The organism is Mycolicibacterium celeriflavum, from assembly GCF_010731795.1.
In the GTDB taxonomy this organism is placed as follows: domain Bacteria; phylum Actinomycetota; class Actinomycetes; order Mycobacteriales; family Mycobacteriaceae; genus Mycobacterium; species Mycobacterium celeriflavum.
On the sequence record NZ_AP022591.1, the window covers coordinates 2,159,464 to 2,216,514 of the forward strand.

General features: G+C 66.9%; 51 protein-coding genes and 2 riboswitches (2 of these 53 cut by a window edge). Of the genes, 23 read left to right on the top strand and 28 right to left on the bottom strand.

Annotated features, from left to right (window positions below):
• The 3 genes from G6N18_RS10590 to G6N18_RS10600 form a co-directional block, all read right to left on the bottom strand.
• On the bottom strand, positions 1-207 hold the start of the coding sequence (locus G6N18_RS10590; RefSeq protein WP_109749598.1) for a PPOX class F420-dependent oxidoreductase. 282 nt of this gene lie to the left of the window's left edge; the window shows 207 of its 489 coding nt (coding positions 1-207); the start codon lies at positions 205-207; the stop codon falls past the left edge of the window.
• A complete protein-coding gene (locus G6N18_RS10595; RefSeq protein ID WP_083007294.1) occupies positions 197-1,111 on the bottom strand; it encodes a sigma-70 family RNA polymerase sigma factor in 915 nt (304 codons plus the stop codon). The genes G6N18_RS10590 and G6N18_RS10595 overlap by 11 nt, the downstream gene beginning before the upstream one ends.
• Positions 1,112-1,247: 136 nt before the next feature.
• Entirely contained in the window at positions 1,248-2,738 is a 1,491-nt protein-coding gene (locus G6N18_RS10600; protein ID WP_083007296.1) for a gamma-aminobutyraldehyde dehydrogenase, read from the bottom strand.
• 123 nt (positions 2,739-2,861) lie between these two features.
• Between G6N18_RS10600 and G6N18_RS10605 the strand changes: the two genes are divergently transcribed.
• The 4 genes from G6N18_RS10605 to G6N18_RS10620 all read left to right on the top strand — a co-directional run bounded on the left by G6N18_RS10605 (position 2,862) and on the right by G6N18_RS10620 (position 7,173).
• Positions 2,862-3,383 carry an Lrp/AsnC family transcriptional regulator gene (locus G6N18_RS10605; protein WP_067225195.1) on the top strand — a complete coding sequence of 174 codons (522 nt, stop codon included), beginning with the start codon at positions 2,862-2,864 and terminating at the stop codon, positions 3,381-3,383.
• A complete protein-coding gene (locus tag G6N18_RS10610) occupies positions 3,380-4,765 on the top strand; it encodes an aspartate aminotransferase family protein (protein ID WP_083007298.1) in 1,386 nt (461 codons plus the stop codon). Before G6N18_RS10605 ends, G6N18_RS10610 begins: the two co-directional genes overlap by 4 nt.
• A 23-nt stretch (positions 4,766-4,788) precedes the next feature.
• Positions 4,789-5,799 (top strand): SMP-30/gluconolactonase/LRE family protein, encoded by a 1,011-nt coding sequence (locus tag G6N18_RS10615; RefSeq protein ID WP_407663565.1) that lies wholly within the window; start codon positions 4,789-4,791, stop codon positions 5,797-5,799.
• Positions 5,800-5,952: 153 nt separating this feature from the next.
• Entirely contained in the window at positions 5,953-7,173 is a 1,221-nt protein-coding gene (locus G6N18_RS10620) for a D-alanyl-D-alanine carboxypeptidase family protein (protein WP_083007303.1), read from the top strand.
• A 54-nt stretch (positions 7,174-7,227) separates the two neighbouring features.
• Here G6N18_RS10620 and G6N18_RS10625 read toward each other — a convergent pair whose 3' ends face one another.
• Positions 7,228-8,223 carry an NAD(P)H-dependent flavin oxidoreductase gene (locus tag G6N18_RS10625; RefSeq protein ID WP_109749600.1) on the bottom strand — a complete coding sequence of 332 codons (996 nt, stop codon included), beginning with the start codon at positions 8,221-8,223 and terminating at the stop codon, positions 7,228-7,230.
• Positions 8,215-8,282, top strand: a riboswitch (guanidine-III (ykkC-III) riboswitch). (Overlaps the previous gene by 9 nt.)
• A 12-nt stretch (positions 8,283-8,294) precedes the next feature.
• On the opposite strand from G6N18_RS10625, the gene G6N18_RS10630 reads away from it, so the two are divergent.
• Complete coding sequence (locus tag G6N18_RS10630; protein WP_067225190.1) at positions 8,295-8,609, top strand: DMT family transporter; 315 nt, start codon at positions 8,295-8,297, stop codon at positions 8,607-8,609.
• Here G6N18_RS10630 and yhjD read toward each other — a convergent pair.
• From yhjD to G6N18_RS10655, 5 genes are all read right to left on the bottom strand, one after another.
• Positions 8,606-9,640, bottom strand: a complete 1,035-nt coding sequence (gene yhjD, locus G6N18_RS10635; protein WP_234806280.1) for an inner membrane protein YhjD — start codon at positions 9,638-9,640, stop codon at positions 8,606-8,608. The two genes, G6N18_RS10630 and yhjD, sit on opposite strands and share 4 nt — an antisense overlap.
• An 18-nt stretch (positions 9,641-9,658) precedes the next feature.
• Positions 9,659-10,672, bottom strand: a complete 1,014-nt coding sequence (gene trpS, locus G6N18_RS10640) for a tryptophan--tRNA ligase (protein ID WP_083007308.1) — start codon at positions 10,670-10,672, stop codon at positions 9,659-9,661.
• A 133-nt stretch (positions 10,673-10,805) separates the two neighbouring features.
• Positions 10,806-12,389: a transposase gene (locus G6N18_RS10645; RefSeq protein WP_244960082.1), complete on the bottom strand. Its 1,584-nt coding sequence runs from the start codon at positions 12,387-12,389 to the stop codon at positions 10,806-10,808.
• A gap of 90 nt (positions 12,390-12,479) precedes the next feature.
• Entirely contained in the window at positions 12,480-13,838 is a 1,359-nt protein-coding gene (locus G6N18_RS10650; protein ID WP_083000845.1) for an NAD(P)/FAD-dependent oxidoreductase, read from the bottom strand.
• Between the two features lie 37 nt (positions 13,839-13,875).
• The gene (locus G6N18_RS10655) at positions 13,876-14,673 is read right to left on the bottom strand and encodes an exodeoxyribonuclease III (protein ID WP_083001108.1); all 798 of its coding nucleotides are present in this window, start codon (positions 14,671-14,673) and stop codon (positions 13,876-13,878) included.
• Positions 14,674-14,741: 68 nt separating this feature from the next.
• On the opposite strand from G6N18_RS10655, the gene G6N18_RS10660 reads away from it, so the two are divergent.
• A complete protein-coding gene (locus tag G6N18_RS10660) occupies positions 14,742-15,587 on the top strand; it encodes an epoxide hydrolase EphH (protein ID WP_067225186.1) in 846 nt (281 codons plus the stop codon).
• On the opposite strand, the gene G6N18_RS10665 is transcribed toward G6N18_RS10660, so the two are convergent.
• Positions 15,584-17,839 carry an NADP-dependent isocitrate dehydrogenase gene (locus G6N18_RS10665; protein WP_083000847.1) on the bottom strand — a complete coding sequence of 752 codons (2,256 nt, stop codon included), beginning with the start codon at positions 17,837-17,839 and terminating at the stop codon, positions 15,584-15,586. The two genes, G6N18_RS10660 and G6N18_RS10665, sit on opposite strands and share 4 nt — an antisense overlap.
• Before the next feature lie 245 nt (positions 17,840-18,084).
• A riboswitch (SAM riboswitch) is annotated at positions 18,085-18,205 on the top strand.
• Positions 18,206-18,247: 42 nt separating this feature from the next.
• Here G6N18_RS10665 and G6N18_RS10670 point away from each other — a divergent pair.
• The 7 genes from G6N18_RS10670 (at position 18,248) to G6N18_RS10700 (ending at position 25,892) form a co-directional block, all read left to right on the top strand.
• Positions 18,248-19,594 carry a bifunctional o-acetylhomoserine/o-acetylserine sulfhydrylase gene (locus G6N18_RS10670; protein ID WP_083000848.1) on the top strand — a complete coding sequence of 449 codons (1,347 nt, stop codon included), beginning with the start codon at positions 18,248-18,250 and terminating at the stop codon, positions 19,592-19,594.
• Positions 19,594-20,724, top strand: coding sequence for a homoserine O-acetyltransferase MetX (metX, locus tag G6N18_RS10675; RefSeq protein ID WP_083000850.1), 1,131 nt, complete (start codon positions 19,594-19,596; stop codon positions 20,722-20,724). Before G6N18_RS10670 ends, metX begins: the two co-directional genes overlap by 1 nt.
• Positions 20,711-21,463 carry a class I SAM-dependent methyltransferase gene (locus G6N18_RS10680; protein ID WP_179962391.1) on the top strand — a complete coding sequence of 251 codons (753 nt, stop codon included), beginning with the start codon at positions 20,711-20,713 and terminating at the stop codon, positions 21,461-21,463. The genes metX and G6N18_RS10680 overlap by 14 nt, the downstream gene beginning before the upstream one ends.
• Positions 21,464-23,375: 1,912 nt before the next feature.
• The gene (locus G6N18_RS10685) at positions 23,376-23,876 is read left to right on the top strand and encodes a SpoIIAA family protein (RefSeq protein ID WP_083000852.1); all 501 of its coding nucleotides are present in this window, start codon (positions 23,376-23,378) and stop codon (positions 23,874-23,876) included.
• Positions 23,877-24,056: 180 nt separating this feature from the next.
• On the top strand, positions 24,057-24,413 hold the full coding sequence (locus G6N18_RS10690) for a type II toxin-antitoxin system prevent-host-death family antitoxin (RefSeq protein ID WP_083000854.1): 357 nt from the start codon (positions 24,057-24,059) through the stop codon (positions 24,411-24,413).
• Positions 24,414-25,040: an ATPase gene (locus G6N18_RS10695; RefSeq protein WP_083000856.1), complete on the top strand. Its 627-nt coding sequence runs from the start codon at positions 24,414-24,416 to the stop codon at positions 25,038-25,040. It abuts the gene before it with no gap.
• Between the two features lie 99 nt (positions 25,041-25,139).
• Positions 25,140-25,892 carry a ZIP family metal transporter gene (locus tag G6N18_RS10700; protein WP_083001111.1) on the top strand — a complete coding sequence of 251 codons (753 nt, stop codon included), beginning with the start codon at positions 25,140-25,142 and terminating at the stop codon, positions 25,890-25,892.
• Positions 25,893-25,897: 5 nt separating this feature from the next.
• Here G6N18_RS10700 and G6N18_RS10705 read toward each other — a convergent pair whose 3' ends face one another.
• A complete protein-coding gene (locus G6N18_RS10705; protein WP_083001112.1) occupies positions 25,898-26,191 on the bottom strand; it encodes a DUF3017 domain-containing protein in 294 nt (97 codons plus the stop codon).
• Between the two features lie 13 nt (positions 26,192-26,204).
• On the bottom strand, positions 26,205-27,101 hold the full coding sequence (locus tag G6N18_RS10710) for a bifunctional methylenetetrahydrofolate dehydrogenase/methenyltetrahydrofolate cyclohydrolase (protein ID WP_179962392.1): 897 nt from the start codon (positions 27,099-27,101) through the stop codon (positions 26,205-26,207).
• 28 nt (positions 27,102-27,129) lie between these two features.
• Here G6N18_RS10710 and G6N18_RS10715 point away from each other — a divergent pair, with 28 nt between their 5' ends.
• Entirely contained in the window at positions 27,130-28,353 is a 1,224-nt protein-coding gene (locus G6N18_RS10715) for an NADH:flavin oxidoreductase (RefSeq protein ID WP_083000860.1), read from the top strand.
• On the opposite strand, the gene G6N18_RS10720 is transcribed toward G6N18_RS10715, so the two are convergent.
• Positions 28,320-28,736 carry a hypothetical protein gene (locus G6N18_RS10720; protein WP_133052447.1) on the bottom strand — a complete coding sequence of 139 codons (417 nt, stop codon included), beginning with the start codon at positions 28,734-28,736 and terminating at the stop codon, positions 28,320-28,322. The two genes, G6N18_RS10715 and G6N18_RS10720, sit on opposite strands and share 34 nt — an antisense overlap.
• Positions 28,737-28,874: 138 nt before the next feature.
• Between G6N18_RS10720 and G6N18_RS10725 the strand changes: the two genes are divergently transcribed.
• Positions 28,875-31,523, top strand: a complete 2,649-nt coding sequence (locus G6N18_RS10725; protein ID WP_067225178.1) for an FHA domain-containing protein — start codon at positions 28,875-28,877, stop codon at positions 31,521-31,523.
• A gap of 72 nt (positions 31,524-31,595) precedes the next feature.
• On the opposite strand, the gene G6N18_RS10730 is transcribed toward G6N18_RS10725, so the two are convergent.
• Entirely contained in the window at positions 31,596-32,876 is a 1,281-nt protein-coding gene (locus G6N18_RS10730; RefSeq protein WP_407663580.1) for an amidohydrolase family protein, read from the bottom strand.
• A 171-nt stretch (positions 32,877-33,047) separates the two neighbouring features.
• Here G6N18_RS10730 and G6N18_RS10735 point away from each other — a divergent pair, with 171 nt between their 5' ends.
• Positions 33,048-34,331: an HNH endonuclease signature motif containing protein gene (locus tag G6N18_RS10735; RefSeq protein WP_083000863.1), complete on the top strand. Its 1,284-nt coding sequence runs from the start codon at positions 33,048-33,050 to the stop codon at positions 34,329-34,331.
• Positions 34,332-34,417: 86 nt separating this feature from the next.
• Here the strand turns inward: G6N18_RS10735 and G6N18_RS10740 are convergent, their stop codons facing one another.
• From G6N18_RS10740 to G6N18_RS10765, 6 genes are all read right to left on the bottom strand, one after another.
• Positions 34,418-34,993 carry a pentapeptide repeat-containing protein gene (locus tag G6N18_RS10740; protein WP_234806122.1) on the bottom strand — a complete coding sequence of 192 codons (576 nt, stop codon included), beginning with the start codon at positions 34,991-34,993 and terminating at the stop codon, positions 34,418-34,420.
• Entirely contained in the window at positions 34,986-35,588 is a 603-nt protein-coding gene (locus G6N18_RS10745; protein ID WP_083000866.1) for a GTP-binding protein, read from the bottom strand. Before G6N18_RS10745 ends, G6N18_RS10740 begins: the two co-directional genes overlap by 8 nt.
• Entirely contained in the window at positions 35,569-35,985 is a 417-nt protein-coding gene (locus tag G6N18_RS10750; RefSeq protein ID WP_083000869.1) for a DUF742 domain-containing protein, read from the bottom strand. Before G6N18_RS10750 ends, G6N18_RS10745 begins: the two co-directional genes overlap by 20 nt.
• Positions 35,986-35,992: 7 nt before the next feature.
• On the bottom strand, positions 35,993-36,412 hold the full coding sequence (locus tag G6N18_RS10755) for a roadblock/LC7 domain-containing protein (protein WP_083000870.1): 420 nt from the start codon (positions 36,410-36,412) through the stop codon (positions 35,993-35,995).
• On the bottom strand, positions 36,409-39,063 hold the full coding sequence (locus G6N18_RS10760; protein WP_083000872.1) for a HAMP domain-containing sensor histidine kinase: 2,655 nt from the start codon (positions 39,061-39,063) through the stop codon (positions 36,409-36,411). The genes G6N18_RS10755 and G6N18_RS10760 overlap by 4 nt, the downstream gene beginning before the upstream one ends.
• 242 nt (positions 39,064-39,305) lie before the next feature.
• Positions 39,306-39,911: a class I SAM-dependent methyltransferase gene (locus G6N18_RS10765; RefSeq protein WP_083000874.1), complete on the bottom strand. Its 606-nt coding sequence runs from the start codon at positions 39,909-39,911 to the stop codon at positions 39,306-39,308.
• 77 nt (positions 39,912-39,988) lie between these two features.
• Here G6N18_RS10765 and G6N18_RS10770 point away from each other — a divergent pair, with 77 nt between their 5' ends.
• The gene (locus tag G6N18_RS10770) at positions 39,989-40,453 is read left to right on the top strand and encodes a tRNA (cytidine(34)-2'-O)-methyltransferase (protein WP_083000876.1); all 465 of its coding nucleotides are present in this window, start codon (positions 39,989-39,991) and stop codon (positions 40,451-40,453) included.
• A gap of 18 nt (positions 40,454-40,471) precedes the next feature.
• Here the strand turns inward: G6N18_RS10770 and G6N18_RS10775 are convergent, their stop codons facing one another.
• Positions 40,472-41,119, bottom strand: a complete 648-nt coding sequence (locus G6N18_RS10775; protein WP_083000877.1) for a nitroreductase family protein — start codon at positions 41,117-41,119, stop codon at positions 40,472-40,474.
• 22 nt (positions 41,120-41,141) lie between these two features.
• Between G6N18_RS10775 and G6N18_RS10780 the strand changes: the two genes are divergently transcribed.
• Positions 41,142-41,558 (top strand): TIGR03667 family PPOX class F420-dependent oxidoreductase, encoded by a 417-nt coding sequence (locus G6N18_RS10780; protein WP_083000879.1) that lies wholly within the window; start codon positions 41,142-41,144, stop codon positions 41,556-41,558.
• Positions 41,559-41,565: 7 nt separating this feature from the next.
• On the opposite strand, the gene G6N18_RS10785 is transcribed toward G6N18_RS10780, so the two are convergent.
• Complete coding sequence (locus G6N18_RS10785; protein ID WP_083000881.1) at positions 41,566-42,852, bottom strand: flavin monoamine oxidase family protein; 1,287 nt, start codon at positions 42,850-42,852, stop codon at positions 41,566-41,568.
• A 45-nt stretch (positions 42,853-42,897) separates the two neighbouring features.
• Between G6N18_RS10785 and G6N18_RS10790 the strand changes: the two genes are divergently transcribed.
• Positions 42,898-43,470, top strand: a complete 573-nt coding sequence (locus tag G6N18_RS10790; RefSeq protein WP_163689863.1) for a TetR/AcrR family transcriptional regulator — start codon at positions 42,898-42,900, stop codon at positions 43,468-43,470.
• A 63-nt stretch (positions 43,471-43,533) separates the two neighbouring features.
• On the opposite strand, the gene G6N18_RS10795 is transcribed toward G6N18_RS10790, so the two are convergent.
• The 4 genes from G6N18_RS10795 to G6N18_RS10810 are packed head-to-tail and all read right to left on the bottom strand — an operon-like array spanning position 43,534 to position 48,544.
• Complete coding sequence (locus G6N18_RS10795) at positions 43,534-45,117, bottom strand: FAD-binding protein (RefSeq protein WP_083000883.1); 1,584 nt, start codon at positions 45,115-45,117, stop codon at positions 43,534-43,536.
• Entirely contained in the window at positions 45,114-46,787 is a 1,674-nt protein-coding gene (locus G6N18_RS10800) for a steroid-22-oyl-CoA synthetase (protein WP_083000885.1), read from the bottom strand. The genes G6N18_RS10795 and G6N18_RS10800 overlap by 4 nt, the downstream gene beginning before the upstream one ends.
• Before the next feature lies 1 nt (position 46,788).
• Positions 46,789-47,340, bottom strand: coding sequence for a nuclear transport factor 2 family protein (locus G6N18_RS10805; protein WP_165757334.1), 552 nt, complete (start codon positions 47,338-47,340; stop codon positions 46,789-46,791).
• 49 nt (positions 47,341-47,389) lie between these two features.
• Positions 47,390-48,544, bottom strand: coding sequence for a PucR family transcriptional regulator (locus tag G6N18_RS10810; RefSeq protein WP_083000888.1), 1,155 nt, complete (start codon positions 48,542-48,544; stop codon positions 47,390-47,392).
• 94 nt (positions 48,545-48,638) lie between these two features.
• On the opposite strand from G6N18_RS10810, the gene G6N18_RS10815 reads away from it, so the two are divergent.
• Both G6N18_RS10815 and G6N18_RS10820 read left to right on the top strand, forming a co-directional pair.
• Positions 48,639-49,274 carry a PepSY domain-containing protein gene (locus G6N18_RS10815; protein WP_083000890.1) on the top strand — a complete coding sequence of 212 codons (636 nt, stop codon included), beginning with the start codon at positions 48,639-48,641 and terminating at the stop codon, positions 49,272-49,274.
• 23 nt (positions 49,275-49,297) lie between these two features.
• The gene (locus tag G6N18_RS10820; RefSeq protein WP_197931658.1) at positions 49,298-50,284 is read left to right on the top strand and encodes a dimethylarginine dimethylaminohydrolase family protein; all 987 of its coding nucleotides are present in this window, start codon (positions 49,298-49,300) and stop codon (positions 50,282-50,284) included.
• An 11-nt stretch (positions 50,285-50,295) separates the two neighbouring features.
• Here the strand turns inward: G6N18_RS10820 and G6N18_RS10825 are convergent, their stop codons facing one another.
• Positions 50,296-53,589 (bottom strand): error-prone DNA polymerase, encoded by a 3,294-nt coding sequence (locus G6N18_RS10825; protein WP_083000891.1) that lies wholly within the window; start codon positions 53,587-53,589, stop codon positions 50,296-50,298.
• Positions 53,590-53,658: 69 nt separating this feature from the next.
• On the opposite strand from G6N18_RS10825, the gene G6N18_RS10830 reads away from it, so the two are divergent.
• Both G6N18_RS10830 and G6N18_RS10835 read left to right on the top strand, forming a co-directional pair.
• On the top strand, positions 53,659-54,357 hold the full coding sequence (locus G6N18_RS10830) for a histidine phosphatase family protein (protein ID WP_083000893.1): 699 nt from the start codon (positions 53,659-53,661) through the stop codon (positions 54,355-54,357).
• Between the two features lie 29 nt (positions 54,358-54,386).
• Entirely contained in the window at positions 54,387-56,414 is a 2,028-nt protein-coding gene (locus tag G6N18_RS10835) for an erythromycin esterase family protein (protein WP_083000894.1), read from the top strand.
• 70 nt (positions 56,415-56,484) lie between these two features.
• On the opposite strand, the gene G6N18_RS10840 is transcribed toward G6N18_RS10835, so the two are convergent.
• Positions 56,485-57,051: the 3' portion of a universal stress protein gene (locus G6N18_RS10840; RefSeq protein WP_083000896.1), read on the bottom strand. The gene runs 321 nt beyond the window's last position; 567 of the gene's 888 nt are visible here — the last part of the coding sequence; the start codon falls outside the window, past its right edge — the gene reads right to left on this strand; the stop codon is at positions 56,485-56,487.

A 57,051-nucleotide genomic window follows, 5' to 3' on the forward strand; every position in this document is an offset into this window, starting at 1 on the left:
CTTTCCGTCGGCGACACCGTGGTTGATGGGGCTCGGCACCGCTTCGCCGGACCGCTTGAACGTCACCAGCAGGATCTGGCGCGTCGTGTCGAAGCCGGTGAAGTCCGTACCCGTGGGAGGACCGACTTCGAAGGCTTCGTGATGGCGCATCTTGTCCATCCCGCGGAACATCAACTTGCTCATCGTGGTAGCGAAGTCAGCGGCCATGTTTTCCTCTCAGCGGCGAACCGGTGAACTTGTCCGGATTGGCAATATCCCAGATGGCACAGACCTTTCCGTCGCGCACGGTCATCGCGGTCACGCGCGGGGTCATCTCCGGATAACCGTCGCGGGCCGGCGTGCCCGGCGTCCAGCTGCCGAACTGACCGTTGATCAGTGCCGGCACACCCGCCTCGAGCCAGCCCGGGCCGTAACGGCGGGCCAGACCGAACAGGAACCGCGCGACCTTGTCTGGGCCGAGAATGACTCGCGGCGCCGTGGGCGCCCTGCGGTTGGAGTCGCCGGTGAACGTCACGTCCGGATGGAGAAGGCGCACAACGGCTTCCATGTCGCCGGAGGCCAACGCCAACATCAGCGCGCCGGCCACCTCGTTGTGTTCGTCGGGCGCCACGGGCGGCGGCGCATCGGCCACCGTCCGCCGCGCCCGCGACGCCAGTTGACGGGCCGCGGCCGCGCTGACGCCCAGCACGTCGGCGATCTCGTCGAACGGCACCCCGAACCCGTCGTGCAGCACGAACGCCACCCGCTGGTCCGGGTTGAGCCGCTCGAGCACCACCATCGCGGCGAACCGGGCATCCTCGCCGGCGACCACCGCCGCCAACGGGTCGTCGCCGTCCAGCGCGGTGACCACCGGCTCTGGAAGCCATTCGCCCACATAGGTTTCGCGTCGGTGCGCGGCGGAACGCAACCGGTCCAGGCCGAGTCGGCTGACCACGGTGGTGAGCCACGCCCGCAGGTCTTTGATCGACTCCTGTTCGGCGGCGCTCCAGCGCAGCCAGGCGTCCTGGACGATATCCTCGGCGTCGGCCACCGTGCCCGTGAGCCGGTAGGCGACGGACAGCAGGTGCGGTCGCAGTTCCTCGAACTCGTCGACCCGCGTGCTGGCGGTCATAGGACCACGATATGCGCAGCACCTGCCGGGCGGAATCGGGCACCCTTGCGGTCGGCGAAACCGCGGTTTATGACGGATTTTCGCCGGTTTCCGTCAGAAACCGTAGCCTCGACACACGTCGGCGCGATGAACGCCACTAGCGCTTGGTGAAAACGGTTCGATGCCATTCCTTTTCGGCGACGCCGGTGATGTCACTCATCACATGCTTGACGGTGAGGTACTCCTCGAGCGAGTAGTCGCTCATGTCCTTGCCGAACCCGGAGGCGCCGACACCGCCGTGCGGCATCTCGCTGATGATCGGGATGTGGTCGTTGATCCACACGCAGCCGGCCTTGATCTCACGCGACGCCCGCTGCGCGCGGTACACGTCGCGGGTCCACGCCGATGCGGCAAGCCCGTATTCGGTGTCGTTGGCCTGTCGCAGCGCATCGTCATCATCGGTGAACGGGCGCACGGTCAGCACCGGTCCGAAGATCTCGTCGCGGTACACCTCCGATCGTTCGTCGACGTCGGCGATCACGGTCGGTCGGTAGAACGCGCCCGGCCGGTCCGGGGCCGCACCACCACAGACGATCCGCCCGCCCTCGCTGGGCGCCCGCGCGACCATGCCCGCCACCTTGTCGCGGTGCGCCGTCGAGATCAGCGGACCCAGGTCGGTGTCCGGGTCGCGCGGGTCCCCGACGACCACCTTGGAGAACACCTCGCCGACGCCGGCCACGAAATCGTCGTACAACGGCCGCGCGACGATCGCCCGGGTGGCCGCGGTGCAGTCCTGCCCGGAGTTGATCAGCGCACCCGCGGCCGCGCCCTGGATCGCCGCATCGAGGTCGGCGTCGTCGAACACCACGAACGGCGCCTTGCCGCCCAGTTCCAGCTGCACCCGGTGCCCGTGCGCCGCAGCCGCGGCCATCACCTTGCGCCCGACCGGTGTCGACCCTGTGAACGTCACCAGGTCGACGTCGCGGTGCCCGGCCAACGCGGCGCCCACGTCGTCGCCCAATCCGGTGACGACGTTGAACACGCCGTCCGGTACCCCGGCCTCGAGGGCCAGCCGGGCCAGCGTCAGCGTCGTCAACGGTGTCAGTTCGCACGGCTTTATCACCACCGTGCAGCCGGCGGCCAACGCCGGCAACACTTTCCAGACCGCCATCTGCAGCGGATAGTTCCACGGGGTGATGGTTGCGACCACGCCCACCGCCTCGCGCCGGATGCTCGACGTGTGGTCTCCGGAGTACTCGGCGCTGGCCTTGCCCTCCAGGTGGCGGGCCGCGCCGGCGAAGAAGTCGATGTTGTCGACGCTGCCGGGCACGTCGAACTCCGCGGCCAGCCGCACCGGCTTGCCGGTCTGGCTGACCTCCTCGGCGACCAGCGAGTCGGCGCTCTCGTCGGCCAGTCGAGCCAGCTTGTACAGGACCGCCGAGCGGTCCGCGGGCGTGGCGGTGGCCCAGTCGGCCGACGCGGCGCGCGCCGACGCCACCGCGGTGTCCACGTCGCTCGGGCCGGCCAGCGCATAGTCGGCGACGGCCCCGCCTGTCGCGGGATCGACCACCCGGTGGGCCGCTCCGCCGGTATTCACCGCAGCGCCGTTGATCCAGCTGCCTGCCACGCTGGTGGAAACCGCAGTCATGGCTTCACGCTAACCGTCCCGGCCGCGTCAGACTACGCATTCCCGCTACCTGAGGCCTCTTAGGCGAGGGATTTCATAGTGGTTGGTTGCCCGCTACGACGGATTCCGTGCACAATCACTGGCATGTCTACTCCGGGTGCCACGCACGGCGTCGGTCCCGTTTCGTTCCGCGTCAACCACTCCCGACCGGGCGCCGCGTTCCAGCTCGATGACCTGTCAAAGCAGATCATCGAGAAGCTTCAGCAGGACGGTCGCCGCTCCTATGCCGGCATCGGCAAGGCGGTCGGGCTGTCAGAAGCCGCCGTGCGCCAGCGGGTTCAACGCATGGTCGACGCGGGCGTCATGCAGATCGTCGCCGTCACCGACCCGATGCAGTTGGGCTTCGCCCGGCAGGCGATGATCGGCATCCGCTGCACCGGCGACACCACCAAGGTGGCCCAGAAGCTGGCCGCCATCGAATCCGTCGACTATGTGGTGCTGACCGCGGGCTCGTTCGACGCGATCATCGAGGTCGTCTGCGCGGACGACGACGAGCTTCTCGAACTCCTCAACACCCAGATCCGCGCCTTGCCGGGAGTGACGTCCACCGAGACGCTCGTCTATCTGAAACTCGTAAAGCAGCAATACAATTGGGGCACAAGGTGACTACGACCGGTATCGCGCAAGACTTTTCGACCGCCCTCGAAGCGAAGGCGCATCGCCACCTGTGGGGCCACTTCGCCCGGCACGGCGCCGGCATCACCCCGCCGATCATCACCCGCGGCGAGGGCATCACGATCTGGGACAGCAAGGGTAAGAGCTACATCGACGGGCTGTCCGGGCTTTTCGTCGTGCAGGTCGGCCACGGCCGTCACGAGCTGGCCGAGGCCGCGGCCAAGCAGGCCGAGCAGTTGGCGTTTTTCCCGCTCTGGTCCTACGCCACGCCCACCGCCATCGAACTGGCCGAGCGGGTCGCGAACTACGCACCCGGCGACCTGAACCGGGTGTTCTTCACCACCGGCGGCGGTGAGGCCGTCGAATCGGCGTGGAAACTCGCCAAGAACTATTTCAAGCTCACCGGCAAACCCGGTAAGCACAAGGTGGTTTCGCGGTCGATCGCCTACCACGGCACGCCGCAGGGCGCGTTGGCGATCACCGGTCTGCCGGTGTTCAAGGCTCCGTTCGAGCCGCTGACACCCGGCGGTTTCCGGGTGCCCAACACGAACTTCTACCGGGCGCCCGCGCCGTATCAGAGCGACGAGAAGGCGTTCGGGCAGTATTGCGCGGACCGGATCGCCGAAGCGATCGAGTTCGAAGGACCCGACACCGTCGCGGCGGTGTTCCTGGAACCGGTGCAGAACGCGGGCGGCTGCTTTCCGCCTCCGCCAGGGTATTTCGAGCGTGTCCGCGAGATCTGCGACGAGTACGACGTGTTGCTGGTCTCCGACGAGGTGATCTGCGCGTTCGGCCGGATCGGGTCGATGTTCGCGTGTGACGACTTCGGCTATGTGCCCGACATCATCACCTGCGCCAAGGGTTTGACGTCGGGCTACTCGCCGATCGGCGCGATGATCGCCAGCGACCGGTTGTTCGAGCCGTTCGACGACGGCAAAACGACGTTCGCGCACGGTTACACGTTCGGCGGACATCCGGTGTCGTCGGCGGTGGCGCTGGCCAACCTCGACATCTTCGAGCGTGAGGGCCTCAACGACCACGTCAAGGAGAACGCCCCTAGGCTGCGGGCCACCCTCGAGCGGCTCTACGACCTGCCGATCGTCGGCGACGTGCGCGGCGAGGGCTTCTTCTACGGCATCGAGTTGGTCAAAGACAAGGCCACCAAAGAGACGTTCTCCGACGAGGAAAGTGAGCGGTTACTGCGTGGCTTTCTCACCCCCGCGCTTTTCGAGGCCGGGCTCTACTGCCGGGCCGACGACCGCGGCGACCCCGTCGTACAGCTGGCGCCGCCGCTGATCAGCGGTCCGAAAGAGTTCGACGCGATCTACGACATCATGCGCAGCGTGCTCGACGAAGCAGGCCGACTGCTATAGCCCGACGGCGTAGCGTCGGCGACGTGACTGCGTCTGTGCCTCCGTCAAAGAAGCCGCCGATCGATCCAGTCCGTTGGCAGCCGCCGCCCGTCGACCCGCTACCCGACCTGCCCTCGGCCGAGCTCACCGTCGTACCGTTGCCGGGAAATGCACCCGAGGACGTGGTCGTCGACGCCGACGGCGCCGTCTGGACGGGTGTCGACGATGGCCGAATCCTGCGCATCCCGGCCGACGGCGCGGACCCCGTCGTCGTCGCCACGACCGAGGGCCGCCCGCTCGGCCTGCACGTCGCCCACGACAGCCGAATCCTGGTGTGCACCAGTCCCGGCGGCCTGCGCTCGCTAGACCCCGCCGGCGGCACACTGGAAACACTCGTCGCCGAGGTCGACGACCGGCGGTTGATGTTCTGCTCGAACGTCACCCAATCACCGGATGGCACAATCTATTTCACCGAGTCGACGAGCGCCTTCAGCTACGCCCATTTCAAGGGGGCGGTGATGGAGGCGCGGCCGCGCGGCAGCCTGTTTCGGCGTGACGCCGACGGCACCGTGCTCACCGCGGCGGCGGGTCTGTACTTCGCCAACGGGGTGACGCCGACCGCGGACGGTTCGGCGTTGGTGTTCGCCGAGACGATGGGACGCCGGCTGTCGAAGTTCTGGCTGACCGGGGAGCGCGCCGGCACGGTGACACCGCTTCGGGAGAACCTGCCCGGCCATCCGGACAACCTGTCCACCGGCGCGGACGGCCGCATCTGGTGCGCGATGGTCTCACCGCTCAACGCCGCGGCCGAATGGCTCGCGCCGCGCTGGCCGGCGCTGCGCAAGCTGCTGTGGAAGCTGCCCGACAGGCTGCAACCGCAGATCAAACCCGAGGTATGGGCGGTGGCCTTCGATCCCGACAACGGCGAAGTCGTCGCCGGCTTGCGTACCGAACACCCGCAGTTCGGCATGGTCACCGGTCTGGTCGAGGCCGGCGGCCGACTGTGGATGGGCTGCATCGGTTTCCCGGCCGTCGCGCACTGCGCGCTGCCCTGACGCCGAGCGCGAGCTTGTTGTACACAAACGTCGAATAAAGCGTGCGTCGGGCGTGCACCCGGCGCCGACCGCCAGTCACATCCGCAACTTGCATCACAACAGTCACAGCGCGCCTCCGCGGGATCGTCGCGCCCACGGCTTAATCTGCGCTCGATGGCGAAGTTTCGAATTCCGCTACAACGCGCCGCCGTGCTGGCCGCGGCCTTGTTCGTGGCCGCCGGGCCCGCTGTGGCAAGTGCTCAGCCGCCAGCTGCGCCGGAGGCCAACGCGTGCCCGTACCGCGAGGTGACCCCGCCGGCTGTCGACGCCTCCGAGGTGCCCAAACCCGGTGAGGCGCCGCCCGCGCCGCTGCCGGTTCCCGCGACGCCGATGGGCGGCGACAAGTTGGCCGGCTGCGGCGTCATCACCGCGGCGGGAACCCCGCCGCTGCCCAACGACGTCTCGGCCGAGGCATGGTTGGTCGCCGACCTGGACACCGGTGACGTCCTCGCCGCCAAGGATCCGCACGGCAGGCATCGCCCCGCCAGCATCATCAAGGTGCTGACCGCCATGCAGGCGATCAAGGAGTTGCCGATCCATCGCGTCGTCGCGGGCACCGCCGAGGACGCCAGCCAGGAAGGCACCAAGGTCGGAGTCGGCGAAGGCGGCCACTACTCGATCAACGACCTACTGCACGGATTGCTGATGTACTCGGGCAACGACGCGGCGTTCGCGCTGGCCCGACAACTCGGCGGCTGGGACACCACACTGAGGAAACTCAACGACCTGGCCCGCAAGCTGGGCGGCCTCGACACCAGGGTGGCGACGCCGTCCGGACTCGACGGTCCCGGCATGAGCACGTCGGCCTACGACATGGCGCTGTTCTACCGCTACGCCTGGCGCAATCCGATCTTCGCCGACATCGTTTCGACCCGGACCTTCGACTTCCCCGGCCGCGGTGACGCCGGGTACCCGATCGAGAACGACAACAAGCTGCTGCTCAACTACCCCGGCGCGATGGGCGGCAAGACCGGCTACACCGACGACGCCGGCCAGACCTTCGTCGGCGCGGCCGAGCGCGATGGCCGTCGACTCGTCGCCGTTCTCCTGAAGGGCACCCGCCAGCCGATCGCCCCGTGGGCACAGGCAGCCCATCTCCTCGACTACGGCTTCGCGACGGAACCGGGCACCAGCGTGGGCACCCTGATCGAACCGGACCCGTCGCTCGAACCCAAGCCGGCGGCCGACGGCGCGAACCCGGGAGTCAACGCCTCGCCGATGCTGTCGAACGTCGACGCGACCCCGGTGCGGGTCGGCGTTGCGATAGTCGGCAGCGTGATCGTGTTCGCGTTGATCATGGGCGCCCGGTCACTGAACCGGCGACCACAGCACTAAAGCGTGTCGAACTCCACAGCGCGGCTCGTTCCTCGCCGCTCGATCGTCGCGCGGCTAGACCCACCGCCGCAGCAGTCGCTCGGCCTCGTCGCACAGCCGTTCCATGACCTCGGCGGCTGAACACGGTTCGCGCACCATGCCGACGCCCTGTCCGGCGTTGACGGGCGCCACCCGGTAATCCTCGTCGGCGACCGCTTCAGCGAGAGCCGCGCGGGCGTCGGCGTCGACCAGTTCCTCGCGACCATCGAAGCGGTCCACGAAATCGTTGCGCAGAACACGCTCGGGAAGCGTTGCCGGCCAGGGATATTCCTGCGCCACGTCGAAAACCCGCGTGGTCACCGTGTCGTCAGCGCTCGCCGCCAGAAGTGGTACCCGGGCAGCGGGCGACGTCAAAGCTTCGGTGCAGGTGGTGAACACGGTGCCGAGCCACGCGCCGGCGGCTCCCGCGGCCAGTACCGCGGCCAGCCCCCGGCCGGAGGCGATGCCGCCCGCGGCGAGCACAGGTACGGGCACCGCGTCGAGCACCTCCGCGAGCAACGGCAGGGTGCCGATGCGCGGCTCACCGTGCCCTCCGCCTTCGGCTCCGCGCGCCACCACCACGTCAACACCGGCGTCGACCGCCCGCCGAGCGGCGGTCACATCGGCCACTTGCACGGCCACCGGCACGCCCGCGTCGTGGGCTCTGTGCACCCACGCCCAGTCGTCGCCGAAGCTCACAGCCAACAGCGCCGGCTTCGCCGACAGCGCGACCTCCAGCAGGTCGGGCTCGGCCTTCAGCACCCAGTGCACGAGACCGATGCCGAACGGATGCGCAAGCCCGGACACGTGCGGCAGTTCGGCCGCCAAGCGCGCGGCCGTCGCCGAACTGCCCATCCCGATCATGCCGAGCCCGCCCGCCCGGGACACCGCCGCGGCCAGAGCACCGCCCGCCGCTCCGCCCATCGGGGCGTTGACGATCGGCGCCGCCAGCCCCATCCGACGGGACCACAGTGTCGACAAGGCCACGCAGCGGGACCCTACTCTTTTGCTACCGTGGACGGCGATTGGCATGTGGACCATGCGATCCGGACGAGGGGCACCGTACCCGGCCAGCGACAAGACGGCGCCGACGGAGTTGTGTGATGGCTTGGTTGATTCTGGTCGTGTCTGGGGTTCTGGAAGCGGTGTGGGCGTCCGCACTCAGCAAGACGGAGGGCTTCACCCGCGTGGGCCCCTCGGCGGTGTTCGTGGTGGCACTGGTGCTCTCGATGGTCGGGCTGGGCTTCGCGATGCGCAGCCTGCCCCCCGGCACCAGCTATGCGGTCTGGGTCGGGATCGGCGCGGCGCTGACCGTCGCCTACGCGATGATCACCGGAGCCGAAAGCGCGTCGCCGATCAAGGTTTTGTTGATCGTCGGCATCATCGGCTGTGTCGTCGGGCTCAAAGCGGTCAGCTAACGATCGCGTGTCCAGCGCGAAATCCCCAGCGCACCAAGCGCTCCCGCTGCGGCGGCGGTCAACACACCGCCCATGCCGACGCCCTCCCGGAGCTGCACACGCGGCGTGATCCGGGCGAGGCCGGGCGGCTCGACGGGGGCGGCCTCCAAGTTCTCGGTCGACGTGGCGGCCCAAGCCGTGGCGAACAGGATGAGCCTCGCGGTGATGTAGGCGAACACCATCAGGCCCAGCACCGGGCCGAACGTCGCCCCCGCCGGGCCGGTCACCACCGACCGCAGGTAAATCGACGCCACCTGCTTGAAGATCTCGAACGCCACCGCCGTCAGCAACCCGGCGCGTAGCGCGGAGCGCAAGCTGATCGATTCGCGGGGCAGGCGCGCGATGATCCAGGTGAACAGCAGCCAGCTGATCAACACCGAAACCAACAGCGACACCACCCGCAGCAGGATGCTCATGCCCGGAACATCCTGCAGCCCAACCCATTCCACCGCTTTGCGCGCCAGTCCGGAACTGCTGACCACTGTTAGCGCGACGGTGAGTGCGATCGCGAGGAACAGGCCCACCATCGCCGTCAGATCCGACAGCTTGGTGCGCAGGAAGCCCTTTTGGTCCCCGCGCATCAGGCCCCACATCTGGCTCAGCGCCTCGCGCAGATTCGCCATCCAGCCCAGACCGGCCCACGCGGCGGCGAGCAGCCCGATGACACCGACAGAGGTGCGGGACTCGATCGCCGAGTCCATCAGCTCGACCAGTTGGGTGGCGAAGTCACCGGACACCGATGACCTGATCCGGTCCTGGATTTCGGCGAGCAGTTCCGGTTGGCTGGCCAGGATGAAACCGGCGACGGAGAATCCGACCATCAGCAAGGGAAACATCGCGAAGATCGTGAAGTAGGTGATGCCGGCCGCGTAGAAGTCGCCCTTACTGTCCTTGTATCGCTCCTGCGCCCGCATGACATGGTCGAACCAGCGGTACCGCGCCCGGAATCGATCGACGAATCCGGGCTTGTCGTCCGGCTCGGCTTGTGTCACGCCAGCCTCCCCAACATCTCAACCGCGCCGCCGCAGAAACCCTAATCGCTCGTATACCCGTTCCAGCGTCTTCGCAGACACTTCGCGGGCGCGCTCGGCGCCCACCGCCAACACCGATTCCAGTTCCGCGGGATCGGCCAGCAGTTCGTCGACCCTGGCCTTGATCGGGCCGACGAACTCGACGACGGCCTCCGCGGTGTCGGACTTCAGATCGCCGTATCCACGACCCGCGTAACCATCGACAAGCTTGTCGACGTCGGCGCCGGTGACCGCCGACTGGATGGTCAGCAGGTTCGAGACACCGGGTTTGGCGTCGGGGTCGTAGCGCACCTCGCGCTCGCTGTCGGTGACCGCCGAGCGAATCTTCTTGGCCGACGCTTTCGGATCGTCGAGCAGGCTGATCAACCCGGCGTCGGTGCCCGCCGACTTGCTCATCTTCGACGTCGGGTCCTGCAGATCGAAGATCTTGGCCGTCGCCTTCGGGATCAGCGGTTCGGGGATGACGAACGTCTCCGGGAAGCGCGAGTTGAACCGTTGCGCCACATCGCGCGCCAACTCCAGGTGCTGGCGCTGATCCTCCCCGACCGGAACCAGATCGGTGTCGTACAGCAGCACGTCGGCGGCCATCAGCACCGGATAGGTGAACAACCCGACCGTGGTGGCCTCGCTGCCTTCCTTCTGCGACTTGTCCTTGAACTGCGTCATCCGCGATGCCTGCCCGAAACCGGTGAAACAGCCCAACACCCACGACAATTCGGTGTGCGCCGGTACATGGCTCTGCACGAAGATCGTGCTGCGCGCGGGGTCGATACCCAGCGCCAGGTACTGCGCCGCGGTAACCAGCGTGCGCCGTCGCAGCTGTTCGGGGTCCTGCGGAATCGTGATCGCATGCAGGTCCACCACGCAGAAGAACGCGTCGTGGTCGTCCTGCAGACCGACCCACTGCGTGATCGCCCCCAACGCGTTGCCGAGGTGCAGTGAGTCGGAGGTGGGTTGGACGCCGGAGAAGACGACGGGGCGCGAACTGCTCATGATGCGCCCATCTTTTCACAAGCGATTTGTGCACCGTTTGGAGCGGTGAGTGGCTGTTGGGAATTGCCGGTAGAGGTGTCTGGTGATGGTGAATGGTCGGGTGACCAGTTGTCGACCGGCGGCGATCGGCGGGTTATCCGGTGGCGTGGTGGAGTCGGGTGAGGTTGAGGGCTGCGGCGGCCAGGTGAAGTTCGGCGGTGACTGCTGTGAGTCCGCGTCGGGCGTAGCGGCGTAGTCCGATGCGGTCTTTGAGGTGTCCGATAACGGGTTCCACGGTCGCTGACCGGCGTTGGTATCGCTGTGCCTGATCGGGATCGCGCAGAATGTGACGCATCGCATCAGTCGGTGACAGATCCGGCGGTGGAGGGCCCTGGCTGGGTTGGTTTTTAGCGTCCCGGTGGACGACTCGGCCGCTGCCGGGGGCGATGAGCCGCTCGGGTCCGGGGCTGGTGAGGTTGGCTTCGGTGAAGTAGCCGTTGTCGGCCAACGCCAGCCCGATCGTCTTGCCCAACGCATCCATCTGAGCGGTTGCTGCGGCCAAAGCCGGTGTCCAACAATGCAGATCGTTAGCGTCTTGGGATACGTGCACCCCGATCACGAGGTGATCATCAGAAGACACGATCTGACTGTTGTAGCCCTGAACCGACCCCCCGCCGGAGCCCTCGACCATCAACCGCGCCTCGGGGTCGGTCAGATTGACCACAGGTCCTCCCGTGGGGCCGCGACGGGCCTGGTCGCGATCCCGGATGCGTGCGACTGCACCGCGCCGATCGACCACCCCGGCTGCCTGGTCCTGTTGGGCGCGTCGCAGCCCAGCTTGAGCTTTTCTGAGGTTCTTGCCGATATCGCGGCGCGCCCTGGCTTGTACGGTCCCGCGCACGTTGATCACCGACGCCAGCCGGTGCTGTTCGCGGGCAATCCTGGCCCGCCACAACCGGACCTGATCGGTACCTGCCGGCGGGGCACCCACCACCGTTTCACCAGATTCGACTCGCTGCAGATACTGCTCCTGGCGGTCCTGATCGGCAGCGTCGGCCTCGGCGTCGCAAGCGTCCTGACGTCGGATTTCTTCCATCGCTTTTTTGATCGCGGCTACGCGCCCGGCCGGGGTCTTCATCTCCGCCGGCGGCCCCGCGGCGGGCACACCGGCGGCGACCTCGGCGGCGTCTTCGGCGGCATCGACGGCGGCTGCGTCGCTGACTGCGGCTTCGGCGATCCGGCGGGACTGCTCACGCACCCACTGCCGAGACCGATTGGCTGATTTCGAGGCGTTGGCAGCGATCTTGGTGCCGTCGATGGCGATCGACTCGATGCGCACCATCTGCGCCTGGGCACACAACCGCAGCACCTGAGCGAACAGGTCGGTGAACGCGTCGTCGTGCTCGGCGCGGAACCGCGCGATCGTGGTGTGATCCGGGGCGTCTTGAGCGCACAGCACCCGGTAAGCGACATGATCAGCGCACAGCCGTTCAATCCGGCGCGAAGACCGCTGACCCGAGGCATAGGCATAGATCAACAACGCCACCAACATCTTCGGGTCATAACCGGCTCGCCCGACACCGCCGGTACGCCGACCAGCGTGAAACGCCGAGGTATCCAACTGCTCGACGGCATCGAGGATGAACCACACCAGATGATCAGCAGCCAGCCAATCCGCCATATTCGGCGGCAACAGAAACTGCTGATCACGCTCTACCGGACGATAAGAATGAGCCACCCACTCATCCTCGAACCGACCCCGTCACAAACCCGCCAACGACACAATCCATTTCGCAACAGCCACTGAGCGCTCCAAAACGTACACAAGTCACCCGATGGCGCGCGGAGTCTCCTGATCCCGAACCTGCTCGAGCGCCCGCCGAGCGAACACCCACCGCTCGGTGATCGTCATCTGCCCGCGGCCCCTGCCCAGGAAGGTGACGAACCACGAGAAGATCGCGGCGATACGGTTGCGGCCGCCGACGAGGTAGTACAGATGCAGGCCGAGCCAGGCCAGCCAGGCGATGAACCCGCCGAACTCGAGCTTGCCGACCTTGCAGACCGCGGAAAACCGCGACACCGTAGCCATGCTGCCTTTGTCGAGGTACTTGAACGGCTTTCGGGCGCTCGGATCGGCACCCTTGAGTTCACTCTTGATCTGCTTCGTGGCGTACTTGGCGCCCTGGATCGCGCCCGGTGCCTGTCCCGGCACGCCGGGCACGCTCATCAGGTCGCCGATCACGAAGACGTTGGGATGGCCCTTGACGGTGAGATCGGGTTCGACGACCACCCGGCCAGCGCGATCCACCTCGGTGCCGTCGGACTGCTGGGCGATCAGCTTGCCGAGCGGGCTGGCCTGAACGCCGGCCGACCACACCTTGACGGCGCACTCGATCCGGTGCTCGGACCCGTCCTTCTCCTTGACGGTCAGACCCTTGTAGTCCACGTCGGTCACCATGGTGTTCAGCTTGACCTCGACGCCCAGCTTCTCCAGCCGACGCTGCGCCTTGAGCCCGAGCTTGGGGCCCATCGGCGGCATCACGGCGCCGCCGGCCTCGATCAGGATCACCCGGGCCTCGGTCGGGTTGATCGCGCGGAACGCCCCGGCCAGGGTCCGATCCGCCAGCTCGGCGATCTGCCCGACCACCTCGACACCGGTCGGCCCGCCACCGACGACGACAAAGGTCAGCCGGCGTTGCCGTTCGTCCGCCGACGTGGTCACCTCGGCCGCTTCGAACGCGCCGAGGATGCGGCCCCGTAGTTCGAGGGCGTCGTCGATGGTCTTCATGCCGGGCGCGAAGGCCTCGAAATGGTCGTTGCCGAAATACGACTGCTGCGCGCCGGCGGCCACGATCAGGCTGTCGAAGGGGACCACCCGCTCCCAGTCGAGCAGCTTGGAGGTGACGGTCTTGTTCTCGAGGTCGATACCGACGACCTCACCGAGCAGTACCTCGGCATTCTTCTGCTTGCGCAAGATGATTCGCGTCGCGGGCGCGATCTCACCGACGGACAGGATGCCAGTCGCGACCTGGTACAGCAGCGGCTGGAACAGGTGGTGGGTCGTCTTGGCGATCAGCGTGACGTCGACGTCGGCTCGTTTGAGGTGCTTGGCGGCGAACAGCCCGCCGAAGCCCGACCCGATGACGACCACGCGATGGCGGCGGGGCACTTCGTTGTCGACGGTCATGGTCTGCGCTCCTCCCGACGCACCGGATTCACCGACCCTATCGGTATTCGACCGTCACTGGCGCGTGGTCGGACCAGCGCAGCGCGTACGCCGCGGCGCGTTCGACCCTTGCCGCCACCGCACGCGCCGCCAACTCCGGCGTCGCCAACTGGTAGTCGATGCGCCAGCCCGCGTCGTTGTCGAAGGCCCGGCCACGCCAGGACCACCATGCGTACGGGCCCGGCCGACCGGGGTGCAACTCGCGGACCACATCCGCCCATCCCGTCCCGAGAAGCTCGCTGAGCCACTGCCGTTCGGCCGGCAGAAAGCCCGACTTCTTGACGTTGCCCTTCCAGTTCTTGATGTCGTTCTCGGTGTGGGCGATGTTCCAGTCGCCGCAGACGACGGCGTCGCGGCCCGCGCACGCCAGCTTCGCCATCCGCGCGGCGAGCACCGCCATGAACCGTTCCTTCTCCGACTGTCGCGGCGTGCCCGCCTCGCCGGTCTGGATGTACACGCTGGCGACCGTCAGTCCAGCGGTGTCGGCCTCCAGGTACCGTCCGTGCGAACCGAATTCGTCGGACTCGATGAGCCGCGTGGCCTCGATCCGGTGACGGGACAGAACGGCAACGCCGCTGCGGCCCTTGACATGCGGTTCGGCGGACGCCAAATGCCAACCGTCGGACAGCGCCGGCGCCAACGCGGCGGCCAACTGTGCGTCGTCGGCCCGAGTCTCCTGTAGGCACACCACGTCGGCGGTGGTTTCGGTCAGCCAGGGCAGCAGTCCGAGGTTCTGCGCAGACCGCTGCTTGACGGCGGCCCGGATCCCGTTGACGTTGACGGTGCTGACGATCAGCGAACTCACAGCGGCCGACCCTACCGACGTACTTGCGGTACCGCCGGTATCACCTTAATGTCGGGCTGATGCCTAGAAAGTTGCCACGCGACCCACTCCACGTCGGCTCCGGCGAGCCAATGCTGTTGCTACACCCGTTCATGATGTCGCAGAACGTGTGGAAGAAAGTCGCCCCGCTGATTGCCGACACCGGCCGGTACGAGGTGTTCGCACCAACCATGCTCGGCCACAACGGCGGCGGCAAGGGCCCCTTCTTCCTCGACTCCGCCTCGCTGGCCGACGACGTCGAGCGCAGGCTCGACGCGCTCGGCTGGGACACCGCGCACATCGTCGGCAACTCGCTGGGCGGCTGGGTGGCTTTTGAACTCGAGCGCCGCGGCCGCGCCCGCACGCTGACCGGCATCGCCCCCGCCGGCGGCTGGAAGCACTTCACGCCCGCGAAGTTCGAGATCGTCGGTAAGTTTCTCGCGGGCCTGCCGATCTGGCTGGTGGCGCTGGCGCTCAAAGAGCGGGTACTGAAGCTGCCGATCACCCGGCATCTGACGTACCCCGCGGTCAGCGCCACGGTGGACGGCCTGTCCGACGAGGACGTGCGCGACATCATCGACGACGTCTCGCACTGCCCGGCGTACTACCAGCTTTTGGTGAAGGCGCTGTTGATGCCGGGCCTTCTGGAACTGGCCGAAGGCAAAGCGCCGACACACCTGGTGATCTGCGAGAAGGATCGGGTGCTGCCGCATCCGCGGTTCACCCGCCATTTCAGCACGCACCTACCGTCGAGCACAGAGGTCACCCACCTCGACGGTGTCGGGCACATCCCGATGTTCGAGGCGCCACAACGGGTCGCCGACGTGATCCTCGAGTTCGTCGACCGGTACGCGACACCGCAACCCAGGGAAGCGCTCGGCGGCTAAGCCTCCGTCACCGGCTGAACAGTCGCGCCTTCCAGCACCGAGTTCAGCGTCTTGCTCGGCCGCATCACCGCCGTGGTCTTCTCGCGGTCCGGGTAGTAGTAACCGCCGATGTCGACCGAATCACCTTGCACCTCGGCGAGTTCGGTGATGATGGCGTCCTCGTTCTCGCCAAGCGTCTTGGCGAGCCCGGCGAAGTGATCGGCCAGTTCCTTGTCGTCGGTCTGCTCGGCGAGTTCCTGCGCCCAGTACATGGCGAGGTAGAACTGGCTGCCCCGGTTGTCCAGCTCGCCGGTCTTGCGTGACGGGCTCTTGTTGTTGTCCAACAGCTTTCCGATCGCCGAGTCGAGCGTCTTGCCCAGCAACACGGCGCGCTTGTTGTCGGTCTTGCGGCCGATGTCCTCGAAACACGCGCCGAGCGCGAGGAATTCACCGAGCGAGTCCCAGCGCAGGTGGTTCTCCTCGACCAGCTGGTGGACGTGCTTGGGGGCCGAACCGCCCGCGCCGGTCTCGTACATGCCGCCACCGGCCATCAGCGGCACGATCGAGAGCATCTTGGCGCTGGTGCCCAACTCGAGGATGGGGAACAGGTCGGTCAGATAGTCGCGCAGGATGTTGCCGGTCACGGCGATCGTGTCCTGGCCGCGGATCAACCGCTCCAGCGTGTACCGCATCGCCCACACCTGCGGCATGATCTGGATCTTCAGGCCCTCGGTGTCGTGCTCGTTCAGGTACTCCTTGACCTTCTTGCGCAATTCGACCTCGTGCGGACGCTCGGTGTCGAGCCAGAACAAGGCGGTCATGTCCGAGGCCCGGGCCCGCGTGACGGCCAGCTTGACCCAGTCCCGGATCGCGGCGTCCTTGACGACGGGCATCCGCCAGATGTCGCCGGTCTCGACCTTCTGCGTCAGTAGTACCTCGCCGGTGTCGATGTCGACGATGTTGGCGACCCCGTCCTCGGGAATCTCGAAGGTCTTGTCGTGGCTGCCGTACTCCTCGGCCTTCTGCGCCATCAACCCGACGTTCGGAACCGTGCCCATGGTCGTGGGATCGAACTGCCCATGGGTCTTACAGAAGTTCACCATCTCCTGATAGATGCGGCTGAAGGTGGATTCCGGATTGACCGCCTTGGTGTCCTTGGTGCGCCCGTCCGCGCCGTACATCTTTCCGCCGAGCCGGATCATGGCCGGCATCGACGCGTCGACGATCACGTCGCTGGGCGAGTGGAAGTTGGTGATGCCGCGGGCCGAGTCGACCATGGCCAGTTCCGGCCGGTGCTCGTGCACGGCATGGATGTCCTGGACGATCTCTTCGCGTTGCGATGCCGGCAGCGACTGGATCTTGTCGTACAGATCCGACATTCCGTTGTTGACGTTGACCCCGAGTTCGTCGAGCACCTTCTGGTGCTTGGCGAACGCCTCCTTGTAGAAGACCTTGACCGCGTGCCCGAACACGATCGGGTGCGACACCTTCATCATGGTGGCCTTGACGTGCAGCGAGAACATCACGCCGGTCTTGTAGGCGTCCTCGATCTGTTCCTCGAAGAACTCGCACAACGCCTTTTTGCTCATGAACATGCTGTCGATGATGTCGCCGTCGTCGAGCGCCACTTCCGGCTTGAGGACCAGCGTCTCGCCGCTTTTGGTCTCGAGCACCATCTTGACCTTGCGGTCCTTGTCGAGCGTCATCGACTTCTCGCCGTGGTAGAAGTCGCCGCGCTTCATGGTGGCCACGTGAGTGCGCGACGCCTGCGACCACTCCCCCATGCTGTGCGGATGCTTGCGCGCGTACTCCTTGACGGCCTTCGGCGCGCGACGGTCCGAATTACCTTGCCGCAGAACCGGGTTCACCGCGCTGCCGAGGATCTTGGCGTAGCGATCCTTGATCTTCTTCTCCTCGTCGGTCTTCGGCTCACCGGGGTAGTCCGGCAGGTCGTAGCCCTTGCCCTTCAACTCCTTGATCGCGGCCAGCAGCTGAGGCACCGAAGCGCTGATGTTCGGCAGCTTTATGATGTTGGTGTCCGGTTGCGCAGTCAGCTCCCCCAACCGGGCAAGGTTGTCGGGGACGCGCTGCTCTTCGGTCAGCCGGTCGGAGAACTCGGCGAGGATGCGCGCCGCCACCGAGATGTCGCTTGTCTCGACGTTGATGCCGGCCGGTTCGGTGAACGTGCGAACGATCGGCAGGAACGCGTAGGTCGCCAGCAGCGGCGCCTCGTCGGTCAGCGTGTAGATGATGGTCGGCTGCTCGGCAGTCATTCGGTGTTCTCCCGGCGTCGGTTGCGGTCGGTTCGAGGATTGTCGGTGTCGCGTCGACTACCAGTATTGCCTCGGACATGACGCTACGTGTGAGCCAGGGGGTGCCCGCCCAACGGCCGAGAATTAGCTACCAACCAGTAGCTTTGCCGCCGACCCTGGTGTACGTCTCGCGAGCACAGGGCGGTGGAGGCGTCGAGCGTCCGCCCGCTGGCACGCCCCACGAGAAATGCGATACGCTTCTGTCCGGTCATGAGTGCCAGCGACAAGCCCCGGCTTGCTGGTCGGCAACCCTCCAACCGCGGTGGGGTGCCCCGGGTGATGACCAGGTTGAGTAACCGCTAAAGCGGCTGCCGGCAAGCGCGGGTCCGTCATGACGGGCCCCCAGACACAGATGGAGGTCCGTTCCGCATGAGCGCGCCAGAAGACCCGACCGCAAAATGGTCGTTCGAGACCAAACAGGTCCATGCCGGCCAAGTCCCCGACGCGGCCACCAACGCGCGGGCGCTGCCGATCTACCAGACGACCTCGTACACGTTCAACAGCACCGAGCACGCCGCCGCGCTGTTCGGGCTCGCCGAGCCGGGCAACATCTACACCCGGATCATGAACCCCACGACCGACGTCGTCGAGCAGCGCATCGCCGCGCTCGAAGGCGGCGTCGCGGCGCTGTTCCTGGCGTCCGGCCAGGCCGCGTCGACGTTTGCGATCCTCAACCTCGCCGACAGCGGCGACCACATCGTGTCCAGCCCCCGCCTCTACGGCGGCACCTACAACCTGTTCCACTACACGCTGCCCAAGATCGGCATCGAGGTCAGCTTCGTGGAGGACGCCGACGATCTCGACTCCTGGCGCGCCGCGGTGCGGCCGAACACCAAGGCGTTCTTCGCCGAGACCATCTCCAACCCGCAGATCGACGTGCTCGACATCCCCAGCGTCGCCGCGGTCGCCCATGACGCGGGCGTGCCGTTGATCGTCGACAACACCATCGCCACGCCGTACCTGATCCAACCGCTGAGCCACGGCGCCGACATCGTCGTGCACTCGGCCACCAAGTACCTCGGCGGGCACGGCGCGGCGATCGCCGGGGTCATCGTCGACGGCGGCACCTTCGACTGGACCAACGGCAAGTTCAGTGGCTTCACCGAACCGGATCCCAGCTACCACGGTGTGGTGTTCGCCGAACTGGGTGCGCCCGCCTACGCGCTCAAGGCGCGCGTACAACTGCTGCGCGACCTGGGTTCGGCGGCGTCGCCGTTCAACGCGTTCCTGGTTGCGCAGGGCCTGGAAACGCTGAGCCTGCGTGTCGAACGGCACGTGGCCAACGCGCAGAAGGTGGCCGAGTATCTGCAGGGGCACTCCGATGTCATCTCGGTCAACTACGCCGGGCTGCCCTCTTCCCCGTGGTACGACCTCGGAAAGAAGCTGGCGCCCAAGGGCGCCGGTGCGGTGCTGGCCTTCGAGCTGGCCGGCGGCGTCGACGCGGGCAAGGCCTTCGTCAACGCGCTGACGTTGCACAGCCACGTCGCCAACATCGGCGATGTGCGGTCGCTGGTGATCCATCCGGCCTCGACCACGCACGCGCAGCTGTCACCGGAGGAGCAGTTGGCCACCGGCGTCACACCGGGTCTGGTGCGACTGGCGGTCGGCATCGAGGGCATCGACGACATCCTGGCCGACCTGGAGCAGGGCTTCGCCGCCGCCAAGCCGCTGCGCGCCGCCAAATCGACCGATCCGATCACCGCGGTGGCATTCTGATGACAATCTTTGAGGTGACCACTTTGAGTTTGCCCGCCGAAGGCGAGGTCGGCGTCATCGACATCGGCCCGCTGACACTGGAGAACGGTGCGGTCATCGACAACGTGTCGATTGCCGTTCAGCGCTGGGGCGAACTGTCGCCGCAGCGCGACAACGTGGTCGTCGTGCTGCACGCGCTGACCGGTGACTCGCACATCACCGGCCCGGCGGGCCCGGACCATCCGACCGTGGGCTGGTGGGACGGCGTCGCGGGCCCGGGCGGGCCGATCGACACCGGCCGCTGGTGCGCGGTGGCGACCAACGTGCTCGGCGGCTGCCGCGGCTCCACCGGCCCGAGCTCACCGCACCCCGACGGTAAGGCGTGGGGCTCGCGCTTCCCGCTGGTCTCCATCCGGGACCAGGTGGAGGCCGACATCGCCGCGCTCGACGCGCTCGGCATCACCGAGGTCGCCGCGGTCGTCGGCGGCTCGATGGGCGGTGCCAGGGCGTTGGAGTGGATGGTCGGCCACCCGGACAAGGTGCGCTCGGGACTGGTGCTCGCCGTCGGCGCGCGCGCCACCGCGGATCAGATCGGCACCCAGAGCTCGCAGATCGCGGCGATCAAGGCCGACCCGAACTGGCAGGAAGGGGACTATTACGGCACCGGGCGCTTCCCCGATCTCGGCATGGAGATCGCCCGCCGGTTCGCCCACCTGACCTATCGCGGCGAGGTCGAGCTCGACACCCGCTTCGCCAACGATCCGCAGGACGGCGAGGACCCGGGGGCCGGGGGCCGCTACGCGGTGCAGAGCTACTTGGAACACCAGGGCCGCAAGTTGGTGTCGCGGTTCGACGCGGGCACTTACGTCACCCTCACCGAGTCGCTTTCCAGCCATGACGTCGGTCGCGGCCGCGGTGGCATCGAGGCCGCGCTACGCGGGTGCCAGGTGCCGGCGGTGGTCGGCGGCATCACGTCCGACCGGCTCTACCCGCTGCGGCTGCAGCAGGAGCTGGCCGAGTTGTTGCCGGGCTGCGCCGCGCTGGACATCGTCGAGTCGGTCTACGGACACGACGGCTTCCTGGTGGAGACCGACGCCGTGTACAAGCTGATCCGCAAGACGCTGGAGCTGGCCTCAAATGACAGCGAATGACGGCGCAGTGACCCGCTCGGAGCAGGATCGCTCGCTGTCGTTCGGCGCGGAAGCCGCTGCCTACGAGCGGGGCCGGCCGTCGTATCCGCCCGACGCGATCAACTGGCTGCTGCCCGACGGCGCCACCACGGTGCTCGACCTCGGGGCGGGCACCGGCAAGCTGACGACCCGGCTCGTCGAGCGCGGCCTCGACGTGGTCGCCGTCGACCCCATCCCAGAAATGCTCGAGCTGCTGAGCAATTCGCTACCCGACACGCCCGCGCTGCTGGGCACCGCGGAGGAGATTCCGCTGCCCGACGACAGCGTCGACGCGGTGCTGGTGGCCCAGGCCTGGCACTGGTTCGATCTCGACCGCGCGGTCAAGGAAGTCGCCCGGGTGTTGCGCCCCGGCGGCCGGCTCGGCCTGGTGTGGAACACCCGCGACGAGCGGCTGGGCTGGGTGAAGGAGCTGGGCCGCATCATCGGCCATGAGGACGACCCGTTCAACGCCACCGTGACGCTGCCCGAGCCGTTCACCGCCGTCGAGCGTCACCAGGTCGAGTGGACCAACTACCTGACCCCGCAAGCACTCATCGATCTGGTGGCTTCCCGCAGCTACTGCATCACCTCCCCGGAGAAAGTGCGCACCCGCACGCTGGACCGCGTGCGTGAACTGCTGGCCACCCACCCGGCGCTTGCCAACTCCACCGGGCTGGCGCTGCCCTACGTCACCGTGTGTATCCGCGCTTCGCTGACCTGACGCCCGAAACTGAGCATGTGTTTCTCCTTCCGCCGCCGCGCGACTATGTAGCAGCGACGTCAGCCTGGCGGACCGAGTAGCTAGCAGCCGGATCGTGGCGGAATCTTACGAATGATGGTCGGAGTGCTGGCGGATCCGCCACGTTCGTGAGACAGGGTTTCTACCCCGTCGGTGTTGAGTGAGGAAGGCGTGAATCTCCTCGCCAACGCGTCCGGTGCGTTCTCGGCCGCAAAGTGTCCGGCGCCCGGCAAGACAAGTAGTGCGCCGACGGCAGGTGCGCTCGCATTCGCGGGTCTCGCGGCGAAGTAGGGCTCCGGGGTGCCCCAGATGATCAGCTTTGTGCCCGTGATCTCCCGGAGTCCCTGTTCGAGCAGTTGGCACTCAGATACATAGCCTTGCAGACGCTCGAGTTTGAGAATCGTTCGCCGCGTGGCGACGAAAGGCCCTGGAGATCATCGGCGGCCATTCCGTCGCACAGCAGCGTGAGCTTGCAGCGCGTCAGCCCGGCGTCCTCAGCGTTGAACGTGTCCCAGTCCCGTGCCGACGATTCGGCGGTGTTGCGTTCGATTAGGCGATCTCGGGTGTTCTGTGGCGCTGGTGTTCGATGCGGCGGGCCTTCGAGGTTGTCGAGGTACGCGGGGCTCGTTTCGCCGAATGTGCCGTTTGCAAGTTCGTTAACCTTGCGAGAGCGTGCCAGCCTCGCCTATCGGTTTATGGCGCGGGGTCTACCGGCGTCCCCCTGAACGGCGGCGCAGGCGCGAAGGTTGCACCCGGCTGTTGTTGACCGACGACCGGCGGTTCCCGGCCCGGGACCTCAGCAGCGGGCGGCTGCTGACTCGCCGGCGCAGCGGCCGGAGCTACGCAGGTCCATCGTGGGGAGCCGAAGGTTCCGTTCCACACTCCGCCGGATTCCTCGCAGCAGGCGGAAGTGGCCTTGCCCGTTTTGAGGCAGACGTCATACTTTTCGATATCCCACTCGCCGGGCGAACTCCCGTCGTTGGGTCTGGCGCTCCCGGTTGCCGGATATCCGAGTGCGATGACAGGCAGCGCAATGAAAACTGCGCATACTGCGGCCGGCACGAACCTGCGCAACGCGACGGGAAAAGTAGCATTCATGGTGTCGTCCTCACAGTTCAGGAGGTGGCTCGACGCCGATCCGACACCCGACGAAAGGTCGCCAAACTCGCCCGTATGGTTTCGCGAGCATTCGCTGAAAACCCGCTTCAGTCAATGCCGACGATCGCCTCGCCCGGCAACCCCTCCGCTCGATACAGCAGGCGAATCTCTACCCAAGCCTCCACGAAGACATTCCCATGTCATCCTCCTGGCTCGGGATAAAGCCATGCCACCGGCCAGGAGTTCAAAACTCGATTGCCGCGTCGGGGTCAGCCTTCACGTGCCGCCGGCATATAGATCCCGCCAAGCGCAAATATGCGTCAGCTACCTCTTGAATTGGCCGTCACGTGACCGAATCTTCCGAACGGGTTGTTCCAAGTTCCTTACCGATGCGTATGTGAAGGATCGCTGACACAGTGCGGCGCGCGATGGCCGCGTTGGTGACATTAACTGCGCCAGCCGACGCTTCCTAACCGTGCCGCGACCCAGTGCACCTCGGCCAGCGTGTCTCACGCTCAGTGCATACTCGCAGCGTTGATGGTGTCTTCGACGGGTCATCACACTCGTCGTCCAGACAGGCACGTCCCACCACTCACGTCTGCTTTCCGCGTGATTGTGTTGTCCCACAAGCGCGGTGACGGGTTCGTCTCACGAATCACGTTATTCCTAGTTGGCGGCGCAGCGCGCACCCTACGAGCGTGGGGAGTACAGGCGAACCCGCTCTTGCTTGCCCTTGAGCGCGATTGCCGGCGTGCACGTCGTGGGGTGTGGGGCGCGATGTGGCTACCGTTGGGTTGTGCTCAAGGAACTTGCGGGAATGCCTGCTGGCATTCAGGCCCTGGAGGCCGTCGGCACGGTGACAGCAGACGACTACGCGCGAGTCTTCGCGCCGCTAGTCGATCAGGCGCGACGAACAGAAAGTCGGATGCGACTCCTCTACCAATTCGGCCCGGGCTTCGACCGGATCACGCCAGGTGCGCTATGGGCGGACAGCCGACTTGGGACGAGTTACGCGCGGCTGCTCGACGGCTGCGCTGTCGTGAGCGACATCGGCTGGGTTCGGGCGCCAACCCGCGGCATCGCAGCGTGGATGCCGTGCCCGGTGCGGGTGTATGGCAACGCTGAGCGCGCTGACGCCGTCGCGTGGCTGACCTCGCTACCGGAAGGCGCTGAGGTTTCCGTTCGTGACATAACCAAGGCCTACATCGGCGGAGTGGGCGGCGCGCTCGGGAGCCTTGGGAAGCTTGTCATCTCCAAGGTTCTAAAGGGCCGTCAGGCCCATCATCGGGCTCCTTGATCGAAGGGCCTCCGGCCACGACTGAACGAAACGGCGCTCACGTGCATTGGTTAGGCTGAGCGCCCTCGACGACGCATCGTCGTAAGCACAACACAAGATGTGGTGCACGAAAAGTCGCGAGAAGTTCGCACATATCTTCAGTTTCGGCCGAACGTGGCAAAAAGGGCTATTATGTCCAATATGGCCACTTTGACGTTCCGTAACCGTGACGGCGAACTGGTCGACGTGCCGACCGTGGCCGCCACCCGTTTCAAGAACGAGTTCGGGGCGGTCTTCGAGCAGGCCACCAGCACAGGCGCCGTGGCGATCACCAAGCACAACACGCCGAGGGCGGTGTTGTTGTCGTACGCCGAGTTCGAGGCGCTGACGAAGGCCGGCGCACCTGCGCTCGACGAGCTGACGGAGCAGTTCGACGATCTTCTCGAACGGATGCAGAGCCCGAAGGCGAAGGAGGGTATGGCGGCTGCCTTCGACGCCAACCCGGATCAACTGGGCCGCGCCGCGGTGAAGGCGGCCCGCCCGAAACGGCGGCGCTGACTGTCCCGGCTCTATGTCCTTGCCGGCGTCAACGGCGCCGGCAAGAGCAGCATCGGCGGCGCGATGATCCGCGCGGCGGACAGTGATTACTACAACCCCGACGAGGCCGCGCGCCAACTGATTGCGGCCAACCCCCGGCTTGACCAGACCAACGCGAACGCCGTGGCGTGGCGTCAGGGGACGCGACTCCTCGAGCGGGCGATCCACGAACGGCTTGATCTCGCGTTGGAGACCACGCTCGGTGGAAGCACCATCGCCCGGTTGCTGTCCGAAGCGGCGTCAGAACGCATCGAAGTGCGCATCTGGTACGTCGGGTTGTCCAGCGCCGACGCACATGTCGAGCGGGTTCGGCAGCGGGTGCGGTCCGGCGGCCACGACATCCCCGAAGCCGACATCCGGCGCCGCTGGCGACACAGCAGGCAGAACCTGGTGCAATTGCTGCCAGTACTCGCCGAACTGCGGGTCTACGACAACTCCGCACACGCCGACCCTGCCGAAGGGCAGGCGCCGCGGCCGGTGCTGGTGCTGCACGTGGACCACGGCGAGGTCGTCGGTCCCGCGGACCTGTCGGCGACACCGGCATGGGCGAAGCCGATCGTCGCGGCCGCGCTGAAGCTACATGCATAACCGGGAAGCCCCTGGGAACACCGACCGCAATGACGACTCAACGACAGAGCTGTCCCGGGCATCGCCTCGGATCGGCCCGCCAAGAACAGTGGGGTGGTCATGCCGGGATGGCTTGAAGCCGGATGGTGGGGGCTGGTGGCGGGCGCTGCCCTGGTTCTCGGTGCGCTGATCGGCTGGGCCGCACGGGTGCCGGTTCGAGTGGTCGCGGGCGTCATGGCGTTCGGCGCGGGTGTGCTGATTTCTGCGCTGGCGTTCGACCTCATGGACGAAGCGGAGCGCACCGGCGGGCTGTTGGCGACCGCGATCGGTTTCCTCGGCGGGGCCGTTGCGTACGTCGCCGCGAACGCGGCGCTGGCCCGGCACGGCGCGCGCCATCGTAAGCGCTCACACGACCGGCAACCGACGGAGGAGCAAGCGAGCGGCAGCGGGGCGGCGATCGCGATCGGAGCCCTGCTCGACGGTGTGCCGGAGTCGGTGGTGCTGGGCATTTCCCTGCTCGGCGGGCAGGGCGTCGGAGTGCCCGTGCTGGCGGCGGTGTTCATCTCGAACTTTCCGGAGGGGCTGTCCAGCGCCGCCGGGATGAAGCAGGCCGGTCGCACTGCGCGTTACGTCTTCGGAGTGTGGGGCGGAATCGCGGTGATCAGCGGTATCTCCGCAATGTTGGGATATGTGCTGCTGGCCAACGCCTCGCCGGCTCTCGTCGCGGTGATCACCGCAGTCGCCGCCGGAGCGATCCTGGCGATGATCGCCGACACCATGGTTCCTGAAGCCTTCGAGGAAGCGCACACCCTGACCGGAGTGATCACCGCGATCGGCTTCCTGACCGCCTTCGCGATCGAACGGGTGGCCTAGCGGCGCTAACTCGTCCCCAGCGGATCGATGGTCCAGGCGATGTAGAGCATCGTTGCGCTGACGGTCGCGGTGGTGACGAAGTCGACGCCCCGGCTGCGCACCGCGAGCAGGCCCGCGCGGTCGTCGCTCAACACCAGCCGTAGCGCCGCGGCGACGCCGACCCCGATCGCGATCACCAACGCGCCACGCCGCCAGTAGCCGGCGACCACCAGGACGAACGCGACGACGAAGGTCAGGCCCACCGACCAGAACGGCCACTGGCCGGTGAACACTTTGCGCGCGAACTCTTTTGGCGTCACGTCGCGGCCGATGTCACCGGCTCTTCGCGCGAGCGTCCCCAGCCCCATGGGCGGGGCCCCACAACACTGCCTCGGCGCGCTCGACGACGTTGGTCAGCAGGAACGCACGGGTCAACGGGCCGACGCCGCCGGGGTTCGGCGACACGTGGCCGGCGACGTCCCAGACATCGGGGTGCACGTCGCCGACGAGCTTGCCGTTCTCGTCGCGGCTCACCCCGACGTCGACGACGGCAGCACCCGGGCGCACCATCTCAGCGGTCACCATGTGCGGCATACCCGCCGCGGCGACGATGATGTCGGCCTCGCGAGCGAGCTCGGGCAGATGACGAGTCGCGGTGTGGCACAAGGTCACTGTGGCGTTCTCTGAGCGCCGGGTCAGCAGCAGGCCAAGCGGGCGGCCGACGGTCACCCCGCGCCCGATGACGACGACATGCGCGCCGGCGATCTCCACCTCGTAGCGGCGCAGCAAATGCACGATGCCCCGCGGGGTGCACGGCAGCGGCGCGGGCTCGTTGAGAACCAGCCGGCCCAGGTTCGTCGGATGCAGACCGTCGGCGTCCTTGTCCGGATCGACCCGCTCCAGGGCGGCATTCTCGTTGAGGTGTTTGGGCAGCGGCAACTGCACGATGTAGCCGGTGCACTCGGGGTTGGCGTTGAGTTCGTCGATGGTCTCGTCGAGTTTGGCTTGGCTGATGTCGGCGGGCAGATCGCGCCGGATCGAGTTGATGCCGACCTTCGCGCAGTCGGCGTGCTTGCCGCGCACGTAGGCGTGCGAGCCCGGGTCGTCGCCCACCAGCACTGTGCCTAGACCGGGCGTAAGTCCCGCCGCGGTCAGAGCCGCGACCCGTTCGGAGAGGTCGACGAAGATCTCGTCGCGCGTGGCCTTGCCGTCCAATGTGATCGCACCCACGCGCCCCAGTCTGGCATGCTCCTTTCATATGAACACCCAGCCCAATGTGTTCACCCCGGCCAAGCTCGGCCCGGTGACCCTGCGCAACCGGATCATCAAGGCGGCTACGTTCGAGGCGGCGACGCCCAACGCGCTCGTCACCGACGACTTGATCAACTACCACCGGCTGCCCGCCGCAGGCGGGGTCGGCATGACGACGGTGGCGTACTGCGCGGTCGCCCCCGGTGGGCGCACCGACGGCTGGCAGATCTGGATGCGTCCGGAGGCTGTGCCGGGGCTAAAGAAGTTGACCGAAGCGATCCACGCCGAGGGCGCGGCGATCAGCGCGCAGATCGGTCACGCCGGGCCGGTCGCGAACGCGCGGACGAACAAGGCCAAAGCGCTGGCGCCGGTGCGCTTCTTCAATCCGCTGTCCATGCGGTTCGCCAAGAAGGCCACCCGCGACGACATCCGCGACGTCACCGAGGCGCACGCCAACGCCGCTCGTCTGGCGATCGAGTCCGGCTTCGACGCGGTCGAGATCCACCTCGGACACAACTATCTCGCCAGCTCGTTCCTGAGCCCGTTGCTCAACCGGCGCACCGACGAATTCGGCGGCTCGCTAAAGAACCGCGCAAAGGTGGCGCGCGGCGTCGTCACCGCCGTGCGCCGCGCCGTCGAAAAGGAGGGCAACCCGATCGCGGTGACCGCCAAGCTCACCATGACCGACGGGGTGCGCGGCGGTATCAGCGTCGAGGAGTCACTGCAGACCGCGAAGTGGCTCGAGGAGGACGGCGGGCTCGACGCCATCGAGCTCACCGCGGGCAGCTCGCTGGTCAACCCCATGTACCTGTTCCGTGGCGATGCCCCGGTGAAGGAGTTCGCCGGCGCGTTCAAACCACCGCTCCGGTGGGGCATCCGGATGACCGGTAAGAAGTTCCTGCGCGAGTACCCCTACCGCGAGGCTTTCCTGCTCCGCGACGCCAAGCTGTTTCGTGCGGAGCTGAAGCTGCCGCTGATCCTGCTGGGCGGCATCACCAACCGCGACACGATGGACCTGGCGATGGCCGAGGGGTTCGAGTTCGTCGCGATGGGCCGCGCGCTGCTGGCAGAACCCGACCTGATCAACCGCATCCAGGCCGACAGATCGGTGCGGTCGATCTGCGATCACAACAACAAGTGCATGACCACGATCTACAGCCACACCCATTGTGTGCTGACGGGGGCGCCGGACAACTATCAGCCGTCCGCCGCGTCCCGCGGCTCGACGTAGGCCACCATCGGTTCGGTGACGAGCACGCGGTCTCCCGAAGTCACGAGCAGTTCCTTCGCGGAGAACGTGTAGGTGGCGCCCTCGTGCTCGACGGTGAACACCCCGTCATCGTTCTCGACCGCCGCGGCGGTCAACACCAACCCGTCGCTCATCCGGACACCGCGGTACTCAAGGCTCCCGCCCCGCACGCAGATTGCCACCAGCGCAAACTGGGTGCGGCCGAATGCCACTGGCTCCCAAGGCGCTTCGCAGCGGGCCTCGGAGTCGACGAACCCACGATCGTCGATGGCAATGGCGCTCTGCGCATCGACCGTCGGCGCCAGGAACGCCGCCGCGATGCAGAGCCCGGCAATGCCGACGCAGACGAAAGGCGCCCGAGACACCATGACCAATGGTGACCACGATTCGACGCCATTGGCGCGCGACTCGCCGGACGATCGGCAAACTTTCGTCACTTGCATCCGCGACGGCATCACGGACCGCCTCCGCGCACAGCGCCCTTACCGTTAGAGTTGGCCTCGATGAGCCGACCCGCCCCACCCGCGCTGACCGTTCGGTACGACGGATCGACCCGGACCTTCGCGGCGGGAAACGATGTCGTCATCGGCCGTGACCTCCGCGCCGACGTTCGCATCGCCCATCCGCTGATCTCCCGGGCGCACCTCGTGTTGCGGTTCGACCAGGGCCGCTGGGTCGCGATCGACAACGGCAGCCTCAACGGGATGTTCGTCAACAACCGACGGGTGCCCACCGTCGACATCCAGGACGGCCAGACTCTCAACATCGGCAATCCCGATGGCCCACGGCTGACATTCGAGGTCGGCCGTCATCAGGGTGCGGTGGGCCGAACGCCGACCATGGCGGTACCGATCACCAGCCAGCGGCCGGCGGGTGGTCCCCCGACCCCTCCGCCGACGTCGGGACCGCACGCCGCACGTCCGTACGGACCGCCACCGGGTGGGCCGCGTTCTGCGCCGGCATATCCGACCGCCCCTGCACCGCCCCGCTATCCCAGCGCACCACAACCCGCGCATAGCAGCGGGCCCGCGGCGGCTCCGCCGAGCACCCCGCAGCCGGTGCGCCCGCCGCAGGCGTCGCAGCCGATGTCGGCGCCGGGTATCGAGTCGGCGACCATGATGGGCCCGACCGCAGCACCACGCTCCAGCGAGGGCAACCTCGCCACGAGCATGCTCAAGATCCTGCGGCCGGGAGCTCGGCCCGCGGACAACATCCCCGGCGCGGTCAAGATCGGCCGCGCGACCGACAACGACATCGTGGTGCCCGACGTGCTGGCGTCGCGCCATCACGCGACCCTGGTGCCGACCGCTGCCGGGACCCAGATCCAGGACAACCGCAGCATCAACGGCACGTTCGTCAACGGCGCGCGGGTGGAGTCCGCGGTGCTGCGCGACGGCGACACCGTCACGATCGGCAACATCGACCTGGTCTTCTCCGGCGGCACGCTGGTTCGCCGGACCGAGACCGAGGCCGCAACCCGCACCGGCGGCCTGGAAGTGCACGGCGTCACGTGGACCATCGAGAACAACAAGACGCTGCTGCACAACATCTCGATCGCGGCACGGCCCGGCACGCTGACGGCCGTCATCGGGCCGTCGGGCGCCGGCAAGTCGACGTTCGCGCGCCTCGTCGCCGGTTACACGCATCCGACGACGGGCACGGTGACCTTCGAGGGCCACAACGTGCACGCCGAGTACGCGTCGCTGCGGTCCCGGATCGGGATGGTGCCGCAGGACGATGTCGTCCACGGCCAGCTGACCGTCCGTCAGGCGCTGATGTACGCCGCGGAACTACGGCTGCCGCCGGACACCACGAAGGCCGACCGGGAACAGGTCGTCATGCAGGTGCTCGAGGAACTCGAGATGACCAAGCATCTGGAGACCCGCGTCGACAAACTCTCCGGCGGTCAGCGCAAACGCGCCTCGGTGGCGCTCGAACTGTTGACCGGCCCGTCGCTGCTGATCCTCGACGAGCCGACGTCGGGTCTGGATCCCGCACTGGACCGCCAGGTCATGACGATGCTGCGGCAACTGGCCGACGCCGGCCGCGTCGTGCTGGTCGTCACGCATTCGCTGACCTATCTCGACGTCTGCGACCAGGTGCTGCTGCTGGCGCCCGGCGGCAAGACCGCCTTCTACGGTTCGCCCAGCCAGATCGGCGCGTCGATGGGCACGACCAACTGGGCCGACATCTTCAGCACGGTGGCCAGTGATCCTGACGCGGCCAACCAGCGCTTCCTCTCCAAGCACGGGCCACCACCTCCACCGCCGCCGACCGAACAGCCGTCCGACCTCGGCAGCCCGACCAGTACGAGTGTGCGGCGCCAGTTCTCGACGATCGCGCGGCGCCAAGTGCGCTTGGTGGTGTCCGACCGCGGCTACTTCACGTTCTTGATGCTGCTGCCGTTCATCATGGGCGTGCTGTCGCTTTCGGTGCCCGGTGACGTCGGGTTCGGCGTGCCGGTACCCGCGATGCAGGGCGGTCCGGCACCCAACGAGCCGGGCCAGATCCTGGTCATGCTCAACGTGGGCGCCATCTTCATGGGCACCGCGCTGACGATCCGGGCGCTGATCGGCGAGCGGGCGATCTTCCGCCGCGAGCAGGCCGTCGGATTGTCTACCACCGCATACCTTTTGGCGAAAATCTTCGTGTTCACGTTGTTCGCGATCGTTCAGTCGGCGATCGTCACCGCGATCGCGATCATCGGTAAGGGTTGGGGCCCCGGCGCCGTGGACAGCGGATCCCTTCTCGGCAACCGCAGCATCGAGTTGTTCGTCGACATCGCGGTGACGACGGTGGCCGCGGCGATGGTCGGGTTGGCGCTCTCGGCGCTGGCGAGGTCCAACGAACAGATCATGCCGCTGCTCGTGGTCGCGATCATGTCGCAGCTGGTGTTCTCGGGCGGCATGATTCCGGTGACGGACCGGCTGGTGCTGGATCAGATGTCATGGTTCACGCCCGCGCGCTGGGGTTTCGCCGCTTCCGCCTCGACGATCGATCTGATCCGACTGGTCCCCGGTCCGTTGACACCGGCCGACCGACACTGGGAGCACAGTGCGGGCACATGGCTGTTCGACATGGCGATGCTCGGGTTGATCTGCATCGGCTACACGGCTTTCGTGCGCTGGCGGATTCGGCTGAGCAGCGCCTGAGCCCTGCGCCGCCGCGACCCCGCGAGGGGGCATTGAACAACTCGATCCATCGTTCGACGGTGCGGCGTGTGCTCACCTCGCCGGGGCCAGCCGCTTGAGAGCCAGTCCCCCTTCGAAGGGCCTATACCCGAACGCGGGTGGCGCGACGTATCCGGTGTCCCCCAACGGTGTATGCACCTCGTCGACCGTCGGCCCGATCTTGGCGCCGACGGGCGCGAGGGCTTCCAAGTCGAACCGGTACAAGCGTCCCGCGTTGCCGGCCAGGATCTTTCGGCAGACGGCCTCGGGCTGGTCGTGTAGCGCCCAGCGGATCGCCAGCTTGGAGTGGGGCGCAAAGCCTTCCTCGTGCGGATAATCGCTACCCCACATGAGGTGATCGGCACCCATGTAGTCGATCATCGAGGATTCGTACGGCGTGATTTCGGACGCCAGATAGCAGTTCCGCTTCGCGTACTCGCTCGGGGCCAGCTTGAGCTCGTCGATGGACGAACCGCCGAACATCCCGTACGTTCGGTTCCCCGCTTCGGATTTCATGCTGGGCACCATGACGTCGAGCAACATCATCTGTTGCTGGAGCCACAAAGTGCCCTGCTCCGTGGGTACGAACCGCAATGCGGGATGCCGCTCGAAGACTCCCGCGAGGATCAGGTGCGAAACCGTACGCTGCGCCCACATCGCCATCTCGGTGACGAGCACGGCGTTCGACGCGGGCTGATCCATCGGCATCACCGGACTACCTGCCCCCGCGTGTTGGACCACCGTCAGGTCCAGCGCCGTGCACAGCGCCCAAAGCGGTTCGTACCGGGTATGGAAGAGCGGTGCGACGTTCGGATCACCCGGCGAGACCGCCGGGAGGAGGACGCCTCCGAAGCACTCCTGTTCGGCACCCCAGCGGATCTCGTCGAGCGCGAGGTCGACATCGTTCGGGAAGACCTGAATCAACCCTCGGCGTCTGGCCGGGGCAAGCGAACAGAAGTCGATCTGCCAGCGGTTATGGGCTTGCACACCCGCCCAACGCTTTTCGAATTCGTCGCGGGTGCGCGGCAGAGTGATGGTGATGTTCGGGGTGGTGGGGAAGAACGGCGGGACGGTGTTGGGAAGCAGCACCTCTGCCGCGACCCCGTCAGCGTCCATTTCCGACATTCGGAGTGCGTGGTCCCAGTTGCGCTGTGCGGTGGCGATGACCAGATCATCGAACGGGCTCACATAGGTGTTGGCCCACGCGTCGAAATCATCGTGCAACTGACTCGTCAGATACGGCTTGTAGTCGAGCAGATCGGCCCCGGCGTGGGTGTCCGTCGAGATGACAACGTAGCGATCGATCGTGTCCCAGGAAGCGGCCAGAGAAGTCATCGCCACATCCTTGCCCCGAACGGATCCCCGTGCAACGGATTTCGTCGCATTGAGCGCGGTTGCCCGCCCCGCATCGCTGCGGGACTCGAGCAATGGGTCGACGCCGGTGCCATTCACAGGCAGTGAGTCGGTCGGCCACGATTTGTCGGTGGGTGCTGTCATGATGCGGTTATGGTTTCGATCGCTCCTTCTGGCGTTGAGGTGGATTTGAGCCGCCTCGAGCGTTTGGAGGTGTTGTTTGGGCAGTTGGAAGAGCTTTCGGGTCAGCGCAATGCCATTGACGGGCGCATCGTGCAGATCGTCGCCGAACTCGATCACGACAACCTGTGGGGGATCACCGGGGCGCGCTCGGTCAAGGCGTTGGTGGGCTGGAAACTCGGGCTGTCCGATGCGACGGCCAAGACAGTCGCTGCGATCGCGGATCGGTTCGAGGAGTTTCCCCGCTGCACCACCGAGATGTCGCACGGTCGGTTGTCGCTAGATCAGGTCGGCGTGATCGCCCAGCACGCCGCTTGCGGCTCTGATGAGCATTATGCGGAGCTGGCGTCGGTGGCCACGGTCAACCAGCTGCGCACCGCGATCAGCCTCGAACCGCGCCCCAAGCCCGACCCCAAGCCCGAGCCGCAGCGTTCGATCACCAAGATCACCGGCGCGCAGTTCAGCACCTACCGGATCACCGTGCCCAACATCGAAGCGGCCAAGGTCGACGCCGCGCTGCAGTCCCATCGTGAAGCGTTGATCAGCGAACACACCCGCGACCACGGACCCGACGCCCCCGGCGAGGACCACGAACGCCATTTGCAGCGCGACTCGCAGTGCCGGCCGCCGTTTCCGACGCTGACCGATGCGTTCCTGCGCATGGTGGAATCGGCCTGGGACGCCGAGGTGGCGCGGCGCCCACACGGGCAGCACACGACGGTGATCGTGCATCTGGACCTCGACAAGCGCGCCGCCTGGCCGCACCTGGGTCCGCTGCTCTCTGATGCCGATCGCCAATACCTGTCGTGTGACGCCAACTGCGAGGTGTGGCTGCAACGCAACGGCCAACCCATCGGCGCCGGGCGCACGACGCGCCAGATCAGCCGCCGGCTGCGCCGCGCCCTGGAGCACCGCGACCGCACCTGTGTGGTTCCCGGCTGCGAAGCCACCCGCGGACTGCACGCCCATCACATCGTGCATTGGGAAGACGGCGGAGCCACCGAGCTGGACAACCTGGTGCTGGTGTGTCCCTATCACCACCGGCTCCATCACCGCGGCGCCATCACCATCACCGGACCCGCCCCCGACCTGACCGTCACCGACCCCACCGGCCAACCACTGACCAACGCATCACTGGCCCGCCCACCGACCCAACCGCCACCCGCGGTCCCACCCTGGCGCGGACCCCTCGGCGAACGCGCCGACTGGTGGTGGTACGACCCCTTCGAACCCCAACCCCCACCATCGCCCAACTGAAGTCGGCCACCGAAACAGGTTGGCACATCGAGAGATTGAGCCAACATGCACAAAATAGCTGCCGCCGCAGCTGATTTCAGAGCCGCTCACTCGCCGTGGATGTTCAGCCCGTGGGCGGCGGCATAGGCCAAGGCCTGGTCGACGTCGATCTTCGCGCCGCGCAGACTCGCGGTGGTCCACAACGTGGCATCCGTTCGGGCGCCGCGCAGGTCGGCCTCATCCAACCGGATGTTTTGCAGGCGGGCGCCGCTCAGATCCGCACCACGCAGTACCGCCTTGCGTAGGTCGGTGTCGACGAGACCGGCCTCGCGCAACCGGCACCCCGTCAGATCCACTCCCCGCAAGTCACACCCGCCGAGGACCGCCAACGTCAGGTCGACGTCGACCAGGGTCAGGGGCCGAAGCCGGCTGTCGGTGAACACCGACCCGAGCATGCTGCACTGCCGAAAGATGCTGTGGTGCAGCGTCGCCCGATCGAAGCGGCAGTTGCGGAATGCGGAGCCGACGTGCTCAGATTCAGTGAAGTCGACACCGCGGAAGTCGCACTCGTCGAACAGGGACCGCTCGGTGCGCAGTCTGCTGAAGTCGTCGTCGCGGAAGTCGTGACCGACGAATTCGCGTTCGCTCCAGACCTCTTCGTCCGAACTCACCTGATCAGCCACGCAGCGACGTCAAGCTGTCGAGCGCGTACTCGGTGACCGCGATCAGCGCCGCCTTGGCGGAGCGCCGGTCACGAGCGTCGACGGTGATCACCGGGATGTGCTCCGCGAGGGCCAGTGCCTTGCGAACCGCGGCGACCGGATGCCTTGGCGCACCGTCGAACTGGTTGACGGCGATGAGAAACGGCAGGTTGCGCGCCTCGAAGAAGTCGACCGCGGCGAAGCTGTCCTGCAGGCGCCGCACATCGACCAGGATGATCGCGCCGATCGCGCCGCGGACAAGGTCGTCCCACATGAACCAGAACCGGCGCTGCCCGGGCGTCCCGAACAGGTACAGAACCAGGTCCTCGGCGAGCGTGATGCGGCCGAAGTCCATCGCCACTGTCGTGGTGTTCTTCTGCGGGGTGGCTTCCAGGCCGTCGAGGCCCGCCGACGCCGTGGTCACCAACGCCTCCGTCCGCAGCGGCATGATCTCCGAGACCGCACCGACGAACGTCGTCTTGCCGGCCCCGAATCCGCCGGAGATGACGATCTTCGTAGAGGCGGTCTGTCCCGACGTGTTCGGCGCCCGGCGCTCCTCAAAGTGCCCTGAGGCCACGCAGTGTCCTTCCTATCAGCTCACGTCGTTCGTCGACGGTGGTCGAGTCGGTCAAGGTGCCGCGCACCGCCACATAACCTTGCGCGACGAGATCCCCGATCAGCACGCGCGCCACGCCGAGCGGCAAGGATAACTTCGCGGCGATCTCGGCGACCGAGGGGTGGTCGACGCACATGGTCAGGATCTGGCCCCGCACATCGCTGCTCGGCCATCGCGTGGGCTTGTCCGGATCGAGGGTCTCGATCGGCGCTTCCAACGGCAGGTAGACGCGGGAGTCGGTGCGGCCCGCGGTCAGGATGTATGGCCGAACGAGACTCGGCTCTTCCCTCGCGTCGGGTTCCCACAGCGATCTGCCGGCCACCTCGTCGGTCTCATCCCAACCGTGCGGATCATCCATCTGGTGCTCACGAGTGCTGAGGTGCGCGCCGTCGAGCGGACTGGACGACGGTGCCCACCCGTTCGACCAATACCGCCATCTCGTAACCGATCTGGCCGATGTCACAGTTGCGGGTCGCCAGCGTGGCCAGATTCGAACCGTCACCGACGCGCATCAGCAGCAGGTAACCGTTCTCCATCTCAACCACCGACTGCAACACATGGCCGCCCTCGAACAGTTGCGCCGCGCCGGTGGACAGGCTGGCCAGCCCGGATGCCACCGCGGCGAGCTGGTCGGCGCGTTCGGTCGGGATGTGCTCGCTGGCGGCCATCAACAGACCGTCGGCGGACACCAGCACGGCATGGGACACCCCTGACACTTCGCGGGCGAATCTCGAAACCAGCCAGTCGAGCGAGTCGCGCTGCGTCGATCGCGCCGGGTTGGTCATTCGGTATCTGTTCCTCTGTTTCCGGTGGTCTCTCTTGCGTGCGAGCGGCCGGCATGCACCCCGCCGAAGTGGCTGCTGATACTCGCGCGAACGGCTTCCGGGTCCCGCTGCGGCCCACCGGCGGATGAGGTTCGGACTCCAGCGTCGAGCTCAGCCGCCGATGCTACCTTCTCGTCCCCGGTGGCAGCGGCGCCCGGCACCAAGCGGGCGCCGGGGTCACGCATCGGAAGGCCCTCGTCGGTGACCCCGGTGACGGGGGCCTCGTCGGCGGCGGCCGCGGCCGACCAGCCGTGGTCCCAGACGGACTCCCAGTTCAGGTCCTCGCTGTTGGCGAGTTCGGTCGGATCGACCAGCCACTCCGAGAGCATGCTCTGGTAGATCGCGTCGTCCGAAGCGGCTGTCTGCGGCGATTCGGCCGCAGCGGCGCGCGACGGTTCCGGTTCCGGCGTCCGGTCGCTCGCCGGCTGTGCCCGCGCCGAAAAGAACTCCGAGGTGTCCGTCGGCCGCTCGGCGACCGGCGTCGGGGTCACCGCGGCGGGGGGACCCGCGATTCCGCTGGCGCCTGGATTGCGTTGCGGCAGCAGCGAAACCGGCAGCTCGGAGTGACCGTTGAGGTGTTCCGATTCGGCGCGCCCGTCGTCACGACCGGTCTCTCGGTGATCCTCGTCGAGCGCCAACGCTGTTGCGATCCCCGCGTGGGCGTCAGCGGGCGTCGCGTACTCGGGTTCGCTGAATTGATCGGGCAGGCCGGCCCGTCCGAGCAGCTCGGCAGGTACGTACACGCCCGCGGTGGTGCCCGAATTCGGTTCGCCGGCAACGGTGCTGCGCAATCGGACCACCAGCCCGTGCTGCGCCGCGAGACGACCCACCACGAACAGGCCCATGTGCCGCGCGGTGTACGGGTCGACCTCTCCGCCGGACTGCAGGCGGCTGTTGGCGACCCGCAAGTCCGACTCGGTCATACCCAGCCCGATGTCGCTCACCTCGATGACCAGCCCGCCGTTCGCCGTGTGCACCGCCGACACCCGAACCTGCGAGATCGGCGGGGAGTACCGCAGCGCGTTGTCGAGCAGTTCGGCCAGCAGGTGAACCAGGTCACCGGCGACCGCACCGGTGACCTCGCTGTCGGGCACGGTCGCGGTCACCACGCGGGTGTAGTCCTCGACCTCGGACGCCGCGGCGTTGATGACGGCCGACACCGGAACCGGTTCGGCTTGTTCGCGCGGCACCTTGGCGCCCGACAACACCAGCAGGTTGGCGCCGTTGCGGCGCATCCGGGCGGCCAGGTGGTCCAACCGGAACAGGCTCTCCAGCCGCTCGGGATCTTCCTCGTCGCGTTCCAGCCGATCGATCAGCGACAGCTGCTGGTCGACCAGCGACCTGCTACGGCGCGAGAGGGTTTCGAACATATCGCCGACCTGCAACTGCAACCGCGATTGCTCAGCGGCCAGGAAGACGGCCTGCTCGTGTAGTTCATCCACCGCGTGCGCGACCTGACCGACCTCTTCGGAGGTGTGCACCGGAATCGGCGTGATCGCAGGTGCCTCGCCGCCCGCGCGGACCCGCTCGATCTCCTTCGTCAGGTCATCGTGGGCCACTTTGAGTGCGCTGTCGCGGAGTCGGCGTAGCGGGCGCACCAGCGTGCGCGCCACCAGGATCACGATGATCAGCGCCAGCAGGATCGCCCCACCGACGATGGCCGCGTCGCGGATCGACGTGGTGCGCTGGGCGTCGGCCCGCTCCTGGACGGCGGAGGTGACCGCGGTGGTGACGCGGTCGATGATCTGGCGGGCGATCTGTTCGGCTACGGCCACCGACGCCAACAGCTCGGGATTGTTGACAAGGGGCACCGCCGGATTGGTCATCAGAGCCATCCGCTTGACGAACTCGGCCTGAAGCTTCTGCGCCTCCGGTGATCCCACACCGAGCACCTGGCTCATCCCGAACAGCGTCGACGGCTCGGTGCCCGCGAGCGCGATCACCGCGGTCCGCAGTTCGGGCTCCGGCAGCTCGGCACCGCGGGTGAGGGCGAGCTTCTGCATCGTCATCTGACCGCGGGCACCGATCGCGCGGGACAGCCCGAGCGTCTCGGCGCGGATGCGTTCGTCGTCGACGCGGACCGATCCGGTGACCGCGTCTTCGGCGGGCAGCAGCAGCAACGCGTAGGCCTGAATGGTGTCGCGCAGTCCGATGCTGTTCGCGGTGACCTTGTCCACCAACGCCTGGCCGTCGTCGATCATGGTCGTGACGCCCTGCCGCACGTCGGGGGCGACGTCGGTGCTGTCCAGTCGGCGCTGTAGCTCCCGACGGCTGCTGTCGAACCGGGTCAGCGCGGACTGGATGTCCCCGCCGGTGGATGTTGCCAGCATCGCGCCTTCCAGCGCCGCCATGTAGCTCTCGATGGCCGGCACCATTTCGGTGCGCTCGGCGGCACGACGCAGATCCGATTCCTCGGTGAGGCTGCCGTAGATCCGCAAACCGCCGAACATTCCGGCCAGAATCAGCGGCACCAATACGATCGCGAACACTTTCCAGCGGACGGGCCAATTCGCCAGCGCCCACCGCGACGGCCGCTTCACCGGTGGCTCTGGTTTACGTTCGAAATCGACGAGCGTGCCATCGGACTGCTTGAGCTGGGAGAACACACTCATCGACGCGCACCTTCGCGGCCGGCCGCCAATCCGGGATTCAGTAACGGCGCATCGTTCATAAGGCTTCCCACCGATTTCCTACTGATATTGCCCCTCCCCCGACGGGCACGTTCCGGCCCTGGCAATTGGTCGAGTATGCCAGCGATGTGCAGCCGATTCCACAATTCTTACTGAACAGACAGAGTTCATAAACGCAGCTCAGAGGCGCTGTGCGAATTTCCGGCAAATACTCCGGGCGCGGGCTACGCCGCCCGGAGAACCGCGACGAGAAAGTCGGCGTCGTCGGTGAACGGCCGAAGGTCCCAGGTGGACAACAGAAGGTCGGGCGCCAAGCCGGCGGCTGCGGCGTCGTCGAAGAATTCGGCGAACGGGTAGTCGCGGCCGGCGCCGAAGCCGATCACCGCCCGCCCCCCGTCGCGCAGATGGTCACGCAGCCGGGCCAGCACCTGCACCCGGGTGCTCGGCGCGAGGAATGTCATGACGTTGCCTGCCGACAGGATCACGTCGAACGGTTCGGCGATTCCCCGTGCCGGCAGGTCGAGCTCGGCGAGATCGCCGACCAGCCAACGCGGTCCGGGATAATCCTGTTCGGCGGCCTCGATGAGTGCCGGATCGACATCGACGCCGACGACCCGGTGACCGGCCGAAGCCAGATATCCGCCGAGCCGCCCGGGACCGCAACCGGCGTCGAGGATGTGGGCAGCGCGCGGAGCCATGGCGTCGACGAAGCGTGCCTCGCCGGCCAGGTCTTCACCGGCGCGGGCCATCGCGCGGAAGCGCTCGATGTACCAGCGCGAATGCCCGGGATCCGCCGACACCTTCTGCATCCAGAGGCTCTGCGCGACCATGCGACCATTATCGCAGGAGAGGGTCGACGAGCCGGTGGCGGTGACGTCGTAGCGCTTTCACGCTGGAGGGGTCGTAGTTGTTCAGGTTGTTGTTCTTTTCGCCGCGCATCGCCCCCAACACCGGTAACGCGATCCGGATGGTGGCGGCGACCGGGTGCGAATTGCATCTGGTCGAGCCGCTGGGGTTCGACCTGTCCGAGCCGAAACTGCGCCGCGCCGGTCTGGATTACCACGACCTGGCGTCGGTGACCGTGCACCGTGACCTCGCTGCGGCGTGGGAGAAGCTGGCGCCCGAGCGCGTCTTCGCGTTCACCGCGCATGCGGCGACGTCGTTCGCCGACGTCGAGTACCTGGCCAACGACGTTTTGATGTTCGGGCCGGAACCCACCGGCTTGGACGCCGCGACGCTGGCCGATCCGCACATCACCGCCCAGCTGCGGATCCCGATGCTGGCGGGTCGGCGCTCGCTGAACCTGTCGAACGCGGCCGCGGTCGCGGTGTACGAGGCGTGGCGCCAGCACGGGTTCAGCGGAGCGATCTGAGCGCCCGCGCGAAGAGCCTCACCAGCTGTTGAAGTGCGCGATCTGCTCGACCGGTAACCGCTTGGCGGGGCGGAAGTCAGTGCCCTTGGTGTAGGCGATCGGGAACAGGCCGCCCTGGCTGTACTTGTCATGCGGGATGCCGAGCACTTCGGCGGCCTGCTTCTCGCCGTCGCCGAGCAGATGCAGCGTCGTCCATGCGGAGCCGAGCCCGCGCGAGCGCAACGCCAGCATGTAGCTCCACGCCGCGGGCAGCAGTGAGCCCCAGAAGCTCGCGCTCGCCGCACCGGGCGCACCGTCGACCCGACCCTCGAGACAAGGGATCAGCAGCCATGGGGCCTTCTCCATGTTTTCGGCGAGGTATTCGGCCGACGACACCACCGCCTGTCGCCGTTCTCCGCGGCTGTCGCCCTCGGCGTATTCGGGATCGGGCATCGTGCGGTACAGCTTCCAGCTGGTGCGGTAGATGTCGGCGAGCGCCTTCTTCTTGTCGGGGTCGTCGACGAAGACCCACTGCCAGCCCTGTGCGTTGGATCCCGTCGGCGCCTGCACCGCCAGTTCGAGGCATTCCAGCAGCACGTCGCGCGGCACCGGCTTCTCCAGATCCAGTCGCTTGCGCACCGAACGGGTGGTGGTCAGGACTTCATCCACGGACAGGTTCAAGGTCATTTTTCGAGACTACATTCGCCTCATGGCAATCGAATTCACGCAAGAGGTGGCAGACAGGCTCTCCACCGACAAGTACGGCTGGTTGACCACGGTGGCGAAATCGGGACAACCGGTCCCGAAATTGGTGTGGTTCTTCTTCGACGGGTCGGACGTGTTCGTCTACACCGAACCGCGCGCCGCCAAGGTCAGACACCTCAGGGCGAATCCGCGGGTCAGCCTGAACCTGGACTCCGACGGGAACGGCGGCGGGGTCATCGTCGTCGGCGGCACCGCGACCGTCGAGGCCGAGGACGCGAACCCGTTGCAGGACGAGCGGTACCGCGCCAAGTACGGCGAGTACGCGACCAGCCTCGGTTTCAGCGAGGAGTTCCTGGCCGCCTACGACACGCGGTTGAAGATCACCGTCGACAAGGTGTGGACCACACCGACCGGGGGTTAGTGCGGCGCTAATCCCCGAGCGCGCTCAGCGTCTGCACGGCGGCCCGCTCCCCGCTGCGGACCGCGCCTTCCATGTTGTCGGGCCAGCTGCTGCGCTCCGCGCCTGCGAACTCGATCAGGCCGTGCCGCTTGGTCAACAACGGACCGCACGCGCACACCTCGCCGGGTGCGAACACCGCGTCGCAACCCTCGATGTGGTCCTGCTCGGCCCACCGCAGGACGGTCGGACAGCGAAGCTGCTGTGGTTGCACACCGAACGCCTGGGCCAGATCGGCAACCAGGACATCGTCGTCGATGGCCGTTCCCGTGGCCGGAAGGAATCCCGTCACTCGGTCACCACGCCGCCAAGCTCCCCACAGGACGTCACCGCCCACCACCGTGTTGTGGCGCACCGAGTGTCCGCGCGGCAGCAACGCGATCACCTTTGTTCCGGCATCGATATGCAGTTCGGCCAGTCGCACCAGATCCGGCGGCAACGGCGGATCGAATTCGATCCGCGGCAGTTGCGTCACCGGGATCGCGACGACGACCCGCTTGGCATGCACGGTAAGACTGCCCGCCCGGACGTCAGCATCATTGGCGTGCTGCGTGATCCGGCTGACCGGCGTGTTGAATCGAACGGCGTCACCGAGCGGAGCCCCCATCCGGACGGCGACCTGCTGAGCGCCTTGGCTGATGCGCCACTGGAAGGTAGCGGTCAAGCTGCGCCACGGGCCCCCGGCAATGCGGAGCAACCAGAGCAGATGCAGCAGCGACATCGAGCCCAGGTTCTCGCGGGCAAGGGAACCGACGAGCCGTTCCAGCAGGTACCGGCTGCCGGCGTCGAGATGGCGCTCGTCGAGCCATCCCGCGACGGATCGTCCGTCGAGTTCGGCTGCCCGCGATGAACTCCACGGTGCGTCGGCATCGATTCCCCGCGACAACCACGCGAGGGAGCTGAACGCACGTACCAGACCGAGCCAGGTGGCCGGTGGCGGTAATCGACGACGAGCCTGCCGGCCGGGCAGTCGCCACATCACGGGGTATCCGAGTTGGCGGGCCGGCTCAACGTCCAATCCGAGCTCGCGCACCAATCGATGCATTCTCCGATGGGCCCGGCCGATCCATTCGCCCCCGAAGTCGGCGATCGATCCGTCGAGATCGCGCGATCGTGCCCGGCCGCCAACCTCGTCACGAGCCTCGGCGACGAACACGCTTTTTCCCGCCCCGTGCAGATGGCGAGCGGCGGCCAGGCCGGCGAGGCCCGCGCCAACCACCGCTACATCGACCCGCAGAGCGGTATCCTCTGCAGCCATGAGACAAACGTATCAGACAAATGTCTCAATCGGAATGGAGTGGCGATGACTCGACGCACCGGAAACCGGCAGCGATTGCTGGATGCAGCCGTGCGTTGCATCGAGGACCTCGGTTACGCGCGGACGACCGCCCGCGACCTCGTGCAAGCATCCGGGACCAACCTCGGCGCGATCACTTACCACTTCGATTCCAAGGAAGCCCTTCTCAACGAGGCGCTAGCCGAAAGCTGCCGTCGCTGGCTGCAGCAGATACAGCAGGCCTCCACCGCGGCGTCGTCAGGCGACCCGTGGGAAGACACAATCGCTGCTGCGTATGGCGCCCTTCGCGACGGGCGGATGTTTGCCGTGGCGTATGTCGAAGCGTGGGCACAGGCGGAACGCAACCCGGTTCTGCGTGCGCAACTGGCAGCGCACTATCGCGAATTCCGCACGGCCACGGCCGCCCTCGCTCAGTCCCTGAGTCACGCGTCCAGCGAGTCGCTGCCCGACCCGGAAGCTCTGGCGACGATACTCGTGGCGGTCGCCGACGGCCTTGTCGTTCAGTGGCTGCTCGACGCCGACTCGCTGCCGGTACCCGCTCGACTGGCCCGAGCGCTCACACAAATCGGTATCAGCTGAAGTCGCGTCCCGCGAGATTCGCGGCCACTTCCCTCCCCGCTCCAGGTGTCGACCTCGCGGATGTCACTCATCGGCTGTTGATTCCTCGCGCAAGCGCTCGTCATGCCTACTCCCTAACATGTCTTTGACCGCCAGGTGGCTGAACAGCATGCTGGTGCCGATCGGGTTGCCGCCGCCCGGATAGGCCGTGCCGCTCGGTGCGGCCATCGTGTTGCCGGCCGCATACAGCCCGTGGATCGGGTTACCGGAGGTGTCGAGGACCCGCGCCGCGGTGTCGGTGCGCAGACCGCCCTTCGTGCCGAGATCGGAGATGCCGAACATGGCGGCGTGAAACGGCGCCTTCTCGATCGCGACGAGTGGTGAGCCACCGCCGAAGAAGGCGCGGTCGTACGCCTCCTCGCCGCGCCCGAAGTCATGATCGGCGCCTTCGTCGACGAATTCGTTGAACCGCGCGACCGTCGCCACCAGGTTGTCCGCAGGCACCGCGATCTTCTCGGCGAGCTCCTCGAGCGTGTCGGAGGTGTGCCAAAGCCCAGCCTCGACATACTTTTCCCTCTCGACGATCGACACGTTGGTGGCCTTGACTGGCGGTATCCCACCGTCCTTGTCGTCGTAGACCATCCAATACGGCAACGTGACCGAGCCATCGGCCAATTGGGCGAGAATGTCCCGGCCGATCCGGTCGTACGGCGCAGACTCGTTGACGAACCGCCGGCCGTCCTGGTTGACGAAGATGCCACCGGTGAACCACAGCGCAAACGCTGACCGCCCGTCCGGATGCGTCATACCCGGCGACCACCAGGCCTGATCCATCAGGTCGGTATCCGCGCCGATCGCAACGGCCGCCTGCAGCGCTTCGCCACGATTTCCCCAGGGCCCCATGGTGTCCCGTACCGCGCCGGGCACGTCGTAACGGCGACGGAGGTCCTCGTTGCTCTCGAACCCACCGGCGGCCAACAGCACGCCCCGTCGTGCTCGGATGGCCCTGCGTTGATCTTCCGTCTCAACGATCGCGCCGACCACTCGGCCGTCCTCGAGCACGATCTCGGTCAGCGCGGTGTTGCGCCGCAGCGACGCGTGTGAATATTGGCCGATGGCCTTGAGGAACCGGGCGATCAAAGCGCGACCGCCGATGAAGTAGTCGTCGGGCTGCGGTGCGCCGAGGCGATCGGCGTCGAGCGGGCCGCGTACCAGCTCACGCAGTTCCGGCGCCTTGGAAACGGCGAACGGCCTTGCGGCGATATGCCGTTGGCCGTCGAGGCGCGCCTTGGGCACCTTGCCGAAGTAATCCGGCCAGGGCAGCACGTCGAATCTCAGGTGGGAATCGTGTTCGAGGTATTCGATCAGCGGGGCACCGCCGCGGACGTAGGTCTGCTGAAGGTCATACGGCGTGCGATCTCCGACCACCGCGTGGTAGTACTCGAGCGCGTCCTCGATCGTGTCGTCGGTACCGGCCCGCACCAGCACCGGATTACCCGGGAACCACACGCCGCCGCCGCCGGAATATGCTGTGGTGCCGCCGAATTGGTCGGTCGCCTCAACCAGGATGACGTCGAGTCCCTCGCGCGCCGCGGTGTACGCACCGGTGACACCGCCTCCCCCTGATCCGGCGACCAGTACGTCGCATTCCTCGTCCCAGCCGCTCATGCGTATTGTGCCCGCCCGTGAGTCTCGAATTCGGCGTCCAGTGACTGCTTTTCGTCGTCGCTCATGCGCCGGTACACGGGTGCACCTCTGCCGGTCCACCGGTACACCGGCTCGTCGGTGTGCCATCGCTGTCGTTGCAGTTGGCGCTTGAGCACCTTGTTGGAGCCGGTGACGGGCAGCCGCGTCGACAACCTCAGAAACCGAGGGACGCCCTTCCCACCGAGGTCCTGCTGGTTCGACAGATAGGCGGTGAACTCCTCGATGTCGAACGCGTCCGGATCGGCCACCTCGATTGCGGCCATCACCTGATCACCCGAGCGCGGATCCGGCACCGCGAACGCCCCAGCCGCGACCACCCAAGGATGCCGTCGCAGCACCCGTTCGATCGTCAACGCCGAAGTGTTCTCCCCGTCGACCCTGATCCAGTCGCCACGCCTGCCGGCGAAATAGATGAAGCCGGCCTCGTCGACATAGCCGAGGTCCCCGCTCCAGTACCAGCCGTTGCGGATTCGTTCGGCGTTGGCCTCGTCGTTGCGGTAATAGCCCTCGAAACTGCGGGTGCCGAATTTGTCGACGATCTCGCCGACCGCCTCGTCCGGATTGCGTACGCGACCGTATTCGTCGAGAACTGCTCGCGCACAATCTTGTAGCGTGTCCGGGTGCACCACCGCGACGCCGTCGTGCAACGGGCGCCCGAGCGCGCCGGCGGGCGCTTGCGGATCAGGCGCGACCACCGCGCCACCCTCGCTGGACCCGTAGCCCTCGAACAGTTCCGCGCCGAACCGGCGGCGGAACTGGGCCTGGTCATCGGGTGAAGCCTCCGTGCCGAAGCCCCGCACCAGCGGATTGTCGGCATCGTCGGGTCGCTCCCGGGTGGCCATCAGGTAGGCCAGCGCCTTACCGACATAGGTGAAGAACGTCGCACCGAAATACCGTACGTCGGGCAGGAATCCGGACGCGGAGAACGACGGTGCGAGGCACACGGTGGCGCCGTTGGCCAGCGCCGGGGCCCACAGCGCCATGATCGCGTTGCCGTGGAACAACGGCATGCAGCAGTACTCCACATCGGCTCGCGAATGCCCGAATTTCTCGGTGGCGGCGTAGGCAATACGGGCCAGTCTGCCTTGGCTGCATTTGACGGCCTTGGACGCGCCGGTCGTGCCGGAGGTGAAAAGAAGGAGCAACAGCGAATCCTCGCCCACGCCTGCGGTGACGGCCGGCTCGACTCGATGCGCGTCGATCACCCGTCCGTACCGCGGGTCGTCGATCACGAGGAATCGATTCGCGTCCAAGCCGAGATCCAGCTCGTGCAATCGATCGAACCCCGCGGTGTCGGTGACGATCAATTGGCAATCGGCATGGCGGATTTCGGCCGCCAGCTCGGCCGCGCCCCGGGTCGGGTTGATGCCCACCACCGTCGCTCCGACGAGGGCGGCGCCGCCGAGCCAGAACACGAAGTCCGGGACATTGTCCAGCAGTACGCCGATATGAAACGGGCCATCGCACCGCATCGACTGTGCCAGCTCACCGCGTGCCGCGGACTCCCGCACGACCTCGTCCCAGGACCAATCCCGTTGCCGGGTGCGCAGACCGAGATGGTCGTCCCAGAGGCGATCGAGCAGCATTTCCGCAATGGAATCGCGCTTCGGCACCGCGATGTCGGAACACATTTCAGGCGGACGGATGGACGAGGTCCACATAAGACTGGGGCAACTCTTCACGCGACATTTTGGTCATGCTCACCACACCGGGATTGTAGGAGTCTTCGCCGAGGATCTTCCCGTTCTCGTCGATCGGCCACAGCAGCAACTGCCGGAATACGATGAGGTAGTCGGCGTCGACGTCGTCGACAGGAATGCCGATGCGTTGGGCTTCTGCGCCGGGGTAGATCTGTTTGAGCAGACCCTCGGTCACCAGGCAGTGGTCGTCGACGACGAGCCGCTGCACCTCGAACTCGAGAATGTTTGTCCGGGTCGCCAGGAAGTCGGTGTAATAGGTCTGCACACCCGCTGTGGTCTTCGGGCCGAAGTCGCCTTCGGCGCCCCAGAAGTGGTAATCCGGTTGCGGAGCCAGCGTGGCCATCAGGCGATCCATATCCGGGGCGGCTTCGGCTTTCATGTGCTCGATCACGGCGCTCAGCACGACGCGGTGGCGTTCATTGGTAGTGTCGGCCAGGCGTTTTTCCAGGGGTTCCCAGGTTCGGGTGGGATCGATAACTGCCATGCGGTCATCATCACGAAGCCGCAGCGTACAGTCATCCGCCGTCCGTCGATCAATTCCGTCCATCCACCCGACACGTGTCGGGCTCGAGTAACTCCTCCGACGACAGGGCAATACGGCGCACCATGAGCACCAACGTCGCCAAGAACCGGTCCATCGGATCGTCGAGATCCCAACCCATCGTGCGCGCCACCGAAGCGAGGCGGGCCGCGACGGTGCTGTGGTGCACGTGCAGCTCCGCGGCCGTTCGGCGCAGCGAACCGAACACCAGGAACGCCTCGACGGTCTGCACTGCCAGCGCACCTGTCGGCGACGCTGCAATCTCGTCGAGTCGGGCCATCTCCCGGTTGTCGCGCACCCGATCGAGCGGCAGGTCGGCCAATAGCTCCAGCAAGCTGAGCCGTTCGTAAGCGATGGCCCGCCTGCCATAGCCGGTCGAGGATGCGAACCGCAACGCGCGCATGGCTTGCTGCCAGGACGTGGGCGCGGCGAACGCACTTACACTGGAGCCGATTCCGACCCATGGCCCACGGTCGGAGTTTGCATGGCGTGGCGACGGGAACGCGTCGACGATCGCCCTCTCGAGTCCGTCGGAGAGCGCCCGGGTATCACCGTCGTGCTGGCACAACACGGCTGTGGCATTGCCGATCGCGACCGTGCGCACCGCCACATCGGCGAGTTCGCCGGTGATGATCTGCAACGCAGCGGACGGTGATTGCGCGGAGACCGCGAGGACGCGAACCTTCCGGGTTTCGTCGAGCCCGAGTAGGCGAATGGCCCGCGCCCGGTCCTCTCGATGTTCCTTTCCCGAGATCACGACTTCGAGCAGTGCCGGGTCGCCGAGCTGCGGTGTGACCGAGCTGCGGGTCAGAACCCTTCGCAGCGAGTGGCTCACGCGATCAATGAGCACCGGGTCCAGCTCCGAGGGGCCGCCCGCACGCTCGACCCAGACGACCGGTTCGTCGTCGAGCGACGGCGCCGCCGGGACGTTCCCCGTGGTGTCCAGCGAACCGACCGTGTCATAGCGGATGACGGCGCCGGATGTCCACCGCGCACCGACCGGGCATTCAGCCAGCAGTGCGGCCGAGCGCACAACGGCTTCGGCGCCAGCCGCTGCCTCGCCAACCTCGTCGAAGTAAGCAATTATCCGCAACACCGACGCGGGGTCGGATCCCAGCTCCGACATCCGAACCGGGCGGCGGCTCATGCCACCACCTTAAGCCGTCGGCTGGGTTGACGTTTCACCATCGAGTGGCCTGGCAACTCGGATGTGACAGTGGGTCAGGAAGGGGACCGGAGTCATGGTTGACGGATATTTCACGTCGAAGTACCGCCGCACCGCAGCACCGGTGTTGGCTGCAGTGTTGCTCGTGGCAGTCAGCGGATGCGCAGGCGGTGACGATGAGGACGCAGATTCGGCGGGGACCACGCCAGCGCCGGCCGCGACATCTGCTGCCCCGGCGGTGACATCTTCTGCGCCGGCCTCGGCTGCTCCGGCAAGCACCGACATCGATGCGCTGCGCCGGGCCGGAAGCACTGCGACGGCAGCCGTCCCCGACAGCACGTTGATCTCCATCGAGACCGAGCGCGATGGCCGGTGGGAGGTCCAGGTCGTCACTGCCGATGGCACCGAGCACGAGATGGACGTCTCCAGCGACGGCGCCACGGTGACGATGGGGCCGACGGCGAAAGGCGAGGACGAAGCCGACAAGGCCAAGCACCGCGACCGGGTACAGGCGGCTCGGGTGGATTACCGGGCAGCTGCCGACAAAATTCTTGCGGAGGTGCCCAACGGCGCCATCACCGAACTCAACCTCGATAGCAACAACGGAACGACGGTCTGGGAAGCCGATGTCATCGACGATTCTCAGACCAAGCACGAAGTCACCATCGATGCGGGTTCCGGTCAAGTGCTGCAAAACACGACCGGACGCTGAACAACGCCCGCCAGCGAACGGCGATGAACGCCGGCGTGGACAGCCCGGTGATGGTACGTAGCGAGTTCGCCCCGTTACGTACGGTCGTCGTGGCCCAGTCTCAACTCCGGCCTCCCGACGAAATGCCGGAGAGCATGGCGGCGTTCCTCACCCCGGAGTCTCGTGAGCTGGTGAAGGACATGAACGGTCGCGAGTATGCCGAGGCCTTTCCCGATCGCCAACAGCAGTGGGAGTCCGAACGCGAGAACCTGTCTTCGCTGCTCGAGCGGTACGGCGTGGAAGTGTTGCGGCCGCGTCTGCTGACCGACGCGGAGAAGGCCGCCGGTGACGGCGACGGCTACGCCAACTTCTTCGTCCGTGACCCGTGGTTCACCGTGGGCGACTTCGTCATCGAGGGCAGCCTGCGCTTGCCTCACCGCCGCCTCGAAGTGTTGACCAGCCGCGAGATCCTCAACAGCCGAGCACTTACCGGGTCGTGCACCTACGTCGCGCTGCCGCAGCCGGCGATACCCGACGGCGATTCCGAAGACAACGGAGCCGGGCCATTTCTGGAAGGCGGTGACGTGCTGGTGTACGACAAGCATGTGTTCGTCGGCCACTCCGGACTGGCCTCCAACCCGCTGGGGATCAGATGGCTAAACGAGCTGCTCACCCCGCTTGGCTACACCGTCGAAACCGTCCGGCTCGCACCGAATTTCCTACACCTGGACTGCGCTTTGGGGTTGGTTCGGGAGGGCCTGCTCGTCGCTTGCCCTGACGGGCTCATCGACGGACTGCCCGCCACGCTGGAGGGTTGGGAACGGATCGACGTCAGCGAGGAAGACGGCATCGCACTGGGCACCAACGGGTTGCCGATCAGTCCGGACGTCTACATCACCGACCCGGCCTTCCGCCATATCGGGGACCGCATCGCCGAGCACGGCGTCACCGTCGAATACGTCGACTTTGCGATCTCCCGCGGCCTCGGAGGCTCGTTCCGCTGCACCACACAGCCACTGCGTCGTGAGTGACTGCACATTCCTTACCGGAAGTCGCGGGACTTCGAGCTGATGGCCAAGGTGAGCTTGCCCATCCGCTCAGCGACGACGGTGACGGCGCCGGTCGCGTTCTGCACCTGACCGCGGATCAACAACGCCGTGGCCGTCTGCGCCAGCTTGCGGTGCCGCACCCACACACCGCGCGAGCAGATGATGTTGACCATCCCGGTTTCGTCCTCGAGGTTGAGGAACGTGACGCCCTGGGCGGTCGCCGGCCGCTGGCGGTGCGTGACGGCCCCGGCCACCAGCACCCGGGAGCCGTCGGGCACCTCCAGCAGGCTGCCCGCCGGGACCACGCCCATGGCGTCGAGATCCTCGCGCAGGAACTGCGTGGGATAGCTGTCGGACGAGACACCGGTCGCCCAGACGTCCGCGGCGGCCAACTCGAGTTCGGTCATACCGGGCAGCGCGGGAATGTGTGACGACGCGCCCACCCCGGGCAGCCGGTCGGGCCGCTGCGTGGCGGCCGCCCCCGCCGCCCACAGCCCTTCGCGCCTGGCGATGTCGAAGCAACCCAGCGCTCCCGCGGTGGCCAGCGCCTCGGTCTGCGGCACCGACAGCTGCACCCGGTGAGTCAAGTCCAACAGGGAGGTGAACGCGCCGTTGGCTTTTCGTTCGTCGACCATCTTCTCGGCCAGCTCGTCGCCGATGTGGCGGACACTGCCCAGACCCAATCGGACCGCGTTCCCTGCGTCTTCCAGGGTGGCGTGCGTCTGGCTGGCATTGACGTCGGGCCGTCGGACGACGACGCCGTGTCTGCGGGCGTCGGCCACCAGCGACTGCGGGGAGTAGAAGCCCATCGGCTGCGCGCGCAGCAGCGCGGCGCAGAACGCGGCGGGGTGGTGCAGCTTGAACCACGACGAGTAGAACACCAGCGACGCGAAGCTCAGCGAATGGCTTTCCGGGAAGCCGAAATTGGCGAACGCTTCCAGCTTCTCGTAGATCCGGTCGGCCACCTCGCCGGTGATGCCGTGCCGCTGGCGCATGCCGTCGTAGAACCTGCCGCGAAGCCGGCGCATCCGCTCGGTCGACCGCTTGGACCCCATCGCCCGGCGCAGCTGGTCGGCTTCGGCGGCGGAGAAACCCGCGCAGTCCACCGCGAGCTGCATGAGCTGCTCCTGGAAAAGCGGCACTCCCAACGTCTTGTGCAACGCCGGAGCCATCGACGGATGTTCATAGGTGACGGGCTCTTCCCCGTTGCGCCGCTTGATGTACGGATGCACCGATCCGCCCTGGATCGGGCCGGGCCGAATCAACGCCACCTCGACGACCAGGTCGTAGAACACGCGGGGCTTGAGCCGCGGCAGGGTGGCCATCTGCGCGCGCGACTCCACCTGGAACACCCCGACGGAGTCGGCTTTTTGCAGCATCTCGTACACCGCGGGCTCGGACAGGTCCAGTTGCGCCAGGTCGACGTCGATGCCCTTGTGCTCGCGCACCAGGTCGATGCAGTAGTGCAGCGCCGAGAGCATGCCGAGGCCGAGCATGTCGAACTTCACCAAACCTATTGCCGCGCAGTCGTCTTTGTCCCACTGCAGCACGCTGCGGTTCTCCATCCGCGCCCATTCCACCGGGCACACGTCGGCGATGGGTCGGTCGCAGATCACCATGCCGCCGGAGTGAATGCCCATGTGCCGCGGCAGGTTGGAGATCTCCTTGGCCAGCTCGATCACCGGCTCGGGGATGTCTTCCACATGTGGCGCCTCGGCGAGGTTGCCCCACTGCCCGAGCTGCTTGCTCCAGGCGTCCTGCTGCCCCTGCGAGAAGCCCAGCGCGCGGGCCATGTCGCGCACCGCGCTGCGGCCACGGTAGGTGATCACGTTGGCCACCTGGGCGGCGTAGTCGCGGCCGTACCGGTCGTAGACGTATTGAATCGCCTTCTCCCGCAGGTCCGATTCGATGTCGATGTCGATGTCCGGCGGGCCGTCGCGGGCCGGGGACAGGAACCGCTCGAACAGCAACTCGTTGGCCACGGGGTCCACGTTGGTGACGCCGAGCGCGTAGCAGACCGCGGAGTTGGCCGCCGATCCCCTGCCCTGGGCCAGGATGCCGTTCTCCTTGCAGAACCGGGTGATGTCATGGACCACCAGGAAATAGCCCGGGAAACTCAGTTGCTCGATGACTTTCAGTTCGTGCTCGATCTGCGCGTACGCCCGCGGCGCGCGCTCCGGTGGCCCGTACCGTCGGCGTGCACCCTGCATCACCAGATGCCGCAGCCAACTGTCTTCGGTGTGCCCGTCGGGGACGTCGAACGGCGGCAACCGGGGCGCGATCAACGACAGCCCGAACGCGCACTGCTCGCCGAGGTCGGCCGCGGCAGTCACCACCTCGGGGCGGTCGGCGAAAAGTTGCGCCATCTCCGCGCCCGATCGCAAATGTGAACCGCCCAGTGGGGCAAGGTAACCGGCCGCCTCGTCCATCGAGTGCCGGGCGCGGATCGCCCCCATCGCCATGGCCAGCCGACCCCGTGACGGTTCGGCGAAGTGTGCGGCGGTGGTCGCGACGACGTTCAGGCCGAAGCGCGGCGCGAGTTCGGCAAGGGTGGCGTTGCGTTCGTCGTCACACGGATGTCCGTGGTGGGTGAGTTCGATGCTGACCCGGTCCCGGCCGAACCGGTCGACAAGGTCGGCCAGTACCTTGGCGGCCGCGTCGGGTCCGCCGGTTGACAGCGCTTGGCGGACATGGCCTTTGCGGCAGCCGGTGAGGATGTGCCAGTGGCCGCCCGCGGCCTCGGTCAACGCGTCGTAGTCATAGCGCAGGACTCCCTTCTCGCCGCCGGCCAGGTGTGCCTTGGCGAGTTCGCGTGACAGCCGCCGGTAGCCTTCGGGGCCGCGCGCCAGCACCAGCAGGTGCGGGCCGGGTGGATCGGGATCTTCGGTCCGGTTGCCGCCGCCGAGCGACAGTTCAGCCCCGAACACCGTCGACATCTCCAGTTCCTTGGCGGCTTCGGCGAAGCGCACCACCCCGTAGAGGCCGTCATGGTCGGTCAGCGCGATCGCCCGCAGATCGAGCCGGACCGCTTCCTCGACGAGTTCCTCCGGTGTGCTGGCGCCGTCGAGGAAGCTGTACGCCGAGTGCGCATGCAGTTCGGCATAGGGAACTTCCGCGCCGGCCCGCTCGACGTCCGCCGCCTCGTATGCCCCGCGCTTACGCGACCAGGCCGGGCTGTCGCCGCCGTCGCCGATCTGCTCGTCGATGGGCCAGCCGGCCCGCCGCGGCTTGCCGCGCAGCACCCGCTCCATTTCCGTCCAGCTCGGCGGCCCGGTATGCCAGCCCATGCCCACCAGTGTATCGAACGAATGTTCGATACGTGTTCAGACGGTCACTGCCTTCGATAGATTCGGCCAATGACCATCCTGCGCCGCGCGCTCACCGCCCTCGCCGCCGCACTGATGCTGGGAGCGAGCTTGCCCGCTGCGCCCGCATCGGCCTCGCCGGTCATCACGATCACCTTCGTCCGGCACGCGGAATCCGTGGGAAATGCCAGCGGCATCATCGACACAACTGTCCCTGGTCCCTCACTCACGCCGACGGGCCAACAGCAGGCCAAGGAGGTGGCCGCGCGCTTGTGTCAGACGCCCCACGACGGCGTATACGCCTCCACGATGGTCCGCACCCAGCAGACAGCCCAGCCGTTCGCGGACGAACTCGGTGAGCAGATCGTCGTGCTGCCCGGCCTGCGCGAAGTCGAGGCGGGCGATCTCGAAGGCCGGCCCGAAGCCGAAGCCACGCACGGCTACCTGCAACCCCTGCAGCAGTGGCTGACGGGTGACCGGTCGGCCCGCATCCCCGGATCGATCGACGGCAACGAATTCGACGCGCGCTTCGATGAGGCGGTCGACACCATCTACCGCAGCGGACATCAGCGGCCCGTCGCGTACTCGCACGGGGCGGCCATCGCCATGTGGACGATGATGAACGTCCGCAATCCTCCGTTGGAGCTCGCGGCGACGCAGCCGCTACCGAACACCGGCCTTGTCGTCGTCCAGGGCAATCCGCAGGGCGGCTGGACGCTACTCGACTGGAACGGCACGAAATTCGACTGACGGCGTTCCGTGCCGGGTATCCGATAAGGATGACCCAAGGAGCGACGACACACACGCGAATATTCCGCGACCGCAGAGAGGCCGGCCGCATTCTGGCCCGCCTCCTCGACGGTTACCGGGGGCGGTCCGACGTCATCGTCCTCGGCCTTCCGCGCGGCGGTATACCCGTCGCATGGGAGGTGGCGGCGGCGCTCGATGCCCCGCTGGACGCGTTTCTGGTCCGTAAGCTCGGCGTGCCGGGGCACGAGGAGTTCGCGATGGGTGCGATAGCTCTCGGCGGTCGCGTCGTGCTCAATGACGACGTGGTCCGCGGTCTGCAGATCACGCCGGAGAAGCTGCAGCAGGTCGCCGAGCGCGAAGGTCGCGAGCTGATGCGCCGCGAAGAGGCTTATCGAGGTGGCCGGCCGCCGCTCGACGTGACCGACAAAACGGTGATTCTGGTCGACGACGGCTTGGCGACCGGAGCCAGCATGCAAGCCGCGGTGCAGGCGCTTCGGGAGATGCGACCCGCCGAAATCGTCGTCGCCGTGCCCGCAGCACCCGAGTCGACGTGGCGTGAATTCACCGGCATCGCCGATGACGTCGTCGTGGCCACCATGCCGCAGCCATTCCGGGCAGTGGGACAAGCCTATTGGGATTTCGACCAGACCACCGACGACGAGGTGCGGGAACTGCTTGCCACGAGGACTTCGTCCACCGCGGCGGTTTCAGCGGCCGAGGTATCACCCGCCGACCACTTGCGCCGCGTCGTCATCGACGCTCCCGATGGCGTTCCGCCACGCGAGGTGCTGGACGAGCTGATCGGCAACGCCCGGGTGGTGCTGATCGGCGAGAGTTCGCACGGCACACACGAGTTCTATTGGGCGCGTGCCCAGATCACGAAGTGGTTGATCGCGGAGAAGGGCTTCTGCGGCGTCGCGGCCGAGGCCGACTGGCCCGACGCCTATCGGGTGAACCGCTATGTCCGCGGCATCGGAGACGACGCCGACGCCGAGCAGGCGCTGCGCGGATTCCGCCGCTTCCCCACCTGGATGTGGCGCAACACCGTGGTCCGCGACTTCGCCGAGTGGCTGCGAACGCACAACCGGGACAGGGACCGCCGCGAACAGGGCGGCTTCTACGGTCTGGATCTGTACAGCCTGCACCGTTCGATGGCAGAGGTAATCGATCACCTCGAGAAGGTGGATCCCGCCGCGGCAGCGCGTGCCCGGCAACGGTATTCGTGCTTCGATCACGCCTCCGCGGAGGGCGACGGCCAGGCGTACGGGTTTGCGGCGGCGTTCGGCGCCGGCCAGTCGTGCGAAGAAGCGGCGGTCGACCAACTTCTCGAGATTCAGCGCAACGCCGTGGAATACGCCCGCCGCGACGGATTGCTGGCCGAGGACGACGCCTTCTACGTCGAGCGCAACGCGCATGTGGTGCGCAATGCCGAAGCCTATTACCGCCAGATGTTCGGCGGCCGGGTCAACACCTGGAACCTGCGTGACGAACACATGGCGGATACGCTCGATGCCCTGCTGGCGCATCTGGATCGCGACGACACCGGTAGGTCACGGATAGTGGTGTGGGCCCACAACTCTCACGTCGGCGATGCACGCGCTACCGAGGTCTCCGCCGATGGCCAGACGACCCTCGGTGCATTGGCGCGCGACCTGTTCGACGACCAGGCACGGCTCATCGGGTTGACCACCTCGACCGGCACGGTGACCGCGGCCAGCAGGTGGGGCGGCGCGGCGCAGCGCAAGGTGGTCCGGTCTCCGCTGCCCGACAGCGTCGAGGAGCTGTTCTCCGAGGCCGGGGCGGAGCCCTTCTATGTGGCGATGCGCCGCGACGGTCGGCCGTCAGCCGCGCCGCTTGATGACATCCGGCTGGCCCGCGCGATCGGCGTGATCTATCTGCCGGACACCGAACGCCAGAGCCATTACTTCCATGTCCGGCCGGCCGATCAGTTCGACGCGATGATCCACATCGACCGCACCCGCGCACTGGAGCCGCTCGAGCCCACAGGTGAATGGGTTGAAGGTGAAGTGCCCGAGACGTATCCGTCCGGACTGTAGCGGCGGCAGGTTGCGATTCTTTCGTCGCAACAGCCCTACATGCAATCTCGGCTCTAGCGTCGTCGAGCGCTCACGGTAGGTCTTCGGGGCCGAGTTGTTGGCGCGGCACCACCACCATCGGGACGTCGAGAACGCGCATCATCTTGGCCGCCGTCGACCCGAGGAACAGCCGCCGGGGTGCGCTGAGTCGACTCGACCCGACCATGATCAGATCCCCGTCCTGCCAGTCCAGCTTGCTCACCGCCTCTTCGACCGTCGCACCATCGACGATCGTCGACGTCACGGGAAAGCCTTGCGGGAGCTCGGCTTTCGCCGACTCGTGAACCTGGCGCGCATGTGTCAGCGCCCGCTCCCGCGCCGCGTCGCCGTCTCCGCGCAGCGCTCCGAACGTCGGGTCCAGGGCCACCAGCGACACCAACCGCAGCGGGGTGCCTGCCGCCCGGCTGAACCGAACAGCGGTGTCCAGCAGGATGTCTGCGCCCGCGCGCTCACCGATCGCACAGGTGACTTCGCGGACGCGGTCGATGCCCGAGTCGCGCGTTCGGCGAGGCGCCACTGCGACGGGCACCGGAGCCGAGTGCAACAACTCGTTGACCACCGACCCCAGTGAGAAGCCACCTGCCAGGCCGCCGCCCGC

Excerpts from the sequence above, each read along its gene's own strand:
- G6N18_RS10595 (WP_083007294.1), bottom strand. The coding sequence starts at position 1,111 with ATGACCGCCAGCACGCGGGTCGACGAGTTCGAGGAACTGCGACCGCAC.
- G6N18_RS10600 (WP_083007296.1), bottom strand. The coding sequence starts at position 2,738 with ATGACTGCGGTTTCCACCAGCGTGGCAGGCAGCTGGATCAACGGCGCT.
- G6N18_RS10605 (WP_067225195.1), top strand. The coding sequence starts at position 2,862 with ATGTCTACTCCGGGTGCCACGCACGGCGTCGGTCCCGTTTCGTTCCGC.
- G6N18_RS10620 (WP_083007303.1), top strand. The coding sequence starts at position 5,953 with ATGGCGAAGTTTCGAATTCCGCTACAACGCGCCGCCGTGCTGGCCGCG.
- G6N18_RS10625 (WP_109749600.1), bottom strand. The coding sequence starts at position 8,223 with ATGCCAATCGCCGTCCACGGTAGCAAAAGAGTAGGGTCCCGCTGCGTG.
- G6N18_RS10630 (WP_067225190.1), top strand. The coding sequence starts at position 8,295 with ATGGCTTGGTTGATTCTGGTCGTGTCTGGGGTTCTGGAAGCGGTGTGG.
- trpS (WP_083007308.1), bottom strand. The coding sequence starts at position 10,672 with ATGAGCAGTTCGCGCCCCGTCGTCTTCTCCGGCGTCCAACCCACCTCC.
- G6N18_RS10650 (WP_083000845.1), bottom strand. The coding sequence starts at position 13,838 with ATGACCGTCGACAACGAAGTGCCCCGCCGCCATCGCGTGGTCGTCATC.
- G6N18_RS10660 (WP_067225186.1), top strand. The coding sequence starts at position 14,742 with ATGCCTAGAAAGTTGCCACGCGACCCACTCCACGTCGGCTCCGGCGAG.
- G6N18_RS10665 (WP_083000847.1), bottom strand. The coding sequence starts at position 17,839 with ATGACTGCCGAGCAGCCGACCATCATCTACACGCTGACCGACGAGGCG.
- G6N18_RS10670 (WP_083000848.1), top strand. The coding sequence starts at position 18,248 with ATGAGCGCGCCAGAAGACCCGACCGCAAAATGGTCGTTCGAGACCAAA.
- metX (WP_083000850.1), top strand. The coding sequence starts at position 19,594 with ATGACAATCTTTGAGGTGACCACTTTGAGTTTGCCCGCCGAAGGCGAG.
- G6N18_RS10680 (WP_179962391.1), top strand. The coding sequence starts at position 20,711 with ATGACAGCGAATGACGGCGCAGTGACCCGCTCGGAGCAGGATCGCTCG.
- G6N18_RS10690 (WP_083000854.1), top strand. The coding sequence starts at position 24,057 with ATGGCCACTTTGACGTTCCGTAACCGTGACGGCGAACTGGTCGACGTG.
- G6N18_RS10700 (WP_083001111.1), top strand. The coding sequence starts at position 25,140 with ATGCCGGGATGGCTTGAAGCCGGATGGTGGGGGCTGGTGGCGGGCGCT.
- G6N18_RS10715 (WP_083000860.1), top strand. The coding sequence starts at position 27,130 with ATGAACACCCAGCCCAATGTGTTCACCCCGGCCAAGCTCGGCCCGGTG.
- G6N18_RS10725 (WP_067225178.1), top strand. The coding sequence starts at position 28,875 with ATGAGCCGACCCGCCCCACCCGCGCTGACCGTTCGGTACGACGGATCG.
- G6N18_RS10730 (WP_407663580.1), bottom strand. The coding sequence starts at position 32,876 with ATGACTTCTCTGGCCGCTTCCTGGGACACGATCGATCGCTACGTTGTC.
- G6N18_RS10735 (WP_083000863.1), top strand. The coding sequence starts at position 33,048 with ATGGTTTCGATCGCTCCTTCTGGCGTTGAGGTGGATTTGAGCCGCCTC.
- G6N18_RS10750 (WP_083000869.1), bottom strand. The coding sequence starts at position 35,985 with ATGGATGATCCGCACGGTTGGGATGAGACCGACGAGGTGGCCGGCAGA.
- G6N18_RS10755 (WP_083000870.1), bottom strand. The coding sequence starts at position 36,412 with ATGACCAACCCGGCGCGATCGACGCAGCGCGACTCGCTCGACTGGCTG.
- G6N18_RS10760 (WP_083000872.1), bottom strand. The coding sequence starts at position 39,063 with ATGAGTGTGTTCTCCCAGCTCAAGCAGTCCGATGGCACGCTCGTCGAT.
- G6N18_RS10765 (WP_083000874.1), bottom strand. The coding sequence starts at position 39,911 with ATGGTCGCGCAGAGCCTCTGGATGCAGAAGGTGTCGGCGGATCCCGGG.
- G6N18_RS10775 (WP_083000877.1), bottom strand. The coding sequence starts at position 41,119 with ATGACCTTGAACCTGTCCGTGGATGAAGTCCTGACCACCACCCGTTCG.
- G6N18_RS10780 (WP_083000879.1), top strand. The coding sequence starts at position 41,142 with ATGGCAATCGAATTCACGCAAGAGGTGGCAGACAGGCTCTCCACCGAC.
- G6N18_RS10785 (WP_083000881.1), bottom strand. The coding sequence starts at position 42,852 with ATGGCTGCAGAGGATACCGCTCTGCGGGTCGATGTAGCGGTGGTTGGC.
- G6N18_RS10790 (WP_163689863.1), top strand. The coding sequence starts at position 42,898 with ATGACTCGACGCACCGGAAACCGGCAGCGATTGCTGGATGCAGCCGTG.
- G6N18_RS10795 (WP_083000883.1), bottom strand. The coding sequence starts at position 45,117 with ATGAGCGGCTGGGACGAGGAATGCGACGTACTGGTCGCCGGATCAGGG.
- G6N18_RS10800 (WP_083000885.1), bottom strand. The coding sequence starts at position 46,787 with ATGTGTTCCGACATCGCGGTGCCGAAGCGCGATTCCATTGCGGAAATG.
- G6N18_RS10805 (WP_165757334.1), bottom strand. The coding sequence starts at position 47,340 with ATGGCAGTTATCGATCCCACCCGAACCTGGGAACCCCTGGAAAAACGC.
- G6N18_RS10810 (WP_083000888.1), bottom strand. The coding sequence starts at position 48,544 with ATGAGCCGCCGCCCGGTTCGGATGTCGGAGCTGGGATCCGACCCCGCG.
- G6N18_RS10815 (WP_083000890.1), top strand. The coding sequence starts at position 48,639 with ATGGTTGACGGATATTTCACGTCGAAGTACCGCCGCACCGCAGCACCG.
- G6N18_RS10820 (WP_197931658.1), top strand. The coding sequence starts at position 49,298 with ATGAACGCCGGCGTGGACAGCCCGGTGATGGTACGTAGCGAGTTCGCC.
- G6N18_RS10825 (WP_083000891.1), bottom strand. The coding sequence starts at position 53,589 with ATGGGCTGGCATACCGGGCCGCCGAGCTGGACGGAAATGGAGCGGGTG.
- G6N18_RS10830 (WP_083000893.1), top strand. The coding sequence starts at position 53,659 with ATGACCATCCTGCGCCGCGCGCTCACCGCCCTCGCCGCCGCACTGATG.
- G6N18_RS10835 (WP_083000894.1), top strand. The coding sequence starts at position 54,387 with ATGACCCAAGGAGCGACGACACACACGCGAATATTCCGCGACCGCAGA.